We start from the raw sequence: 56057 nt of genomic DNA on the forward strand, positions 1-56057 counted from the left end.
AAGTGGTCCACGTCGACGACGGCCTGCGCGAACGCCGTCGGTGCCTCCTGCGGAACGTTGTGCCCGATGGAGAGCGTGCGGTGCTCGTACGGTCCGGTGAACTTGCCGCGGTAGGAGGAGCCGTCACCGGGCGGTGGGGTGAAGGGGTCCAGCAGGGGGTCGATGGTGAGGGTGGGCACTCCGATGGTCGGTCCCGTCGCGAGCAGGTCCTCGTAGCGGTCGTAGCGGCGTTCGCCCTCGGCGAGGCCAAGCCGCCAGCGGTAGTTGTGGATGACGATCGCGGCGTAGTCGGGGTTCTGGAAGGCCGCCGCGGTGCGTTCGAAGGTGGCGTCGTCGAAGTTCCAGGTCGGGGAGACCAGGTCCCAGACGAGCCGGGTCAGGTCGTGGCGTAGGTCTTCGCGTTCCATGGCCCTCTTGCCGCGTTCGGTGGCGAAGTAGTACTGGTACCACCAGGTGTGCTCGGCGGCCGGCGAGATCGGCTCCAGTTGCATGGCGCGGTTGGTGACGAGGTAGCCGCTGACCGAGACGAGGGCCTTGACGCGCTCCGGCCACAGGGCGGCGAGGATGCCGCCCGTCCGCGAGCCCCAGTCGAAGCCGGCGATCACGGCCTTGTGGATCCTGAGGGCGTCCATGAGCGCGATGATGTCCAGCGCGATCGCCGACTGTTGGGCGTTGCGGAACGTCCGGGAGGACAGGAAGCGCGTCGTGCCGTGGCCGCGGAGGTAGGGCACGATCACGCGGTAGCCCCGGTCCGCCAGCAGGGGAGCGACGTCGACGTAGCTGTGGATGTCGTAGGGCCAGCCGTGCAGGCAGATGACCGCCGGTCCGTGGGCGGGGCCCAGTTCGGCGTAACCGACGTTCAGCAGCCCGGCCTTGACCTGTTTGACCACGGGGAAGGAGGTGTGCGCGCCCGGAGTGATCGCCGGTACGGCGGGTGCTTTGCCGGCGGGGCTCGGGGCGGCGGCGTTCGATACGGCCTGGAGACCGGCCAGCGAAGCGACGGCCGCCCCCGTGCCGAGTCCCAGAGCCTTGCCGAAGGTGCGCCTGTTGATCATGTGAGGCCTTCCGTGCGCCGTGGTTCGCTTCCCGCCCGGTGCGGGGAGCGGTCGGATCGGGGTCAAGTCACCTGACTAACTGGTTACTCGGTCCGCCGTAAAAGTATCACCTATCGAAGCGGTTACGCATCCGGTGGGACGGATTTGCGCCCCACTGTCGAGCGGTCGCTCGGGATGCCGCCCGCCCTGCGCTCGATGCGACCTTCTGGGCCTCGACTCCCGGGTGGATCCAGGGCGTTCGTCGTCGAGTCGCCTCCGCGTCCTTCGGTGTGTATGCACACCTCAAGTTTCGTCACCGCCTTGACGGGTGACGAATCGGCTGACAGGTTAATCACCGTGCAAACAGGTGACGCCGCATCGGGCGTCCACCGATCCACTGTCGAAAGGGTTCCTCGTGATGAACGTCAAGGGCGCAGGGGTGCGACGGACGATGGCCGGGGCCGCCGCCGTGGCGGTCGCGTTCGGGGCCTTCGCCCTGGCCGGCGCCGCCGGTGCCGGCGCCACCACCGATGTCGCCGCCGTCGCCGCTCGGGGTGGCGAGCGGGGGCCCAAGCCCACCGTCGTCCTGGAACACGGCGCGTTCGCGGACTCCTCCAGCTGGAACGGCGTCGTCTCGCGACTGCGCGCCGACGGCTACCCCGTCGTGGCCGCCGCCAACCCGCTGCGCGGCCCCCACGACGACGCCACCGCCCTGCGCGGCCTGCTCGACCACGTCAAGGGGCCGAAGATCCTCGTCGGTCACTCGTACGGCGGTTCCGTGATCAGCGAGGCCGCCGCCGACCGCACCGACGTCAAGGCCCTGGTCTACGTGGCGGCGTTCCTCCCCGCCCCCGGCGAGACCGCGCTGGAGCTGACGAACAAGTACCCCGGCTCCACCCTCCCCGGCGCCCTGGACCCCGTCCCCGTCACCAACCCCGACGGCACGAAGGGCACCGACCTCTACATCCAGCAGGACAAGTTCCACCACCAGTTCGCGGCGGACGTCCCGCGCGACGAGGCCGCCCTCGCCGCCGCCGGCCAGCGCCCCATCGCCCAGGCCGCGCTTGAGGAGAAGGCCACCGCGGCCGCCTGGAAGACCATCCCCAGCTGGGCCGTCGTCACCACCCAGGACCTCAACATCCCGGCCGCCGCGCAGCGCTTCATGGCCGAACGGGCCGGCGCCCGCATCACCGAGGTCACCGCCTCCCACTCCGTCGCCGTATCCCGCCCCGGCGTCGTCACCCGCGTCATCGAGTCCGCCGCACGCGCCACCCGCTGACCTTCTGATCCCTCGCCTCCGAACGATCCCTCACCTCCGGAAGGGAGAGCACTGCCATGGACCTGAAGCTCGAAGTCGTCGTCATCCCCGTCTCGGACGTCGACAAGGCCAAGGAGTTCTACATCGAGAAGCTCGGATTCCGCGCCGACGCCGACTTCCCCATCCACGACGGCTACCGCATCGTCCAGGTCACGCCCCCCGGCTCCGGCTGCTCGGTCATCTTCGGTGAGGGGCTGACCACCGCCCCCGCCGGCTCGGCCCAGGGGCTGCACCTGATCGTGACCGACATCGAGCAGGCGGTGGAGGAACTGACCGGCCGCGGAGTCGACGTCGACGGTCCCTTCCACGACGCCACCGGTGCCTTCCACCACGCCGACGGGACCCACCGCGTGCCCGGCCTCGCCCCGAAGCGCCCGAGCTACGGCACCTTCGCCGCCTTCTCCGACCCCGACGGCAACGAGTGGTTCCTCCAGGAGGTCACCGTCCGCGCTCCCGGACGCTGACCACGCGCCCCACCCCGGAGGCTGTCGTCCGGACGCCTCCGGCCGCTCGGCCGACCGTACCCCCACCCGTCTGGAGCCCCCTGTGGCGACCACGGACATCCGCACCTACGACGTCGTCGTGATCGGCGCGCGACCGGTCGGCGAGAACGTCGCCGACCGTACCGCCGCCGCCGGACTGAGCACCGTGATCGTGGAGAGCGAACTCGTCGGCGGGGAATGTTCCTACTGGGCCTGCGAGCCCAGCAAGGCACTGCTGCGGCCCGGGCTGCTGCGCGCCGAGGCGAGCCGCGTCCCGGGCCTGAACCCCGCGGTCGCCGGTCCGCTCGACACGGCCGCCGTGCTCGCGCACCGCGACCGCATGTCCGCGCACTGGGACGACGGAGACCAGGTCCAGTGGCTGGACTCGGCCGGCATCGAGCTGCTGCGCGGCCACGGCCGGCTCGCCGGACCCCGCAGGGTCGACGCGAGCACACCCGACGGCCGCACCGTGCTGCTCCGGGCCCGGCACGCGGTGGCCGTCTGCACCGGCAGCCGCGGCCCTGCCCGACGACCTGTCCGGACTCGACGAACTGCGCCCTGGACCAGTCGGGAGGCCACCGCCGCCGAATCGGCCCCCGGGCGGCTCCTCGTCGTCGGGGTGGGCGTGGTCGCGACCGAGGTGGCGACCGGCCGGCGGTCCCTCGGCAGTGAGGTCGCGGTGGTCGCCCGAGGCGACGGACTCCTGCCCCGCATGGAGCCCTCGCCGGCGAACCGGTCGCCGACGAGCTCCGCAAGGCGGGCGTCGACCTGCGCTTCGGCATCGGCGTCCGGCACGCCGAGCGGGGCGACGGACCCGGCAGCGACATCCGGGCCGTCCTGTCCGACGGGGTCGAACTCCTCGCCGACGCGCTGCTGTTCGCCCCCGGCCGCGCCCCGCGCACCGACGACATCGGTCTCGGCACCGTCGGCCTCGCTCCCGGCGCGTGGCTCACCACGGACGACAGCCTGACCGTCACCGCCGTCACGGGCGACTGGCTGTACGCCGTGGGCGACGTCAACCACCGCGCCCTCTTCACCCACCAGGGCAAGTACCAGGCCCGTGTCGCGGGAGCGGTCATCACCGCCCGCGCACAGGGGCACGCCCCTCGACGCCGGGCGCTGGGGCGCCCATGTGGCCACGGCCGACACCACGGCCGTCCCCCAGGTCGTCTTCACCGAACCCGAGGTCGCCGCTGTCGGCCCGACCGCCGTCGAGGCCGACACACCTGCGTGAAGGGGTGGTGCCATGAGGGTGCTGTTGGACGCACCTGACCGCCGACCTGCACCCTCCGTCATCCTCGTAACCGTCTTGACTGGTTACTTGGGAGGGGGGATATTGGTGGCCGATCGCACGATGATTCGGCAGTGAACAGAACGTGATCCATGAACGACGAAGTGGAGACCGGTCATGAACAAGGAAAACGCGGTGGACCCGGCGGCAACGGCGCGGCACGAGCGGTTCGGCAAGCTTCCCGAGCGCATCCCTTTCGAGAGCACGATCGAGGGGAAGCAGGCCGAACCGAACGCGGGGGTGACCGCCGACCACAACCCCGAAGGCGCGTGGAACTTCTACTCGTGCCTCGCTCTGGATCTGGGGCTGTAGTCGGTCGCGGGACGCTTCTCCCGAACAGGCGCTGTGGTCGCCCCGTGGCGCACCGGGCCGTTCGCCGCGGGGCGTACGGTCTCGGACGCGGGCCGTGTCACGCGCCGGCGGATCACACCTCGGGCGCGCCGGTCTCCTTGAGCGCTCCGCCGGCCAGCCGCAGCCAGCGGTTCACTCCGATCTCGGTGAGGAACCGCTCGTCGTGACTGACCACCAGGAACGCTCCCTGATAGGAGTTGAGCGCACTCTCCAACTGGCCCGCGCTGACCAGGTCGAGGTTGTTGGTGGGCTCGTCGAGCAACAGCAGGTGCGGTGCCGGTTCGGCGCACAGCACGCAGGCCAGAGTGGCGCGCAGCCGTTCGCCGCCTGAGAGGACCCCGACCGGCAGGTGGGCCCGGGGGCCCCGGAAGAGGAAACGGGCGAGCAGGTTCATCCGCTCCGCCTCCGGCCGGGCGGGGGCGAACCCGGCGAAGTTCTCCGCCACCGTGAGGTCGAGGTCCAGCAGGTCCAGGCGCTGCGACAGATAGGCGATCCGGCCGTCGTTGCGCTTGATCTCACCGCTGTCCGGGGTGAGGTCGCCCGTGATCAGACGCATCAGGGTGGTCTTCCCGGCGCCGTTGGGACCGGTCAGCGCGATGCGTTCCGGACCCCGCACGGTCAGGTCGACGCCGCCCGGGGCGAACACGTCCTCCTCGCCCAGACGTACCTGCATGCCTTCGCCGAGGAACAGGTTGCGGCCGGCGGGCACCCGGGTGTCGGGAAGCTCCAGGGTGAGGCGCTGTTCCTCGCGCAGCGCGCGCCCGGCCTCGTCCAGGCGCGCCTTGGCCTCGCTGATCCGGGAGGCGTGCATCTGTCCGGCCCGGCCCGCGGACTCCTGCGCGCCCCGCTTCATGTTGCCGGCGAAGATGCGCGGCAGGCCGGCGCTCTTGAGGTTCTTGGCCGCGTTGCTCGCCCGGCGGTCCGCGCGCTCACGGGCCTGCTGCATCTCCCGCTTCTCCCGCTTGAGTTCCTGCTCGGCATTGCGCACGTTCTTCTCGGCGACCTCCTGCTCGGCGCGGACGGCCTCCTCGTACTCGGTGAAGTCGCCGCCGTACAGGCGCAGTTCGCCACTGTCGAGTTCGGCGATGCGTTCCATGCGGTCGAGCAGCGCGCGGTCGTGGCTGACCAGGAGCAGACAACCGTTGAAGTCCGACAGCACGTCGTAGAGCTTGTGCCGGGCCTCCAGGTCGAGGTTGTTGGTGGGCTCGTCGAGCAGCAGCACGTCCGGGCGCTTGAGCAGCTGGGCGGCGAGGCCGAGGGAGACCACCTGACCGCCGCTGAGCGTGCTCAGGCTGCGGTCCAGGGTGAGGTCGGCCAGGCCCAGGCGGTCGAGCTGGGCGCGGGTGCGCTCCTCGATGTCCCAGTCGTCGCCGATGGTGGTGAAGTGCTCCTCGGCCACGTCGCCGGACTCGACGGCGTCCAGGGCCCGGATCACCTCGGCGATGCCGAGCACCTCGGCGACCGTGAGATTCCCGGTCAGGGGCAGGCTCTGCGGGAGGTGGCCGAGGGTGCCGTCGACGGACACCGTCCCGGTGGCCGGCCTGAGTTCGCCGGCGATCAACTTGAGCAGGGTGGACTTGCCGGAGCCGTTGGGAGCGACCAGCCCCGTACGGCCAGGGGGCACGCTGAAGGACAGGTCGTCGAAGACGGGGGTGTCGTCGGGCCAGGCGAAGGAGAGGTTCGAGCAGACGATGGCGGCGTCGGACATGAAGGGACCTCGGAGGTGCTGAGGGCAGAGCTTGGTCCTCTGCCCTGGGCAGACGGGGGAAAGGGGTACGACGAAACGGACCACCTCAGCGGTGCATCTGCGCACCGGCCGGTGGCCGTCAGATCCGGATCTCACCCGGAGATGTCGTCTTCACCCACCACGTCTGCGACTCCTCGATACACGGTCTACGTCCACCACAGCTTAACAGTTCACCTCTCAGGGCCTCTCCGTTGTGCCTGCTGCTCGCCGAGGAAACGGCCGCAGGCGTGCAGGACATGGCCGGCCGATCACCGGGCGGGGCGCGGAGTGGCGCCCGGGGAGTGCGCCCGTCCTCGGTCGGGGCGGCGTCGCGCCGCTCGCGTCCCTGTTTTCGGGATCGTCGTGTTCCGTGGTCGCGCGGGTACTGTATGTAATGATCGTTCGGCGTTAGCCGAAGACGAAGACCGACGGCTCCTGACTGGACTGGGGAATGACGTGGCCGAGCGCCAGAACGGCACTGTGAAGTGGTTCAACGACGAGAAGGGGTACGGCTTCATCACGCCGGAGTCCGGGCCCGACCTGTTCGTGCACTTCCGCGCGATCGAGGGGAACGGCTTCAAGTCCCTGAAGGAGGGTCAGGCGGTCACCTTCGAAGCCGTCCAGGGCCAGAAGGGGATGCAGGCGGACAAGGTCCAGTTGGCTTACTGATCGTTTCAGAAAGAGGTTCGGGCGGTACGCGGAGCCGCCCGGGACCACGATGCGGCCGGGGCGGTGTGTCTCAGCCGTTTTCCGGGGCGCTGAAGGCAGGCGTACCTTCCTCCGGTGGCCGGAGGTCTGCCCGCCCTGCCCTCTTCCCCTGCAGTGCGGACTTCGCCGCCGCCACCTTTCGTTCGATCTCCTCCGTCAGCAGGCGTATCCGAGCTTCTCGTTCCGCTCCGGTCAGGCCTGTGAGGCCCAGCCTGGCGTCACGTTCTTCCTGGGACATCGTGCCCTCCTCTTCTCGGTCGGCCTCGTCGTTTCCGGCCCCCATCCCACAATTCCGCGGCGAAGGACCGGGTCCGGCTGATGTTCCTGGGCCACGTCGGCGTCCGTCCACTGCCCGGGGGCTTCGCCGCCCGCTGCCGGCCCCCGCTCCGGTGCCGTGCATGCTCCCGGGACGAGCGGGCAGGGGCGCGGGAGAGCGAGTCGGTGGTCGGCCGGGCCGGGACCGCCGGCCCGGCGGCGTGCCACCGGCCCCGGGAGGCGATCATGGGTTTTCCGCTGCCCGACACCGTCGAAGAGCTCAAGGCCCTCATCGGAAGCGAGGTCTCCGCCCTTCGCACCGCGGTCCGTCGCACCGCGGACCGGCCGGCCGCCGCGCCGGGGGACGAGGTGACCGCCTCCGTCCAGCTGCTCGCCCCCACGCCCACCCTGCCCGCGCACAACGACACCGGGGCGGGCTGCCTCTGCAGCACCCACGACCGCGGCGCCACCGGCACCTGCGCCGTCCTCGGCGCGATCCCCGCCTCCGCCGTCCTCCTCGAACCGGTCCACGACGAGACCGGGACGGTACGGGACTTCCGCATCGTCGCGGGCAACCGGATCCGCTCCGCCGAATGGCTGGAGGCCCCCGACCGGCAGGTCGGACAGCGGTTCCTGGAAGCCCGGCCCGGAGCGGCCGCGAGCGGCCTCCTCGCGGCGCTCACCGACGTCGTCGCAGGCGGCGGCCCGCTGGAAGGCCGGGTCGTCGACTACACGGAGCAGCGCCTGGGCAGGCTCCACCGCGCCCCGCTCCTCTACTCGGCGGCGCTCTGCGGCGAACAGGTCCTCGCGACCTGGCGGCCCGTGCAGAGCCAGACCGAACTCCTGACGATCGACGCCCAGTACCTCGCCTCTCTCGGCTGGGGCAGCTGGGACCTGTTGTCGGGGAAGGTGACCTGGTCGGAGGGGCTGAGCCGGATCTTCCACGCCGACATCCGGATGCCCTGGTCGCTGGAACAGCTCTGCGACACGCTGCTCCCCGACGACCTCACCGCGTTCGCCGAGTTCCTCACCTCCGTCCTGGCCGGGGAGGAACCCGCCTGGACCCGGATCCGCTTCCTGGTACTCGGAGAGGTGAGGACGCTCGACCTGATGGGCAGGCCGGTCGTCGGCACCGACGGGCGGCCGTGGGCGGTGAACCTCGTGGCCCGCGACCTCACCCCGCAGATCCGCAGCCGCCGCAGGCTCGCCGAGACGGAGCGCGAGTCCGACCGGCTCCGGCGCCAGGCACGGGCGGAACGAAGAGTGGCCGACGCCCTGCGCGAGGCACTGCTGCCGACCCACTCCGAGGCCCTGGCGGCGGTCGGTCTGACCGTGGCGGCCTCGTACGGGCCGGCCGAACCGGACGCGGCCGTCGGAGGCGACTGGTACAAGTGCCGCCTCCTGCCGGACGGCCGGGTCCTGGTCGCCATCGGTGACGCCGCCGGCCACGGCCTGGACGCGGTGGCCCGCATGTCCCAGCAGCGCCACGCCCTGGCCGGCCTCGCCCAGACCGGGGCGTCCGCCGGCGAGATCACGACCTGGCTCAACGAACTGGTCTGCAGCGACCCCACGGAACAGACCGCCACCGTCGTCACCGGTCACATCGACGACGCCCGCAACCTCCACTGGGCCGACGCCGGCCACCCCGCGCCCCTCCTCCTCCGCGACGGACGCGCCCGCCCCCTCCACACGGGCAAACGCGGCCCCCTGCTCGGAGCCCTGCCCGGCTACGCGTACGAGACCACCACCACTTCCCTGCGCCCCGGTGACCTCCTGCTCCTCTACACCGACGGCATGGTCGAACGCAGGGGAGAGGACGTCACCAAGGGCATCGACCGCCTCGCCGACCTCGTCGCCCGCACGCCGGACGCGGCACCCCGGGACCTGATCGACGCCATCCTCGCCGACCCCGACCAGTCCGGCCACGAGGACGACGCCTGCATGCTCGCCATCCGCCTCGACTGACCCGCCCGGAACGGAACGCCGGCCTCATGGGGCGCACGCGGCGCCGCGGGACCGGCTCCGTCGGTGCAGTACGCGGTGTGGTGCCGACGCGCTGCTCGCGCGGGGCGTCCCGGGCGTGCGGGTCGGCCACCACCGGTACGTACGACCATCAGGGCCGTGCGTCGGCCGCCTGGGCCGTGACGATGCGGGGGAGCGCCCCGGGGTGCTCCCGGGTGAGCCAGCCGACGAGCTCCTCCCGTACGGCGCAGCGGGTCGCCCACAGGTCGTCGGCGTCCTTGGCGGTCACCAGGGCGCGCACGGTGATGCCGGTCGGCGAGGTGTCGGTGACGGCGAGGTCCCACCCCCGGCCGTCCCAGCCCGGACAGGTGTCGAGGAACCGGCGCAGGTGGATGCGCATCAGCTCGACGGGTACGGAGTGGTCGCAGTGGACGAAGACCGTCCCGGTCAGCTCGTTGCCGCCGCGCGACCAGTTCTCGAAGGGACGGGAGGTGAAGTACGAGACGGGCAGGGTGACCCGGCGTTCGTCCCAGGTCCGGACGGTGAGGAAGGTGAGGGTCACCTCCTCCACGGTGCCCCATTCCCCGTCGACCACCACCGTGTCGCCTATGCGGACCATGTCGCCGAAGGCGATCTGGAAACCCGCGAAGAGGTTCCCGAGCGTCGACTGCGCCGCCACGCCGGCCACGATGCCGATGATCCCGGCCGACGCGAGCAGCGACGTGCCGAGGCCCCGGAACGAGGGGAACGTCACGAGGGCGAAGGCGGCGGCGACCACGCCGATGACCACCGCCACCACCCGGGTGAGCAGGGTGACCTGCGTGCGGACGCGGCGCAGCCGTGCCGCGTCACGCGTACGCGCCGCGTACCGCGCGTACGAGGACTCGACGACGGCCGAGACGAAGCGGACCGTCAGCCAGGCGCCGCCGCCGATCAGGCACAGCAGGAGTATGTGGTCCAGTTCCCCGGCGCGGCTCAGGAGCGGCGGCCAGTCCGTCGCACGGTACGACCAGCGGAAGGCGGCGCACAGCAGGACGACGTGCAGCGGCGTACGGCAGCGCCTCAGCAGGCCCCAGAGGGGGGTGTCGGGGCGGCGTGAGTCCGCGTACCGCGCGAGAAGGTCCGCGGTCCGGCCGGCGGCCAGCGCCACCAGCGCCGAGCCGCTGAGGACGAGCGCCAGTCGAACGATGCTTTCCATGGCTCCCCAGTCGACGAATGGAACGTGGTCGTCCTTCTCGCCTCACCGCCGGCCCGCCGGGCAAACACACTTCGTGCGGGAGCACACCGGTCGTCGACACCCGGTACCGGTACCGGGTGTCGACGACCGGTGTGCTCCCGCACGATGCGCTTCGGAAATCCGGGTGCGGCCGGTCTCCCGGACGCCGTCCGCCTGTCACACGGGCACGTTCCGGGCGGTGTCCCCCCGACGATGTCGCTCGGCGGCGTGCGCGAGTACCACCGCGAGGGCACGAACGGCCTGGTGGGCCTCGTCGGCGAGGCCCACGGCCCCTATCGCATGCCCGGGACCACGGACCGGTACGCGGTCGGCGACTTGGGCATCGCCGGGCTCGGCGAGCCGTTCCGGTCACCGGGGGCGGAGAAGTCCGCGCGAGTCCTCCAGGGCGTGGTGCTCGGGGCAACTCCCCTCCCCCGGGCAGGACTCGGCTCCTCGGGCGACGTCCTGGCGGAACACCGTCCGGCCGCCGGCGATTTTCGGATCGGGCGGACCTGGCCCCGAGAGTCCGATCGGATCCGGTGTCCACCGGCGGTCCGGTCTTCCCTGACTGGTCAACAGCCCTTCCGCGGCGTGGTGTCGGCGGACCGTTCGGCCCGGTCCGTTGTCCAGCGCAACAGCGTCATTCGGCCAACATCGGGATGATTTCAGCTCTCCGGACAACCAGGTACGGCCTCTTCCCCTCTCACCGCACGGGCGCAGCGAGTGCCTTCCACCGCACCGGTCGGGCGTCCGTCCCGTCGGGCGGGCGGCCCGCTGTCCGCCTCCTTCTCACAGCACCCGGAGGACGAGAGAACGATGACCACCACGCGTACCACCCGGCTGCGGCGTCCGCTGCTGGCCGGCACCACGGTTGTCGCCGCCATGGCCGTGACGGCCGGCTTCATGGCCGCCACGCCGGAGCAGGCGAACGCCGTGACGAGCCCCAGGCTGAGCCTCATCGCGGCGACCGGCTCGATCACGCTCACCTCCTGGAAGGAGGAACCGGGCGTCTACCTGGACCTGGGTACGTACCTGACGGCGGAGGGAACTCCGCTCGAGCTCAAGGTGACCCGGAAGTCCTACAAGGACCCGGTGACCATCACCCAGACCGTGTACGAGGGCGGCAAGGCCAAGGCGAAGACGCTGCCCCAGGGCACGGTGAAGGACTTCTCCGGGCTGCCCGGCTTCATGGAGGTCACCGTCACCGACAAGGACGGCAAGAAGGTCGTCAGCCGGACGGAGAGCTTCTGCCCGAACAACGCCAGCGGACGGGTCCGACCCGACGCGCCCTCCACCTCGAAGTATCCGGAGAGCTGTCCCACCAACCCCTTCACCCTCGGTTCCGTGTGGGGCGTCGAGAAGGGGTGGGCCGCCAACACCTACAGCGGTGCCTACACCCAGCCGGTGAAGCTCGCCGCCGGCACGTACACGGCCAAGGTCCGGGTCGCCAAGAAGTACCGGGACCTCTTCCAGATCGCCGACAGGCCCGCGACGGTGAAGGTCACCGTCGAGGAGCGCAGCTGGGACGAGAACGGTGCCGCTGCCGCCCGAGCGGCCACCGCCGGGGAGCACGCCGGGCACGGCGCCGCCCACCACGCCCCGGCCGGTCACGCCGGGCACGCTCCGACCCCCGCCCAGGCCGGCGCACCGGAGACCAGCGGCGCGGGCCCCTCGTACAACGTGGGCCACGGCCCGCTGAAGGCCGCACCGCCGGCCCTGCCGTGGGCGGTCAAGAAGCAGCAGGCGATGCGGGCCGACCTGCAGGCCGACGACTCGGCGGGGCGGACCGACGGCTCCCGACAGGCACCCGCCCTCACGCCGCAGTCCAAGCGGCCCGCCGGGAATCCCTCCGTCCCCAACGTCCCCAAGCCCGACCTGCGGTCGCTGCCGGCCTACGGCATCACCATCAGCGACGGCGACCGGAACATCCCCGGCAAGGACTACCTGGCCTTCAGCGCCAACGTGTGGAACGCCGGTCCGGCCCAGCTCGTGGTGGACGGCTTCCGCTCGCCCGGCAAGGCCAAGATGGACGCCTACCAGTACTTCTACGACGCCAACGGCAAGCAGGTCGGCTACACCCCGACCGGCACCATGGAATGGGACCCGCGCCCCGGCCACGTGCACTGGCACTTCACGGACTTCGCCAGCTACCGGCTGCTGAAGGCCGACAAGAAGGAAGCGGTGCGCAGCGGCAAGGAGGCCTTCTGCCTCGCCAACACCGACGCCGTCGACTACACGGTGAAGAACGCCAACTGGCACCCGTTCAACACCGACCTGGCCACCGCCTGCGGTCAGGAGAACTCGATCTCCGTCCGGGAGGTGCTGGACGTCGGCTCGGGCGACACCTACACCCAGGACCTGCCGGGACAGTCGTTCGACATCACGGACGTGCCCAACGGCACCTACTACATCCAGGTGCTGGCCAACCCGGCCAAGCGGCTGAAGGAAACCAACCTCGACAACAACAGTGCCCTGCGGAAGGTCGTCCTCGGCGGCACGCCCGGCCGGCGCACCGTGACCGTCCCCGCGCACGACCTCGTGAACGCGAACTGATCACCCTCCCGCGCACCGGCACGCGGCAGGCACGGCGCAGTGGCACACGGGTGACGGACGCCGACCCACGGAGGCGAGGAATCTCCTCAAGGGGCCACTGAAGAGCATCGTTTCTGCGCTGCCACGACCCCATGATCCGTTGTCCGGCATTGGAGTGAGACGCCGTATCCCGTCGTTCCCTGGGGCGTTTGACCGCCCGACGGGCACTCTCTGCCACGTCATTCGGACATCTTGAGGAGTAGCTATGCGTTCTCTGGCCGCGTCTGTCCTGGCCGTGGGGATCCTGCTGGGCGGTGCCGGTGCCGCGCTCGCCCACGACGGGGTCGGATTGGGAAGGTTCGCCGAGGGTGGCGAGGGCTTCACCTCGCACTGTGCGGCGGCCGGTGTCCCGTCCGTGTACGGAACGATCTTCACCGCCTCGTGCTCGGACGAGGGCTGGGAAGTGGGCGACGAGTTCGACTTCCTCGGCGCCCGCTGACCTGTGGCCGCGCCCGGCGACGGGCACCACTGAGCAAGACCCACGCGTCCCGTGCTCGCGCGCGGGACGCGGCAAGGCCCGCCCTCGCACGCGAGGGCGGGCCGTTCGTTCCGTAAGGAACCCACCGCGGCTCTCACCGACGTCCCGGTAGCCCGGTAGCCCGGTAGCCCGGCAGTCCTGAGCCCGGCATCCCGGTCGACGTCCCTCACCTGCTCGACGTCCGCCACCTGCTCGACGCGCCCACCGTGCCGCACCCGGTCGGCGGACCTACGGTGGCCCCATGAGCGACCCGGAGAAGAACAAGGCCGCGGCCAAAGCGTTCTACGACCTGATGTTCAACCAGTGCCGACCCGCCGAGGCCGTCGACCAGTACGTCGGCGACACCTACATCCAGCACAACCCGCACGTCGGCGACGGCAAGCAGGCGTTCATCGACTACTTCGAGCGCATGGCCGCCGAGTACCCCGGCAAACGCGTCGAGTACAAGCGCGCCTTCGCCGAAGGCGACCACGTCATCCTGCACTGCCACCAGATCTGGCCCGACGAGGAGTACGCCGGCATCGACATCTTCCGCTTCGACGCCGATGGCAAGATCGTCGAACACTGGGACGTCCTCCAGACCGTCCCGCCCACCTCCAAGAACGACAACACCATGTTCTGAGGCAACCGGACGGCTTCCTCGTCCCGGAAGCGGCGAAGCCGGCGTGTCACGGGTTCACCGCGTCGAAGGGCTCGTCGTGCCGGCGCCGGCCGGCGGTGCCGTCGTCGTGGACGTGCGGCATGAACTCGGCGACCGGGCCGCCGTCGGAAGACGCCACGGTGAGGGCGCCGCGGATCCGGGTGGAGCAGGCGTCGGCCCGCTCCCGGTCCTCGTCGTCGACAGCCCGAAGGGCGCGGGCCCCGGCGTTCTCCGGGTCGGCCGGGCGGCCGCGTCGCGTGCATCCGCCGCACGAGGGCCGGGGGAATCGCGGATACAGGAGTGCGAAGCCAGTACGCCGGCGCGCCGCGCTCGCGACCGGCGGCCGAACAGGGAGGGCGCGATGACCGTCTCCGTCGTTCTGTACACCTCTGACCTCAGGGTCCACGACCATCCGCCCCTGAGGGCCGCGGTCGAAGGGGCACAGGAAGTGGTTCCGGTGTTCGTCCGTGACCCGGCCGTGGACCGCGCGGGGTTCGCGGCCCCCAACCGGCTGGCCTTCCTCGCCGACTGCCTCGCGGACCTGGACCGGGGACTGCGGGACCGCGGCGGTCGACTCGTGGTGCGGCAGGGCGACACGGTGGCCGAGGTGCAGGCCCTGGTGCGCCGGACGGACGCCGACGAGGTGCACATGGCCGCCGGCGTGACGGCGTTCGCCAGGGCGAGGGAGGCACGACTGCGCAAGGCACTGGAGGACGACGGCTGTCGGCTGTACGTGCACGACGGCGTGGTCACCGTCGTGCCACCCGGTGACCTCCTTCCCCAGGGGAGGGACCACTTCGCCGTGTTCACGCCCTTCTACAGGCGCTGGACCGCAGAGCCGCTCCGGACACCGCTGCCCGCCCCCGGAGCGCTGCGCGTCCCCTCGGAAGTGCGGTCCGAGCGCATCCCGCGGCGTTCCGCGGTCGCCGACGTGTCGCCGGCCCTCGCCGTGGGAGGGGAGAGCGAGGGGCGCAAGCTGCTCGGTTCGTGGCTGGCGGATCAGGCCGACGCGTACGAGGACCGCCACGACGACCTGGCGGGTGATGCCACGTCCCGCCTCTCGCCCTATCTCCACTTCGGTGCCGTCTCCGCGACCGAGGCGGTGCACAGGGCGCGCAGGCGGGGCGGCGCGGGTGCCGACGCCTTCGTGCGGCAGGTGTGCTGGCGCGACTTCCACCATCAGGTCCTGGCCGCGCGGCCCGAAGCGGCAGGCGTGGACTACCGTCCGCGCCAGGACCGTTGGCGGCGGGGCGCCGACGCCGAAGAAGACCTCGCCGCCTGGCGGGAGGGACGGACCGGCTACCCCGTCGTCGACGCCGCCATGCGGCAGCTCGCCCACGAGGGATGGATGCACAACCGCGGCCGGTTGATCACCGCTTCCTTCCTGGTGAAGACGCTCTACATCGACTGGAGGGAGGGGGCGCGGCACTTCCTCGCCCTGCTGGTGGACGGTGATGTCGCGAACAACCAGCTCAACTGGCAGTGGGTGGCGGGCACAGGCACGGACAGCAGGCCGCAGCGCGTCCTCAACCCGGTGCGGCAGGCCAGGCGGTACGACCCCGACGGCAGCTACGTCCGCCGCTGGGTCCCGGAGCTCGCCGCCCTCGACGGGCCGGCCGTCCACGAGCCCTGGCGGCTCACCGGACCCGACCGGGCGTCCTTCGACTACCCGGACCCGGTGGTCGAGCTCTCCGAGGCCCTGATGCGCTTCCGGCAGGCCCGGGGCACGGCCTGACCCGGTTCCCTCGCCCCGGAACGGTGCGCGGCATCGGTTTCGATGCGGAAACGATGCGACTTGTGCGGAAGGGTGTGCCGGCCGGAACGTGGGGGCGTACGGGGCCGACGAGGTCCCGACGCCGCCGCTCTCGCCGCGGCACGCCCCGGTGGACGCCCGCGCCACCATCCGCAGGAGGAAGCGTCATGACCGCACGCCGAATCACCAGCGACCTCGTCGACCCGTCGGAGCAGCACCCCGACCACACGCCGCTCGAAGACGGTGACGACTGGATCGCCCGTGGCCTGGTCCGCGGCGACGAGCACTGCCTGGCCGCGGCGTACCGCCGCTGGGGGCACCTGGTCCACACCCTGGCGGCACGGGCGCTGGGAGATCCACGCGAGGCGGAGGACGTCACCCAGCAGGTCTTCGTCGCCGCGTGGCGTGGCCGGGCCGGCTTCCGCCCCGAGCGCGGCACCCTGCCGGCGTGGCTCACCGGCATCACCCGCCGGAAGATCGCCGACGCGCTGACCGCCCGTACCCGCCGCACCGAGCTCGCGGCGACCCTCGGCGCCGCCCTGGAACACGAGGCCAGGACGGACGAGCAGCCCGAGCGGGTCCTGGACCGGATGGTCGTCACCGAGGAACTGGCCAGACTGCCCCGCGTCCAGCGTGACGTGCTGGAACTCGCCTACTTCGCCGACCTGACCCAGACGCAGATCGCCGACCGCACCGGCATGCCCCTGGGCACGGTCAAGAGCCACGCACGGCGTGGGCTCCAGCGCATGCGCCACAGCCTCGAGCTCGCCGCGGTCGGCGGCTGACCGCGCACTCCGGCGGCTGACCGGCCCGACGGACGACCCGCCGCAGCGGCGGGGGAGGGGTGGCGGGTCTCCCCGCCACCCACGTCCTGTCCCGCGCCCACGAGGCTGTGCGGTACGAGACGGACGACCGGCTCGACGCGACCGCGCGCACACCCACGAGCCGCCCGCTGCCGGGGGAGGGGCGCTCCGCGCGGGACACCGGCTTCATCGCCCTCGACGAGCGGAACCGTCCCCGTCTCCGCCGTCTGGTCGTACGCCCCCGAAACGCCCGCCCTGCTCGTCCGGAGCAGCGGCAAGCGGCTCCTGGCGGTCCACACGACCCGCCGTCCCGGGTACGTGGCCCGTCAGGCGCGCACGAGCGGTTCCGTCCCCCGGGCTCTCCGCCGACCGACGGACGGGGAACGGGCTCACGGCCTCATGCATCCGGCACGGGTGTGGCCTGGTGGTAGTACATCCGCCACCCGGATTCTTCATCCGGCTTCCGCCAGATGGAGCTCCTCCGGGCCCGCCTGCCATCGATCATGGTCTCGAACGTCAGATGCACGATCCCCGGCGCCAGCACAGTGCCCGTCATCTCGCTGGGCACGTACTGCGGGCCGTCATCGGCAGCGCCCTGCATCACCGGAAGCGCCGAGAGCATCGACCGGCGGTCCCACCTACGCCCTGAGGCACCCACTTCCACGAACTCCGGATCGAGGAGTCGATCCGCCAACGCCCCGGATGACCGTCCGGCCGGGCTCAGCAACTGCAACTCTCGCCTGATGACCTCGGCCACGCTGCTTTCCATGTTCATTGGGACATCCTGCCCCGGCTGACCTGGGCGTTCGCAAGCGAATTGAGGAGCCGACCGCGCGGGTCTTCCTGCTGGAACGGTGCCACTGCGGGGCGACAAGGCGCATCCCTCCCGCACCGTTCCACATGACGGGCATGGCGCCGACCGGTGCGAATTCGAGCTGCGGATCGGAACTGGACCAGATACATCACGCGGTGCCCGAACAACGAGGCCCGCCGGCCGGCGATCGCCTCCGTGAGCTGCCGCGACCGCGCGTCAGGCTCGGGTACGAGACAGAGCGCCCCCGGAAGCCGTGTCAGCCTTCGGCACTCCCGGCCGGCTCTCCGTACAGCCGTGAGACCACGCCGATCGCCTCGCGCAGCCCGGCAGGACGCACCGTGCCGGGAGCGGGCGTCCGGCCGAGCCAGCCGGGGCCCGCGAGAAGGACGAGGGGCGCGGTGCGTGCTCCCCGGACCCCGAAGGCCGTCGCCGCGACGTGCCGGGCCAGTGCGTGGTCCGCGGTGGATCTCGCCTGGGACCAGAGGGCGACGGCGGCCGGCCCGGACCGTCGTACCGCCGCGTCGAGGGCCTCCGCGGGTACGGCCGCGCCGAACATCCTCGTGGGCAGCCCCCTTTCGGCGAGTCCGGCCGTGAGTGCCTCCAGAGACAGGGTGTGCTGCTCCGCGGGGACACAGGCCAGCACGATCGGAGCGGCAGGGGAGGCGACCGCCGGTCCGGTGACGGCGGCCCGCCGCAGCGCGGTGGAGATGTGCCAGGAGAGCAGGTGCTCCACCTCGACGTAGCGGTCGCCGGACGATTCCCACTTCCGGCCCACGGCGTGCAGCGTGGGAACCAGGATCTCCTCCCAGGCGGTGACCAGCCCGTGCTCCGCCAGCGCATCCTGGAGCAGCCGCTCCATGGCCGGACCATCGAGGCGTACGGCGGCACGGGCGAGCCCGCGGCACTCCTGCCGTACGTCGCCCAGGGGCAGACCGCTGCCGGGCCCGGCGCGGCCGGTCCTTCCCGGAGGCACGTCCTCCGGGGGCGCGGCCGGGCCCGCCGCCTCGGGTCCGGCCTGAGGGGCGTCGGCGGTCGCGTCGGGAACGGCCGTCCCGGAAGCGAGCCGGACCTGCCGGGCCGTCCGTGCAGCCTCGGCGGGCGGGACGCCCGACGCCGTGAGACGGCACATCTCCTCGAGCATCGCGACGTCCACGGGGCTCCACCGCCTGTGTCGTCCGTCCGCGCGCACGGCAGGGCCGATGCCGTACCGCTGGTCCCAGGAGCGGACCGTGGTGGGGGAGACGCCCAGGCGCCGTGCCACGGCGCCGGTCGTGATGCCGGGATCTCTGTCGGACATGTCATCCACCATACGACGCGAAAACGATGCGAAGGCGTGACTCGTCGGCGCGCAGTGTCTCCAGGCGTGTCCTGCCCCGGCGGCCTCCGGAGGACGCGTGCGGTCGTACGGCCCCGGAACCGGGAGGTGCTCCGCCAGTGGGTACCCGGCCGCCCCGGTCTCCCGGGCGGAGCTGGACCAGGTCCTCGCCGACAAGGCGACGCTCACCGAGAGCGGCAGGCACGGCGGCCGGCTTCGGCGGGGTCACCGGGCCGGGCCCGCATCCGTGTGTCCCCGGGACGGCGAAGAAGCGGTGCAGGACGTGTACGCCACGGCAATCGGTGAAACGGATCAGCACATGGACACTCCGACCCCACCCGAGGGCGCCCGCTGCCTGGTCACCGGCGCGAGCGGCTACATCGGGGGCCGCCTCGTGCCGGAGCTGCTCGACAGCGGCTATCGCGTGCGCTGTCTCGCCCGGCACCCGGACAAGCTCCGCGACTTTCCCTGGGCCGACCGTGCGGAGACCGTGCGCGGGGACGTCACCGACGCCGCGAGCCTCCGCGAGCCGCTCGCCGGCGTCGACGTCGCCTACTACCTCGTCCACTCCATGAGCTCGACGGCGGACTTCGAGGAAGCCGACCGGCTCGCCGCCCGCACCTTCGCCGCCGAGGCCCGGTCCGCCGGGGTGCGGCGCATCGTCTACCTGGGCGGTCTGGTTCCGCGCGGAGTGGCGGACGGCGAGCTCTCGCCTCACCTGCGTTCCCGTACCGAGGTGGGCCGCATCCTCCTCGACTCGGGCGTTCCCACCACCGTCCTGCGGGCCGCCGTCGTCATCGGCTCCGGATCGGCGTCCTTCGAGATGCTCCGGTACCTGACCGAGCGCCTGCCGGTCATGGTCACGCCCAGCTGGGTCGACAGCCGGGTCCAGCCCATCGCGGTCCGCGACGTGCTGCGGTACCTGGTGGGGAGCGCGGGCATGCCCCCGGACGTCAGCCGGACCTTCGACATCGGCGGCCCGGACGTGCTCACGTACCGGGAGATGATGGAGCGGTACGCGGAGGTCGCCGGGCTCCGCAAGCGCCTGATCGTCCCCGTGCCGGTCCTCACGCCCCGGCTGTCCAGCCAATGGATCGGTCTCGTCACGCCGGTCCCCGCCTCCCTGGCCCGGCCCCTCACCGAATCGCTCCGGCACGAGGTGGTCCGCACCGAGAACGACATCACGCGGTACGTCCCGGACGGCCCCGGGGCACCCGTCCCCTTCGAGGAGTCCCTCCGGCTGGCCCTCCGCCGCGTGCGTGAGGCGCGGGTGAGCACCCGCTGGTCCTCCGCCTCGCCGCCCGGGGCGCCGAGCGATCCGCTGCCGACCGACCCGGACTGGGCGGGCGGCAGCCTCTACACGGACGAACGGTCGCGCACCGTCGACGCGAGCCCGGAGTCGCTTTGGCGGGTCATCGAGGGGGTGGGCGGGGAGAACGGCTGGTATTCCTTCCCGCTCGCCTGGGCCGTCCGGGGGTGGGCGGACCGGCTCGTCGGGGGAGTGGGACTGCGCCGGGGACGCCGGGACGCGGCGCGCCTCCGGGTCGGGGACGCGCTGGACTTCTGGCGCGTCGAGGAGATCGACCGCGGACGCCTGCTGCGCCTTCGCGCCGAGATGCGCCTGCCGGGGCTCGCGTGGCTGGAGATGGGCGTCGACCGGGACGAGCGGGGCCGGACGTCGTACCGGCAGCGGGCGCTCTTCCACCCCAGGGGCCTCGCGGGACAGACGTACTGGTGGAGCGTGGCCCCGTTCCACGCCGTGGTCTTCGGCGGCATGGCCAGGAACATCGCCCGGACCGCCGAGACGGAGAGCAAGCGGCGGGACGCGCCGTGAACGAAGGGCGATCACCGATGCCGGACGAACACGGCCCGTGGACACCGGACGCACCCGGGGGCACCCGCCCGCGGGACGTGACGGTCCGGGAGCGGCCGTGAAACCCAAGGAGACCACCATGAAGCGTTCACCGGATCTGCGAGGGCGTACCGCGGTCATCACGGGAGCCGCCCGCGGGCTGGGCGCCGGCCTGGCCCACCGGCTCTCCGAGCGGGGGATGAAGGTGGCCCTGCTGGGCCGGGAGGCCGCCACACTGGAGGCGGTCGCCACGACCCTCCCCACGGAGAGCCACGTCGTCGAGGTCGACGTCACCGACGACGCCGCCATGCGCGGGGCCGCGGACGACGTGGCCCGGCACCTCGGAGCCCCGTCGGTGGTCGTCGCGAACGCCGGCGTGGCCGAAGGCGGCCCGTTCGAGAGCTCCGACCCGGCGACCTGGCGGCGCGTCATCGAGGTCAACCTCGTCGGAAGCGCCGTCACCGCGCGTTCCTTCCTTCCCGGGCTGCGCGCCACGCGCGGTTACTTTCTCCAGGTCGCCTCGACGGCGGCCTTCGGCGCGGCCCCCATGATGAGCGCCTACTGCGCCTCCAAGGCCGGAGTCGAGGCCTTCGCGCGGTCCCTCCGTGCCGAAGTGGCCCCTGTGGGCGTCGCCGTGGGCGTGGCCTACCTGCACTGGACCGACACCGACATGATCCGCGACGTCGACCGCCACCCGGTCCTCCGGGAGCTGCGTGGACACATGCCCGCGCCCGCCCGCCGGGTGTACCCGGTGGACCGGGTCTCGGCCTGGCTCGCCCGCGGGGTCGACCGCCGCTCCCCTTCCGTCTACGCGCCGCCGTGGCTCAGGCTCGCCCAGGCCGGACGCCCGTTCTTCCCCCTCGCGGTCGACCTCCTGTCACGTCGGGAACTGCCGCGCCTCATGCGCGAGTCCGCGTTCGACCAGACCGGTCTGCTCGGCCCCGGCGGTCGCATCGAGGCGGCGTCGCTCGACGACCGGCGGGTGAGCTGATTCCGTGTTCCCCCCGACGTCCGCATAGGCTGGCGGCGTGGATGACGGGCATGTGGGGACGATCGTGACGGGTGACGGGAGCGGGACCGATCCGCAGAGGTTCGCGGTCGCGCTGCGTCGGACCATCGGTGAGATGAACCGTCTGGTCCACGGCTTCGCCTCCACCGAGAACCTGCACCCCACCGACGTCCATGCGCTCTCGTTCGTGCTCGACCACCCCGACACGGCCACTCCGGGACTGTTGAGAGAGCATCTCGGCCTGACCTCCGGCGCGGTGACCGCCTGCCTCGACCGGCTCGAGAAGGCGGGCCACATCCGTCGCAGCAGGGCTGACGACGACCGGCGCGTGGTGCGCATCCACTACGTCCCGGAAGCCCGAGCGGCGGCGCGGGCGCATTTCATGCCGCTCGCGCAGGCGGCGGATCGTGCGCGCGGCCGGTTCACGAAGGACGAGCTGGCGGTCGTCCTGAGGTATCTGGACGCCCTGAACGAGGAACTCGGAGAGCTGCGCGCTCCCCGCCGCTGACTCTGCCCGGCGCGGTTCACCAGGCCGGGCCCCGGGTCCGGAGGCCCGGGCGCCGCTGGGCAGGGGAACCGGGGCGGATTTTCCCGGAGCTGCATCCGTGCCGGACCGGTGCGCGGAAGACAGGGTGACCGACTCAGGACGGGGCGCCCGTGCCCTCCGCCCGGACCCGTACGTTCCATCTGAAGAGGTCCCGCTCGGTTCGTGCTTCAATGTATCTCGATCATTGAGATAATTAATTGTCGAGAGACGTTCGGGGAGTTCTCATGTCCACATCCCTGCGGTGGGTGCGCAGACTGCTGCCCCTGCTGGTGCTCGTCGTCTGGCTCGCCGTCGGGGGAGGGCTCGGCCCCTACGCCGGCAAGCTCGGCGAGGTGGCGACCAACGACCAGGCCGCCTTCCTGCCCCGCACCGCGGAGTCCACCCTGGTCCTGCGGCAGCAGGAGGCGTTCCGTCAGGAGGAGACCCTGCCGGCCCTGGTCGTCTGGACGGCGGAGGGCGGGGGGCGCCTCGCCCCGTCGGCCCGGGCGGCCGCCACGGAGGCCCTGGCCGCGCTCGAAGGCACGGAAGGAGTGGTCGGCGCGCCCTCCCCGGCGTTCCCGTCGGAGGACGGCGAGGCCCTGCGGGGCATCGTCCAGCTCCGCCCCGACCTCGGCGACGAGCTGCCCGCGACCCTGGACGGGGTCGAGGCCGCGGTGTCCGCCGTGCCGGGGACCGAGACATGGCTGGCCGGCCCCGCCGCCACGCAGGAAGACCTCCGCGACGCCTTCGCCGGCATCGACGGTCTCCTCCTCGTCGTCGCGCTGGTGACCGTCCTGGTGATCCTGCTCCTGGTCTACCGCAGCGTCCTGCTGCCGCTGCTGATCATCGTCGGCGCCGTCTTCGCCCTCGGTCTGGCCTGTGCCGTCGTCTACCTCCTGGCCGACCGGGACGTCGTGCGGGTCGACGGCCAGGTGCAGGGCATCCTGTCCATCCTCGTCATCGGCGCCGCGACGGACTACGCCCTCCTGCTGGCCGCCCGCTACCGGGAAGAGCTCGGCGCCCGCGACGGGAACAGGGTCCCGGCCATGCGGGCCGCCCTGAAGCAGTCCTTCGGCCCGATCGTGGCCAGCGCCGCCACGGTCGCGCTCGGTCTGCTCGCCCTGCTGTTCAGCGATCTCACCAACAACCGGGCGCTCGGCCCCGTCGGCGCCATCGGCATCGCCTGCGCCGTCCTCAGCGCCGTGACGTTCCTCCCCGCCGCCCTGGTCCTCCTCGGACGGGCCGCGTACTGGCCGGCCCGCCCCAAGGCGACCACCGGGGACGGTGCGCACCCCGTCTGGCGCAAGGTCGCGGCCCTCGTCGACGGCGCGCCGCGCAAGGTCTGGGCCGCCGCCCTCGCCGCCCTGCTCGTCTGCGCCGCCTTCTTCCCCGCGCTCGACTCGAAGGGCGTCCCGCTCGACGAGATCTTCGTCAAGGACGCCCCGTCCGTCGCCGCCCAGGAACGCCTGAGCGAGCACTTCCCCGGCGGCGCGGGCAACCCCGTGGTCGTCGTCGCCGACGGCTCGGCCGCCGAGGAGGTACGCGCCGCGGCCCGGGCCGTCGACGGAGTCGACTCCGCGGTCCTCTTCGCCCTCCCCGGCACCGCGCGGCCGCTCGTCGCGGACGGGCGCGTCAGGATCGACGTCACCCTCGCGGACGCGGCGGACTCCGACGCCGCCAAGGACACCGTGGGGCGCCTTCGTGCCACCCTGCACGCCGTACCGGGCGCCGACGCCCTCGTCGGCGGCTACACCGCCCAGCAGTACGACACCCAGGTCACCGCCGAACGGGACAGGGCGCTCATCGTCCCGGTCGTGCTGGCGATCATCCTGGTGATCCTCGTCGGCCTGCTGCGCTCCTTGCTGCTGCCCGTCCTGCTGGTGGTGACGGTCGGGCTCAACTTCCTGGCCACGCTGGGTGTCTCCGCCCTCGTGTTCGAGCACGTCCTCGGGTTCACCGGGACCGACTCGGCGGTCCCCTTGTACGGATTCGTCTTCCTGGTCGCCCTCGGCGTCGACTACAACATCTTCCTCATGTCGCGGGTGCGCGAGGAAACGGTGCTGCACGGCACCCGGGAGGGCGTGCGCCGCGGCCTGGTCGCCACGGGCGGGGTCATCACCTCGGCCGGCGTCGTCCTCGCCGCCACGTTCGCCGCGCTGGGCGTCATCCCCTTGGCGTTCCTGGTCCAGATCGCCTTCATCGTGGCCTTCGGCGTCCTGCTCGACACCCTCGTGGTCCGGTCGCTCCTGGTGCCGGCCCTCGTCCGGGACATCGGCCCCGCGGTCTGGTGGCCGGGCTCGCTCCGGCACCGCCCCTGACCTCCGGCGGCCGGGGCACTCGTCGTACGCCCGCTCGGCCGTCGTCACGGAGACCACCGGCACGCGGACGTCGTCCTGTCCGTGGCTCCCCGGCCGGAGGACCGAACCGGCCCGAGATCAGTCGTGGGGTACGAGGGCGACGGGCGCGCGGCTGTGGTGCAGCACGGAGTGGGCCACGCTGCCGATGTGAGCGCCCAGAGCCGAACGGCGCGTACGACGGCCTACGACGACGAGGCCGGCGCCCCCGGCGGCCTGCACCAGTTCGACGCCTGCCGACCCGATCACCACGCGGGCGGTGGCCGTCACACCGGAGTACTCGGCGCGCCAGGGCTCAAGGAGGTCGTCGAGGGAACGCTCGACCTCCGGGGCCACGACGGGTCGGACGTCCGGCACCATGGCCGGCCCCAGGACCGCGGGGAGCGGGAGCCGCTGGGCGTATACGGCGTTCACCCCGGTGCGGCGCCGGGCGGCCTCCTCGAAGGCGAACTCCAGGACGGCGTCCGCGGGGTCCTGCGCGTCGACCCCCACCGTGACCGGTCCGAGCGGGACGGCGTCGCCGAGGGCGCGCACGAGCACCAGGGGCCGCTCGACGGCGCCGGCGACGGTCAGGCCGACGGAGCCGAGCAGATAACCGGCCACACCACCCAGCGCCCGCGAGCCCAGGACCAGGAGGTCGCCCGTCTCGGCCGCGGCGACGAGGCCCGGGGCAGGGCCCGAGGCCAGCAGCCGAGTGGTCACCGACAGGCCCGGATGGCGCTCGCGCAGCCTCCCGGCGGTGCGCGTGAGCAGCTCCTCGGCCCAGGACTCCTCGGATTCCTGGGCCGCGGGAGTGGCGGCGGACTCCGGCCACGGTTCTCTCGCATGGACCAGATGCACGCCGGTTCCGCGCAGCACGGCCTCGTCCGCCGCCCACTCGGCGGCGGCGTGCGCCTGCTCCGTACCGTCGATGCCGACCACGATGCCCTGTGTCATGACCGTCCGCCTCCTGGCGAGTCGTCGTCGTTCTCGTAGCAGAGCCGGGCGCGGGAGACCGGGACCGCTCCGTCGACCGTCGCGCACATGCGCTCGATCGCCGGGATCACGCCCGGTACGGCACCGTGCCGCCGGTCTCCACCCGGCCGTCCGGCACCTCGACGACCGGACCGGCCGTCCGGAGGCCGAGCGTGCGGCCGAGCACGTCCTCGGAGACCTCGCTGCGGATGTCGTCGTCCTCGCGGAGGAAGATCCCGGGCAGGTCCCGGCGGCTCACGATGCCGACCGGCCGGTCCCCGTCGTCGACGACGACAAGACGCCTGACGCCCTGCACCTCCATGAGACGAGCCGCCTCCACCACTGTCCAGTCAGGGCGGGCGCACGACGGGGTGCGGACATCAGCTCCTCCGCGCGCGTTCCCTCGCCGTCGGCACCCGGTGGTGACGCTCCCCTCCGAACCGTCGGGCCGACGGTGACCCGGGCTGCCGTGACCTGCCTCCGCGGCCGGGTCCGTGCCGCGTGCCCCCGGCCCGGACCGCGACGGGCCGCAGGACTCCGGACTCGCGGCCGCCCCGACCCGCGCAGGGGGCCGAGCAGGTCTCGATCGGGACCGAACGGCCCATCCCCACGAGGCTCACCACGGTGCCAGCGTGGGAGATGCCTTCCTCAGGGCTCTGTTCCCAGCCACGGATACTCCGGAGGAGGAACCATGAGCAGCGAGATCCCCGCACGGCCGGAGCCCGGCGACGTCGTCGTGGGAGTCGACGGGGCCCCCTCCGCACGCACCGCCGCGCTCCGGACCGCTGTCGAGGCGGACCACCGGAGCCGTCCCCCGCGCGTCGCCCACGCCCTGATCCGTCGTTCCCACCGGCCGGTGGAGGCCGTCCCGTCCGGCTTCACGACGCGGGACGAGGAGCCATGAGCGACGTCCTGGCCGGCATCGACCCCCGCGACCTGTCCGTCCCGGCTCTCGTCTGGGCCGCCGACGAAGCCGTACGCAGAGGCACCCGACTGCGCCTGGTCAGCGCGGTCCCCCCGGCCCACGACAGGTTCCCGTACGCCGCGGCCGCCCCTCGGAGCTCCCTGCGGATCCGGGCGGAGTCGGCGCTCGCCAACGCGGAGGACCTCGTGCGGGAACTGTACGACGGGCTGTGGACCGCGACGGAACTCGTCGACGGGGCTCCCGCCACCGTGCTGCGCGACAGAACACGGGGTGCCGCGCTCGCGGTGGTGGGCTCACGCGGCCCGGGCCGGGCCGCCGAGGTCTTCCACGAGGGCTCGGTGGCCGTCCCGCTGGCAGCACGCGCCGACTGCCCCGTCGTCGTGATCCGCGCACCGGAGCACGCGTCCGTCCACCCGCCGCTGATCGTCGCCGGCGTGGACGGCAGCAGGGACTGCCGGGCCGCCGTCGCCTTCGCCGTGGCGGAGGCGAGTCTGCGCGGGGCACGGCTCATGACGGTCTGGGTGTGGCCCAGTCCCCTGCTGCCCCACGCGGCCGGGACCGAGGGCCTGGAGGAGCGCCGCCGACTGCTCGCCGAATCGGTGGCCGGCTGCGCGGAGCGCTACCCGGACGTCGACGTGGAACAGGCGGTCGTGCACGGCCACCCCGTCGAGGCGCTCACCCGCGTTTCCCACGGGGCCCTCGCGGTGGTCGTCGGACGCAGAGGCAGCGGGGGCTACACCGGCATGCGGCTCGGTTCCACCGCTCACGGACTGCTGCACCATGCCGCCTGCCCCGTGATCACCGTTCCCCTGCCCGAGACGGGAGGGACGGACGGCGCCTCCTCCTGAGCCGACCGGTCCCGGCCCCTGTCCGGAGCCCGGAGAGATGAGGGCGATGCGACAGATCACGGAACCGGGCGGCACGACGTCGGACGCCTCGTACGAGGACGGCATCCTCACCTTCCGTCTCCCGATGCCCGAGGAGAAGCCCGAGAGCCGACGGACCGCACCCGTGCGACGGGCCGGTGGCACGGCCGGGGGCGAGCGGCCGTGAATCCGGAACGAGCCCTGGCCGCACACGGCGGCGCCGCGTACGCCGGAACGGAGTGGCGGCGCCGGCCGGCGGGCACCGGAGGGTCTCGTCGTGCGCAGGTCAGGGAAGCGCCCGCCTCCCGGAAGCGCCGGTACGCTCCTCGATCCGATGCCGCACGACGGCCGTCAGGGCCGTCAGCCGGGTCGACGCCACGGGCACCGGGGCCACGGGACGGTCGATGCGCCGGGCCTCGTCCGGCAGGGCGGCGAGATCCGCCTCGAAGCGGGCGCGGGCGGCCGCCAGGCTGTCGGGGGGCTCCGTGCGCAGTCCGCCGCGCATCACGGTCCGCAGCAGCGGCTCCGTGCCCTCGGGCGGCTCCTCGTTCGCCAGGCCGATCACATCGCGCAGGCCGGGGCCGCGGAACACCTGTTTCGGGCCCGGAGCCGTCACCTTCGCCGACGAGAGCTTCATGACCGGCCGCCCCGCGTACTCGACCAGCTTGTACGCCGCGTCCAGGTAGGGGGCGTCCGCGGCCGTGCCGACCTTCGTCCCCACGGCGTACGCGTCGATCGGCGCCCCTTCCCGTACGAGCCGGTCGACGGCGTACTCGTCCAGGCCTCCGCTCGCGATGATCCGTACCTCCGCGAGCCCGGCCGCGTCGAGCGCGCCACGTGCCCGGTGGGCCTGCGCCCCGAGGTCGCCGCTGTCGAGCCGGATCCCGCACCCGGGACCGAGCCCCAGGTCCTTGAGGACGCGCGCGGCCGTCGCCACGCCGCCGTCGGTGTCGTACGTGTCGACCAGGAGCGTCACCGGGCCCGGATGGGTGCGGGCGAAGGCCCGGAACGCGGCTTCCTCGGAGGCGAAGGCCTCGACGTAGGAGTGCGCCATCGTGCCCGCGCCCACGATGCCGTAACGGTCCGCCGCGGCGACGTTGCTCGTGCCCGCGAAGCCGACCATGGCGCACAACCGCGCCGCCTGCCCGCCCGCCTCGGGCCCGTGCGTCCGGCGCAGCGAGAAGTCCACGAGGGGACGCCCGGCGGCGGCGAGGACACACCGTGCCGCCTTCGAGGCGACCGCCGTCTGGTGGCAGACCAGGGACAACAGGTACGTCTCCACCAGCTGCGCCCGCGGCAGCGGCGCGGTGACCTCCAGGAGCGGTTCACCGGCGAACACCAGCCGCCCTTCGGGCACGGCCCGGACCTGCCCGTCGAAGGACAGTCCGAGCAGCGGCTCCAGATCCTCCACCGGCCGCCGCAGCACCCGGGCGAACACCTCGACGTCCCGGCGCCCCACCCTGTACCGGGAGAGGTGGTCGAGGACCGGTTCGAGCCCGGCCGAGACGAGGAACCCGCGTCCCGGCGGCAGGTCGCGCACGAAGAGGCTGAACGTGGCCGGTGCCCGCATGTCCTCCCGCAGGTACGAGAGCGCCATCGTGACCTCGTACAGATCGGTGGTGGTCGCCTCGGACATGCTTCGAGCATGCGTCGCGGGCGGGCGCTCCGCACGGGGACCGTGCGGCAGCACGTCTGGGCGTCGCCCGCCGTGAGCTCGCACCGCACGTCCACCGCGCCCTCGACAGCGCGACCGTCCCCGGTTGCGTCGCCGCGGGTTCGCGAAACCCTGGAAGGAACCGCGGCCGAGGAGGATCCGCGCATGGTCGCTCTCGACGGGGAACCCGCCTCCGGTGACCGCCCCGCGCCGCCCAGGAGGCCCAGCGGGGCCGGTCGCGGGGAGACGGGACCGGCGGCCGCGGTCCGGGGCCGCCGCGGACACGGCGCCCTCCTCGCCGCCTCGGACGCGGCCGCCCTCCTCCGCGACGCGGGCAGGCTTCCACCCTCGCGTCCGGACCGGCCCGCGCCGGGGCCCGACCGGTCCCTCGCGTGGGCCGATCGGCACATGCGCCGCCGTGGCGTGAGGACCGAGCCTGGCCGAGGAGGACACCTCACGCGGACAGGAAGTGGGTGGACACCATGAAGGCAGCCGTCTTCCAGGGGCCGGGCCGGATCGCCTGGCAGGACGTACCGGATCCGAGCCTGCAGGACCCCGGTGACGCGATCCTGCGGGTCGACGTCGTCACGATCTGCGGGACCGACCTGCACATCCTGAAGGGGGACGTGCCGGAGGTGACACCGGGCCGGGTGCTCGGCCACGAGGCCGTCGGCACCGTGGTCGAGACCGGCCGGGACGTCCGCACGGTACGGCCCGGGGACCGCGTCCTGGTCTCCTGCATCTCCGCCTGCGGCCGCTGCCGCTTCTGCCGCGAGGGCCGCTACGGACAGTGCCGCGGCGGCGGAGGCTGGATCCTGGGGCACCTCGTCGACGGAACGCAGGCGGAGTACGTCCGGGTGCCGTTCGCCGACCTGTCCGTGCACCCGCTCCCGAGCCCGGTCGACAGCCTCGACGCCGTCCTGCTGGCGGACATCTTCCCCACCGCCTACGAGGTGGGCGTCCTGAACGGCGGCGTACGGCCGGGCGACACGGTCGTGGTGGTCGGCGCGGGCCCCGTCGGCCTCGCCGCCGTCGCCACGGCACGCCTCTACAGCCCCGGCCGGATCATCGCCGTCGACCTCGCCGAGTCCCGGCTGGCCGCCGCGCGCGAACTCGGTGCCGACGCCACCGCGCTCGCGGGCGAAGGACCGGAGCAACTGGTCGCGGACCTGACGGACGACGGCCTGGGCGCCGATGTCGTCATGGAGGCGGTCGGCGTCCCGGAGACCTTCGAGATGTGCACCCGGATGGTCCGGCCGGGCGGCCGGGTCGCCAACATCGGAGTCCACGGCAAGCCCGCTTCGCTACACCTCGAAGACCTCTGGATCAAGGACGTCACCCTCACCACCGGGCTCGTCGACACCTCGTCCACCCCCATGCTGCTGCGCATGATGGCCGCCGGCCGGCTCCCGGCGGCGGAACTGATCACCCACCGCTTCGATCCGGGGCAGATGGAGGAGGCGTACGACGTCTTCGGCCGCGCGGCCGACACCGGGGCCCTCAAGGTCGCGCTCGGCGGTGCCCGGCACACCGCCCTGGAGACCACCACCGCGACGGACGCCGGATGAACGGTCCGTCCGCGGGCTCTCCGCCGCCCAGAGGCGTCGTCCTCGACACCGACGGCGTACTCCTCGACTCCGCCGTCCTCCACGCGGCGGCGTGGAAGACGGCGTTCGACGCCTGCCTCGGAGAGTCGGCGCCCGAGCCGGGGGAGTGGACGCCGTTCGACGCGGACGTCGAGTACCGCCGGTTCGTCGACGGCAGGTCGCGATACGACGGGGCCGACGCGTTCCTGAGGGCCCGCGGCATTCGCCTGCCGCCCGGGGAACCCGCCGACCGGCCCGGCTGTGACACCGTCTGGGCCGTCGCGGCGCGGAAGGAGGAAGCGTTCCAAGACGTCCTCCGCACCGGACCGGTCGTGGCCTTCGCGGACGCGGGGCGGGCGCTCACCGCCCTGCGCACCCTGGGCGTGCCGTGCGCCGCGGTGTCCGCCTCCCGGCACGCCCGGGCGCTGCTGCGCGCCGCCGGCCTCGACCGGCTCCTCACCGCGGTGGTGGACGGCGAGGACTCCGCTCGGCTCGGCCTCGCCGGCAAGCCGGACCCCGCGCTCTTCCTGCACGCGGCCCGTCTCCTCGGCACGCACCCGAGCGACACCGCCGTCGTCGAGGACGCGCTCGCCGGTGTCCGGGCGGCACGCCGAGGAGGCTTCGGCCTCGTCGTGGGCGTCGACCGCAGCCCGGACGGACACGGCACCGCCGCCTTGCGGGAGCAGGGCGCGGACCTGGTCGTCCCCGAGCTCGCGGAGCTGGTCCGGAGCGCGTGGGGTGAGCGCGCGTGACCACCGGCCGGATGTGGAGGTACGACCGCTACGAGCCGGAACGCGAACAGCTCGTCGAGGCGCTGTGCACCCTCGGCAACGGCCGGTTCGCCACCCGGGGATCCGCCCCCGAGTGCCCCGCCGGCGCCGCCCACTACCCGGGCACCTACCTGGCCGGCTGCTACGACCGGCGCACCTCGGCCGTCGCGGGTGAGCGGGTCGAGAACGAGGACCTCGTCAACCTCCCCAACTGGACCCTGCTGCGCTACCGCTGCCTGCCGGACGACGGCCCGCCCGGCGACTGGCTGACGCCCGACTCCGAACAGCTGCGGCACTACGACGTACAGCTCGACCTGCACGGGGGAGTGCTCACCCGGAGCATGCTCTTCCGGGACGCCCGCGGACGCGGACTGCGCGTCGGCCACACCCGGATCGTGCACATGGGAGACGCCCACCTCGCGGCCCAGCGCACCACGTTCCGCGCCTACGGCTGGAGCGGCGCCGTCGAGGTGGCATGCGTCCTGGACGGAGCGGTCACCAACGCCGGAGTGGAGCGCTACCGGCACCTGGAGAAGCGCCACCTCACCCGGCACCGGACCGGGTTCGACCCCGGCGGCGTCGCCTGGCTCACCTGCCGTACGACCGACCCCGGCATCCGGATCGCCCTGGCCGTCCGCACGGCCACCCACCCCGTCCGCCCCGCGTGGGAGGCGGCCACGGGCGTCGACACCGTCCAGACCTACCACCTGCCGATCGGCCCAGGCCGCGCGGCGTCGGTGGTGAAGACCCTCGCCCTGCGCACGTCCCTCGACCGGCCCGCCGACGACCCGCTGGCGGCGGCCCGCGACGACCTCGCCCGGGCCCCCGCCTTCCCCCGGCTGCTCTCCGCTCACCAGGCGGCCTGGCGACGGCTCTGGGAGCAAGGCGGGTTGGACGTGCCCGGAGAGGCGGGCCGCATCCTGCGCCTGCACCTCTTCCACCTGCTGCAGACGCTCTCCCCGCACACCGCCGATCTCGACGTGGGCGTCCCCGCCCGCGGTCTGCACGGCGAGGCCTACCGGGGGCACGTCTTCTGGGACGAGCTCTTCGTCCTGCCCTACTTCAGCCTGCACTTTCCGGAGGTGGCCCGGTCCCTGCTCATGTACCGGCACCGTCGGCTCCCGGCCGCCCGCGAGGCGGCGCGCCGAGCCGGCGCAACGGGAGCCATGTACCCGTGGCAGAGCGCGAGTTCGGGCCGGGAGGAGACGCAGGAGCTCCACCTCAACCCGCGTTCGGGGCGCTGGCTGCCCGACTTCTCGCGGCTTCAGCGGCACGTGGGTTCGGCCGTCGCGTACAACGTGTGGCGGTACGCGCAGACCACCGGTGACCTCGGTTTCCTGCACTCCGCCGGAGCCGAGATCCTGCTGGAGGTCGCCCGTCACTGGGCCGGGACCGCCGCCTTCGACCCGGAGCTGGAGCGGTACCGGATCCGCGGGGTCGTCGGCCCCGACGAGTACCACGACGCCTATCCCGACGCCACCACGCCCGGCATCGACGACAACGCCTACACCAACGTGACCGCCGCATGGGTGCTCGCCAGAGGCCTCGACCTGCTGGCGGAACTGCCCGGTGCCCGGCGGAGGGAGCTGGGTGAGCGGCTGTCGCTCGACGACGGCGAAATCGACCGCTGGGAGGACGTCTCCCGCCGCCTCCACGTGCCGTTCCACCACGGCGTGGTGAGCCAGTTCGAGGGCTACGGGAACCTGGCGGAGCTCGACTGGGAGGCGTACCGGGCCAGATACGGCGACATCCGCCGACTCGACCGGATCCTGGAGGCCGAGGGCGACACGGTCAACCGCTACCAGGCGTCGAAGCAGGCCGACACCCTCATGCTCGGCCACCTGTTCCGGCCCGCCGAACTGTCCGCGCTGTTCACCCGGCTCGGCTACGCGCTGGACGACGAGGCGTGGCGCGCCACCGTCGCCTACCACCTGAGCCGCACCAGCCACGGCTCGACGCTCAGCAGCCTGGTCCACGGCTGGATCCTGGCCAGGCAGCAGGGCGCCGACGCCTGGCGGTACTGCGAGGAGGCGCTCCTCGCCGACGTGGCCGACGTCCAGGGAGGAACGACCGGCGAGGGCATCCACCTCGGGGCGATGGCGGGCACGGTCGACCTCGTCGAGCGGGGGATCACCGGCCTGGAAGCCGGACGGGACGGGCTCCGGGTGGACCCGGTGGCGCTCGCGGCCATGCCGCGGTTCGCCTTCACGATCTGTTTCCGCGGCCATCGGGGCGTGCGGGTGCGCATGCTTCCCGGGCGGCTGTCCGTCCGCGTCCCGGCCTCGCCGCGGACCCCGCTCGTCGTCGTGCTCCCCGGCGACCGGCGGTACACGGTGCGGCCGGGCGAGGAGCGCTGGTTCCGTCCGTGACGGGGCTCAGCGGAAGGCGAGCACCTCGGAGACCGGACGGCGGGGTGTGGCCCGGCCCCGCGGCCCGTATCCGAGGCGGATCACCATGTGGACGTGGCCGGTGGAGGATTCCGGGTCGCGTGCGTGGGCGCGGAGTTCGGGCCATTCCAGTGGCTGGGACATGACGGAGGTGGCGAGGCCGTCGAGGGTGGCCTGGAGCAGGATCCGGTGCATGGCCTGGCCGGCTTTCAGCCAGTCCTTCGGGGTGTCGTCGGTGGTGCCGAGCAGGGCGATCTGTGGTGTCTTCTCGAAGCGTGCCGAGGTGCGTCCGGGGATCTGGCGGGGGGTGTCGAAGTCCCTGACGGGGGAGGTGACGTCGTATTGGCGGGGGCCGAGGGCGTAGGAGGGGATGCCCTCGGTGGCGGGGCCTTCTCCGGCCGCGCCGGTGCGGGTCCAGGCGGCGATCTCGGTGCGTACGGCCTGGTCCGCGGCTTCGAACAGTTGGGAGGTGTGGACGAGTTCCATGACGGTGTCGGTGTGCCAGGCTCCCGGTACGACGAGTCGGCAGCCTTCCAGGAGGGCCGCGGCGCGGAGTCCGTCGAGGATCTCGGAGGGGACCGGTTCCTCGGTGAAGGGGAAGCGGCTGGTGTGCCGGCGCGACAAGGCGTCGTGGAGCGCGGCCAGGTTCTCGTCCCCGGTGCCGTTCACGAGACGCGCGTCGGCGAGATGCCAGGGGTCTTCCGGGTCGGGCAGCAGCCGGACCACGGGACGCAGGCCCCGGTGCGCGGCGGCGACGCGCAGGCCGAACAGGGCGGCGCCGCAGCCGAGGTGGAGGGCACGGTGGTCCGGGTCCTCGCGCGGCATCCGGCGCGAGCGGTCGCCGTGCAGCTCGACGGTGTCGGTGCCGGTCCGGTGGACGAACTTCCAGGGCTGTGCGTTGTGCATCGACGGTGCGGTGACGGCGTCTTCTGTCAGCGAGGTCACGAGCGGTCGGGTCAGGGCGGTGGTGTACACGGTTCGTCCTGTCTGTGCGGGGTCACCAGGCAATGCCGTGCGCGCTGCGCGCGGGGGAGGCGAGGCGCGTGGGGGCCTCGTCGGCGGACAGTCGGTCCACGACGGCGACGACGCCGTCCAGTCCTTCGGCGAGCCCGACGAGCGTCCGGAGCAGGCTCTGCCGACGGAGGCGGCCCTCCAGGGTGACCACGCCGTCCAGGACGTGCACGTCCACCGCGTCGCCGGCCAGGCCCACGACGTCGGTGAGGACGTCCTCATGGATGCGGCGCCGTATCTCCGCGTCCGGGCGGAGGTGGACACCGAGCAGATCGCGGCGGGTCACGATGCCGACCAGCCGTTCCTCCTCGTCGACGACGGGAAGGCGCTCGACTCCCCGGCGGACCATCAGCCGTGCCGCGTCCGCCACCGTCTCCTCCGCGTGAACGGTGACGGCCGGCGTGGTCATCAGGCCGCCGCCTTTCATGCGCCTCATCACCGCGCCTCCTGTTCGAGCAGCGGGGGCGTTCGTCCCCCCGCCCCACCACCGTCCGTCGCGCGCCGACGACCTGCGAGGGCCGAACGGTCCAACCTCGGGCCCGACCGGCCTCGCAGGTGTGAGACAGGTGCGAGAAGGGACCTTTGGCCCCTTTCCTGCCCCCAGTGGCCCTCCAGCCGCCGCGACACGGGGTGCCACGGTGAGAGCGGTCCTTCGGAACCGCACTTCCGGAGACCGGACGAGGAGGAGTAGCCATGGACGGAACCACGGGCCCTCCCGGCCTCGGCAGGGTCGTCGTCGGGGTGGACGGGTCGCCGTCCGCACAGGCGGCGGCGATGTGGGCAGCGCACGAGGCGGTGCTGCGCGGCAGAGGTCTGTGCCTCGTCCACGCGACGGACACCGACTCCGTCTCCCCGTTCTTCACCCCGGCGCAGCTGGCCCAGCCCCGGCGCGCCGGTCAGGAGCTGCTCGACCGTACAGTCGCGGCGGTCGCGGCCCGCCACCCCGACCTCGCGGTCGTCACGGAACTCGACGGGGGGCCGCCCGCCGACAGTCTGCGCCGAGCCGCCGCGCTGAGCGGCACGATCGTCGTCGGCCACCGCGGCCGCGGCGGCTTCTCCTCCCTCCTGCTCGGCTCGGTCGGACTCATGGCCGCGGCCGCCGCGACCACACCGGTGGTGGTCGTGCGCGGCGCCGTGGAGCCCGCCGAGACCGGTACCGTCCTCGCGGCGGTCCGGGACGAGAACGACCTGGGCTGCGCCCGGGCAGCGGCCCGTGAGGCGCTGCTGCGCAAGGTGCCGCTGCGGCTCCTGCACGTGTGGGGCACGGGGCCGTACACCGGCGTGCGAACCCCGCTGAGCAACAGCGAGAAGAGCGACGCCCGCGAGCACGTGCGCGCCCTGGCCGAGGTCGCGGACCGTGTCCGTGAGGAGTTCCCGGAGGTCGCACTGAGGGCCGAGGGCGAGAAGAGCCACAGCGTGCCCGGCGCGCTCGTGGAGGCGTCACGCCACGCCGACCTGCTGGTCGCCGGTGGCCGACGGGCCCCCGGATACCTCGGTCCGACACTCGGCCGGACCACCCTCACCCTGCTGCAGCACGCCCACTGCCCGGTGGAGCTCATCCCCCGGCACGGGCCCGGGCACGGGAGCACGTCATGACCGCCGCGCCGTACGGCGTGCCGAGGGAGCCGTGACCTCCACGACCGGCGGCGGGACCGATGACGGCCCCGCCTCCACCGGCCCGCCATCGGCGTCGCCGTGGGCGCCGGACCGGCCGCCGCCGAGTGGCGCACCGCCTCCCGGCCGCCGCGGCCCTGTACCTTCCGTTCCTGAGCCCGGCGGACGAACCCGGCAGGAACGGTCAGGGCATCGGGACCACCGCGAAAGCGGGAGCGCCGGGCGCCGTCCGCGCGCCTATGCGACCGGAGGTTTCGACGGGCCGGGAGGACGCCGAGTGCCGAGTACGGAGCCCCGGGCGTCATCGGCGACGACCGGAAACTCTCCGAGTTCGTCCCCATCGGCATCGACGCCGATCTTCGCGAGCAGATCGGCGCTCTGCCGTCCGGACACGGCATTCTGGGCGAGTTGATCCGGAACCCCGAGGCGCTGCGCCTCGCCGAGCTGTCCGAGCACCCGGCCTCGTACGGCTTCCCGCCCCACCGCCCGCCGATGCACTCGTTCCTCGGCGTGCCCATCCGGGTTCGCGAAGAGGTGTTCGGCAACCTCTACCTCACCGAGAAACGGGAAGGGGCCGACTTCGACGCCGAGGACGAGGCCGTCGTGACGACGCTGGCCGTCGCGACGGCCTCGCCATCGAGAACGACCCGCGCATCACGGTGCAGCCCGAACGCTGGCGGGGGTTCGGGCCGGCGGTGGCCGTCACGGTCGGCACCAAGGAGCGGCTGGGACGTGCGATCGACGACCTGGACGCCACCGGAACCGCAGGAATTCGGGGTCACGTTCACAAAGATGGCGACCCCTTGCACGATCCTCTCGTCGGTCGGCCGCCGTCTCTCAGCGCGTGGTCGGATGGGGATCCTGCCCGTTCGGGGCGACTTCATCGAAGGCATGAAAGGGAATCAGGAATGAGCGATCCGGCGAATCGACGTCCACTGCCGCACGATTTTCACCCGCCGGTGCCCGAACTACCGGTCAGCAGCAAGGACCTGACGGACGGCGGGGTGCTGCCGGACGCACACGTGTACGCGAAGGGGAACTCGTCGCCGCAGCTGAGCTGGTCGGCGGGGCCGGCGGGCACCCGCAGCTACGCGGTCACCTGCTACGACCCGGACGCGCCGACCGGCAGCGGTTTCTGGCACTGGACGGTCTTCGACATTCCGGCGGACGTCACCGAGCTGCCGGCCGGAGCCGGAACGGGGGACTTCGAGGGACTGCCGGCGGGTGCCCTGCAGGCGCGGAACGACTACGGCAGCAGGGACTTCGGCGGGGCCGCGCCGCCACCGGGGGACGGCCCGCACCGCTATGTGTTCACGGTGTACGCCGTGGACCAGGAGAAGCTGGGGCCGGACGCGGACGCGGCGCCGGCACTCGTCGGTTTCCACCTCCGGTTCCACGCCATCGCCCGCGGCCGGCTGATCGCCGAGTACGAGGACACCGGGGAGTAGGCGCCCGCGGTGCGGGAGCGGCCTCACCATGGGGCGCCCCGCGTTTCGCGGGGCGCCCGCACGATCTTCGCGTGTTCTTGCACGATCCTCCCGCCGGCGGGGAGGAGCGCGTCGGCCCGTGGTGAGATGGGCGCATGTCCCTCGACGAGCTTCGCGACCTGCTGGAACGGCATGCGCGCCCTGACCGCGGCACGGCCGTCGACGGCGTCCGGATCTGCCGGGCCGACCCGGGTGCCGAGCCGGAGTACTCGATGTCCGGCGTGATGCTGGCCGTCATGGCGCAGGGCGGCAAGCGGCTCGCGCTCGGAGAGCGGGTGTACGAGTACGGGGTCGGTCAGTATCTGGTCACCTCGGCCGATCTGCCGGTGACCGGACGCGTCGCACCGGGCGGACGGCAACTCGGCTTCGGGATGACGCTGGAGCCCGCCGTCATCGCGGAGCTGATGCTCCAGGCCGGGCCGGGCGACCTGCCGCGATCGGCTGGGCCGCCCCGCCCGGGGATCATGGTCAGCGAGGCCCCGACGGAACTGATCGACGCGATCGTCCGCCTGCTCCGCGTGCTGGACCGGCCGCGTGACCGCCGGGTGCTGGTCCCCTTGATCAAGCGTGAGATCCTGTGGCTGCTGATGACGGGGGAGCAGGGCGAGGCGGTCCGCCAACTGGGCCTCGCGGACAGCAGCCTGAACCACATCACCCGGGCGGTCGACTGGATCCGGGACAACTACACCGAGGCCTTCAAGGTCGAGGACCTGGCACGTTCTTCCGGGATGAGCGTCTCCGCGTTCCACCGGAACTTCCAGTCGGTGACGGCGATGAGCCCGATCCAGTTCCAGAAGCAGATCCGATTGCAGACGGCGCGGCTCCTGCTGGCCAACCGTCCGCACGATGTGACCGGCGTCGGCCACCGGGTGGGGTACGACAGCCCCTCGCAGTTCAGTCGTGAGTACAAGCGCCAGTTCGGCGTGCCACCGAGCATCGACGCGGCACGCACGCGCGAGCGCGTCGACCACGCGCCCGTCGCCGTGCCCTAGGGCCTGTCGGACGGAACCCAGCCGTCCTCTTCCCGCCGCCGTAAATGGGTTGAGCCCCGGCGGCGTCACCGGGAGGATCGGGGGACACCGATGAGTTCTTCCCGGCGCTGCGGTCTGACCATGTGACCCGCCCCGAGCGGAGGACACTCACATGACGGAAGGCACCATGCTCGCACCCCCCGCGACGCCCGTACTCCCGGCCGCCCGCGTCACCGCCGTGCTGCGGATTCTCGTGCTGTCCACCTTCGTCGTCCTCCTCAACGAGACGATCATGGTCAACGCGATCCCGCGACTCATGCGCGAGTTCGAGGTCACCGCGGCAGCCGCGGGATGGCTGTCCACCTCCTTCATGCTCACCATGGCCGTCGTCATCCCGGTGACGGGCTGGTTCCTCCAGCGCGTGACGACCCGGACCGCCTTCGGCCTCGCCATGACGCTGTTCCTCGCCGGCACGGCTCTGGCCGCGGCCGCGCCCGTCTTTCCCGTGCTGCTGGCAGCCCGGGTCATCCAGGCCGGCGGCACCGCCGTCATGATGCCGCTGCTCATGACGACGCTGATGACCCTCGTGCCCCCGCACGACCGCGGCCGGGTCATGGGCAACATCACCCTCGTCATCTCCGTGGCACCCGCCCTCGGCCCCGCGGCCTCCGGCGTGCTGCTGCAACTGGGGACGTGGCGCCTGCTGTTCCTGGCCGTGCTGCCCATCGCCGGAGCCATGGCCCTCTTCGGCCGGCGCCACCTGGTCAACATCGGCGAGCCGCAGGCCGGTCCCATCGACTGGCCGTCCGTCCCCCTGGCTGCCGTGGGCTTCGGCGCCCTCGTCTACGGCCTGAGCGGGCTCGGTGCCGAGACCTCGGCCCAGGTCCCCGTGCCCCCGGTGGCCACGACCCTGGCCGGCGGCGTGCTGGTAGGCCTGTTCGTGTGGCGACAGCTGGCACTGCAGCGCTCGTCCACGCCGCTCCTGGACCTGCGCACCCTGACGTACCGGCACTTCTCCGTGGCGCTCGGCCTGATGTGCCTGTCCTTCATGGCCCTCATGGGCGGCTTCATCCTGCTGCCGATCTACCTGCAGGAGGTGGCCGGCCTGACCTCGCTGCAGACCGGGCTGCTCCTCATCCCCGGCGGGCTGACCATGGGCCTGCTCGGACCACAGGTCGGAAAGCTCTACGACCGGCTCGGCGCACCGCGCCTTGTCGTACCCGGAGCCGCGCTCACAGCGGTCTGCCTCGCCCTGTTCGCCCTCATGGACGAACAGACCTCGCCGTGGCTGGTGCTCGCCCTCCACGTGGCCCTGAGCGTCGGCATGGCGTTCGTCTTCACCCCCGTCTTCACCTCCGGCCTGTCCGTACTGCCGCCGCACCTCTACCCCCACGGCTCCGCCATCCTGGGCTCGCTCCAGCAGGTCGCGGCCGCCGCCGGTACCGCCCTGGTGATCAGCGTCATGTCGGGACACGCCGCCACGGCAGCGGCCGACGGCGCCGACGCCACCGGTGCCCTGGCGACGGGCATCCGGTGGGGATTCGGAGTCGGCGCCGTGATCGGCGGACTGACCGTGCTGGTCGCGCTGCTGGTCCGTACCCCGCCCGCCCCGCAGCAGCCCGCCGAGCCGAAGGACCAGGACGAGGACGGCACCACGGACAAGGCCGCCCAGGCACCCGCCCACTGACGTCGGCTCACCGCGGACCGGAGCTCGGGGCCGGTCCGCGGTGCCTTCGTCTGTCGAGCGTACGAGTGCGGGCCACCCGCTCGCCGGCCGGGAACCCGGCCCCCACGAATCCGTGTGAACACCCCGTCCCGGAGCGCTCCACCCCGCCCGTGCCCGCCCTCCGCTGTCTCAGGACGGGCGCCCGCCGAACTGCCAGTCGTGCACCTCGATGTCGGCGTACCGGTCCGAGGTCAGGACGGCGCGTGCCGTGTCCGGGTCCGGCGCCCGCACCAGCGCCGCCGTGCCCAGCCAGGTGGCGCCGTCATCGGACAGCAGCGGTCCGTAGGCGATCAGCTCGTCCGGGTCGCCCGGCACCTCGAGGTCGGCGGCCTGTCCCGTGCCGAGTCCGAGCACCAGATAGCGGTTGCCACCCGTCCGGCCGCCGGGGAAGTCCCACATGGTGCGCCCCAGCGTGTTGCGCCACCGGCGCAGCATCACGTCCCGGTAGGCGCCGGCCTGGTAGTTCGGCTCGTCGAACGCGAAGGCGCGGGCCGCGGCGGGACCGGGGAGGTCGACGATGTGCACGCTTCCGGTGAGGGTCTCGCCGTCGTCGGCGAAGGTCGGGCCCCGGGCGATCATCTCCTTCGCGTACTGGTCCATGTAGGACCGATGCTCTTCGTTCAGTTCGTGGCGCAGGGGCAGCGAGCCGGGCCGGTCACGGTGGTAGCAGAGGAACTCCATGCCCTGACGATCTCTTCGAACGGGTGATCAAGTCGAGCGGGTTTCCCGCGAGGGCCCCGCGGCCTGCTGAAGTCGGCGCCGGCGTCGGCCCCTTCCCCCTGAAATCGGCGCCGGCCCCTTCCCCTTCGGCCTGGCCGCCGGCGTACGGGAAGGCGGAACCGGCCCCGACGGGGCGGCCGAGGCCGGTCGGGGCCCGGTGCTGCGGGCCGCTACGGGCGGGCGAGGGGGGAGTCCACCGCTTCCACCGCCGCGACGAGCGGGGCGAGCTCGGCATTCCGCGCGGCCTCGTCGAGCGCCCGGCGCAGGGCGGCGTCGTTGGTCGGCCGGGCCTCCTCCAGGAGCTTCAGGCCGGCCGGCGTGACATCGGTGTAGATGCCGCGGCGATCGGTCGGGCACAGGTACCGGGACAGCAGCCCGCGGTCCTCGAGCCGGCTCACCAGGCGGGTCGTGGCGCTCTGGCTGAGCACCACCGCGTCGGCGACCTGCTTCATCTGCAGGTGGCCGCCTTCGCCGTCGTGCTGCCGGCTGAGCACGTCGAGCAGGGAGTACTCCCGGACGCTCAGGTCGTGCCGGGACTGCAGGGCGCGCTCGATGTGGGTCTCGATCCTGTTGTGGAGGAGGGACAGGGCACCCCATCCACTGGCGAGAGCGGTGAGCGCGGGATCGGTGGCGGTCATGAGGTCCGTGTCTCCTTCCGGGTGTACCTGGATCCAGGATACGGCACGGAAGAAAATATCGGCGAACGGTCATATAAGGCTAGTGCAAGCATCTTGTGCCTGGTCTGCGCCCGAGCCTCCGCCGCTGCGGAAAGGCGGCCGGTACGCGCCGGGGGCCCCTGCGCGCGCGATCACGGCCAGGGCGACGGCCGTGGTCGGTGACCTGGCAGGGATCTCGGGCGGTCGCCTTCCGGGCGAGGACGCGCGGCACGGCGGCCCCGCCTCTCGCCGCGGCCCGACAGTCGCGTGATCCGTCGGACGAGAGGTCCTTGCGCGAGACCGGCCCGCCCGTGCGCCCAGTCGGCGGTCCTACGGGCCCCGTCGCCGAAGGTTCGTCGGAAGCCGGCCCCTACGGCCCGTACAGAGGCAGGAAGCGGATGACCGGTTCCCGTACGGATGCGCGGCACGGACGGCCTGCCGAACGGACCCGGCCTGCTCCATGTCACGGACCGACTCGGTACGGCTCGCCCTCCACGCGCCCTCCGCGCCCCCGTCCTGGCGCACCCGCGCCTCCCCTCCCAAGCCCCGCCGGGCCCGACGGGATCATCACGTCGGGTGAGCATCGGCCGGTTCCTGGCGGGTCGCCGGGCCGCGAAGGGCCCTGCAGTCGATCATGGGCGCGGTGGCCGGAGAAACGCCTCACGGGATGCCTGCCGCCGTACCGCCCGCTCGCACCGAACGCGACCGACACCCCGACGTGCGTGAGCGCGCCGACGCGCCCTCGTGTCCGCCGGAGCGATCCAGCGGACGGACCCCCCCAAGACCCTGGCCCGACCGACAGCTCCCCCGAGCGAAAGAAGACCCGACGTGACACTCCCGCGAACCGAGCTCCAAGCCGACCCCACCACCCCCAAGGCCCGCATCTACGCGATGCTGGACACGGACGGGGACGGAATCGCCTCCAGGCACGACTACTTCGTCCGCATCGATCGGGCCCAGCGGGCGACCGGACGCGGTGACGACGACCCCCTGGTCATCGCCGCCCGCGCCACGGGCGAACAGGCCTGGGCCGCGATGGACGCCAACGGCGACGGCGTGATGACCTACGAGGAGTACATCGCCTGGGTGGACGCCGAGAAGTTCGACAACATCTGCCAGTACGCCCTGGGCGCACTGTTCGACCTCGCCGACGCCGACCAGGACGGCGCTCTGGACCGCTCTCAGTTCACGGCGCTGCGCCAGGCACTGGGCAATCGGGCCGACAACGCCGACGCGGCGTTCGACGCACTGGACGGCGACGGCGACGGACTCGTCAGCCGCGCCGAGTACCTGGCATCGATCCGCGCGTACGTCACGGGCGAGGACTCTCCCATGGGCGCCGCCCTTTACTGAGTCCTGTGCCGAGCGGGGTGTCCGGGGCGCAGGGGCGGGCAACACGGCGCCGGGGGCGGGGGCGGTCCGGACGTCCGGATCCTAGGGGTCCCGCGTGGCCTCGACGGCGGCGGACAACAGATCGGCGAGATCGTCGACGACGGGGTGCGGGACGCGCGGACGGGTGACGGCGAGGACCTCCCGCTCCGGGCGCTCGTCCACGGGAAGGTCTTCGACGCGGGTGAGCGGCCGCGCCGGGTCGTGCCAGCCGCGGACGACGGAGGCCGGTACGAGGCCGACCGCCAGTCCCTGGGCGATCAGCGCGAGCGCGGTGTGGTAGTCGTCCGTCTCGTACCGCACGGCCGGGTCGAGGCCGGTGCGATGGGCCCATCGCTGCAGCAGGCGCCGGTCGGCGGTCCCCACGTGCCCGGCCGCCCAGTCGGCTTCGCGACAGTCGTCGAGCGTGGCGGTGCCGGTGCCGCGTGCTGCCATCAGCCACAGGGGCTCCCTGCCGAGCCCGCGAATCCGGAGATCGGCCGCGCTGGGAGGGTCCTCGGGCAGGTAGCGGTAGGCCAGCAGCAGATCGATCTCCCCGGACCGCAGGCCCCGCAGACCGTGCACGGGCTCGGTCTCCGTGACGTGGAGGACGACGTCCGGATGGGCCCGGCGCAGCCTGGCCAGCGCGTTGGGGAGCAGCCGTCCGGCCGCGGTCGCGTAGACGCCGATGCTCAGCTCCGGCGCTCCGGACCGGGCGATGTCGTCGGCCAGACGCTGGAAGTCCGCCGTGGCGGCCAGGACGCGGGCGGCCGCGTCGGCCAGCGCGCGGCCGCCCGCGGTCGGGGTGACCCCGCCGCCCGGGCGGCGCGAGAGCAGCTCCGTCCCCACCTGCTGCTCCAGCCGGGCGATGTGCTGGGACACCGCCGAGGGGACGTAGCCCAGCGAGGCCGCCGCGGTGCTCATCGACCCGTGCCGCATCACCTCGAGCAGGGTTCGCAGCAGCCGGGGATCGACGCTGTTCATGATTCGTGAAAGCTCGCTTTCTTGATCGTCGCTTCCCATGATGCCCGGCCGGGGCGAGGCTGTGCCCATGGACAAGAACACGGAGCGGGACGTCCGGGTACCGGTCGCCGTGGTGACCGGCGTGGCCCAGGGCATCGGCCGACGAGTGGCCGAAGCGCTGGCAGGCGAGGGGTACGCCCTGGTGCTGGCCGACCTGAAGGAACCGACGGAGACCCTGGCGGCGGTACGGGAGACCGGCGCGGAGGCGTGCGCGGTGGTCGGCGACGTGGCCTCGGAGGACCACGTGGCCGAACTCGCCGAGCAGGTGCGCGAACGCTTCGGCCGGGTCGACGTACTCGTGAACAACGCGGGCGTCTCGCTGCTCACCCCGGCCGAGGACACCACCGCCGAACAGTGGCGGCGCGTCCTGGAGGTCAACCTCACCGGCCCCTTCCTGCTGTGCCGGGCCCTGGGGAAGCTGATGCTGGACGCGGGCGGCGGCTCGATCGTCAACGTCGCCTCGATCGCGGGGCTGCACGGGATCGCGGACCGGGCCGCGTACAACGCGAGCAAGCACGGTCTCATCGGCCTGACCCGGACCCTGGCCGCGGAGTGGGGCGGGCGCGGGATCCGCGTCAACGCCGTGTGTCCCGGCTGGGTCAAGACCGAGATGGACGCCGAGGACCAGGCCTCCGGCGGCTACACCGACGCCGACATCGTCGAGCGGGTGCCCATGGCCCGGTTCGCCGCACCCGAGGACATCGCCCAGGCCGTCGCCTTCCTGGCCGACCCCGCCCGCAGCGGCTTCGTCAACGGCGTCGCGATGCCGGTGGACGGGGGCTGGACCGCGGACGCGAGCTGGAACTCGCTCCGGACGCGGAAGCGCTGAGGGCGAGTCGTGATGCGCGTCACCGTCCGGGCGCTTCGGGTCGGACATGCGCGATCATGATCGGATGGACGCCCGTTTCCCCGGCATCGCAGAGCTGACCGAAGTCCCGCCCGTGGCGGTCGTGGTCGACGTCATGCGCGCTTTCACGGTGGCTGCCTGGGCCTTCGCCCGGGGGGCGGAGAAGATCGTCCTCGCCGAGTCGCCGGACGAAGCCCTGGCGCTCAAGGCTCGCCATCCGGGATGGGTCGCCCTCAAGGACGGCCCGCCGGCGCCCGGGTTCGACGCGGTCAACTCGCCGGGCCTGCTGCGGTCCGTCGACCTCGGCGGGCGGACCGTCGTGCAGAAGACCACGGCGGGGACGGTCGGCGCCCTCGCGGTCAAGGACGCGCCGCTGGTGCTGTGCGCGAGCTTCGTGGTGGCGGAGGCGACGGCCCGGCTCCTGCGGACGCGCGGGTGCGACAACGTCACGTTCGTGGTCACGGGCGAGAACGGGCAGGCCGACGAGGATCTGGCGTGCGCTCAGTACATCGCCCGCAGGGCCGCCGGGGACGGGGTGGACGCGGCCGGGTTCCTCGGCCGCGCCGGCCGGTCGCGTGCCGCTGCCGAGCTGGTCCAGGGCGTGCGCAGAGGAGCCCACCCCGATGACGTCGCCCTCTGTCTCGAACTCGACCGGTTCCCCTTCGCCATGGTGGCGGCCCCGGAGGACTCGCTCATGGTCCTGCGTTCCTGCGCCGTGCCCTCGCCGGCCGGCGAGGCTCCCACCTGACCGCCGATGAGGCCGGACTCCCGCGCGACGGTCCACGACGCCGTGTGTCAGTACCGCCTGCCAGGATGCACGGACGACCTCCACCGGCCACTCGTCCACCGACCACGACGACCGGCCGCGTGCCCGACCGGTCAGCTGCAAGGTGCCGCTCTTCCTCACCGTCACCCGGATCAGTGGTGAGGGCGAACACACCGACGTCTCGCTCTGGTACCTCTTCGACGCCGACACCATCACTTCCTATGACGAGGACGAGTTCGACGCGATCCGGTGGTTGACCGTCGAGCAGGTGATCGAGGAACCGGGTGAATCGCTCGACCCCCATGTGCACCGCTTCACCCACAAGCTGCGGCACGCCCGGGCCGCAAGGCACGACGGACGGCCTCGCCGGCGGCACGACGGACGGCCTCGCCGGTGATCCGCGGTCTCGCCCCCCCCTGCGCGTGCCGGACCGACGCCCGACCGGGCCGGAACTCGTCACGTCCGCGGAAGGAACCCCGGGCCGTCCCGAACGCGTTCACGGCCGACGGATAGATTGCCGATCGACGAAAGAACCGATCGGAGAGCCGTGTGAGCGTCGTACTGTCCGTGGACTCGACCGAGGTCCTGCCCGCCCTGAGACTGCGCGCCTGGCAGCTCGACGACGCCGAGGCCCTCGTGGCCGCGCATCGGGACCCCGCCCTGCGCCGCTGGCTCACGACCGTGATCGACGGCGAGGCCGACGCCCGCCGTTGGATCGACGGCCAGCGCCAGGGCTGGGCCGCCGGGACCCGCTTCGGCTTCGCCGTCCTGGCGGACGACGGCGCGGGCTTCGGCCCGCCGGTCGGCCATGTGGGCGTGAGGCTCAACGACGACGGCGCCGCGGAAGTGGGCTACTGGACAGCGGCCGAGGCGCGTGGACGGGGCCTGGCGTCCCGCGCCCTGGAGGCGGCCGTCCGGTGGGTCCTGACCGAGGGGTCCGCACTGCCGGTGGCGCGGCTCGAGCTCTTCCACGCGGTGGACAACTCCGCGTCGTGCCGCGTGGCCGATCGATGCGGCTTCGACCTCGAAGCGGTCCTGCCCGCCCAGCCTCCCGTGTTCCCGACCGAGGGGCATCTGCACGTCCGCGGCAAGTCCGTCCGGTCCTGAGGAACGCGGCAGCCCCCGACTCGGCGCTCAACGCCACCCGGAAGCGGCACCCGCCGCACTGCTCGTCGTACCACTCGCCCCGATGATCGGGAGTTCCGGTCGGCCGGTTGAGCAGCCGCAGCCGCCGCTCGCGCACTTCGTGGTTGCAACCGCGGTCGTCGCCCGTCCAGGGCCCGCCTGCCTTCATCCGTCCTCCGCCCCGCCCCGTCACCCCGGGAACGCCGGTGCCAGCGCCGCCGTCATCAGGCGCTTCGGGACTCGGCGAGCGCGGTCTCCCGCGGGGTGGCGAGGCCGAGGGCGTACTCGTGCCAGGGCGCGTCGGCGGGGGCGCCCGCGACGCGTTTCTTGTAGACGACCCGGGTCTCGTCGGGGGAGAGGGAGGGGCACTCGACGTTCTGGTGGAGCGTGGTGACGGTGCGGGCCCCAGGCCATGCTGCGGAAGACGATCCGGCGGCCGGCGCCGGTCGCGAGCGGGACCGGCCCGGGCGCGACCGCGGGGCCACCCGTCCGCGGGCGGTCCTTCTCGGCGGCCCGGCCGGCCGCGTGCAGCAGCGACGCGGCGGCCACACCGCCGAGGAGGGCGATCGCCGCGAGCAGGACGAACAGTTTGCCGGGCAGGTTCGTACGGGTGATTCCTCCGAAGCCGTGCCAGAGGGCCGGGGCGGCCCGCGCCGGGCGCGGCCCGCCTCCTGGTGGCACGCTGAAAGGAGGAGGATCCGCGCCGCCGAGCCCCGGGAGGATCGGATGGGACGTGACGTCCCTGCCCTGACGTTCACCCGTGACGACCGTCGCCGTTTCCGTGACAGGACGCACGCCTCCCTCGACGTCTTCGCCCGGATGCTGCGCGAGGCGCGTTTCGACGCGGACTGGCCGCGGGTCGGCCTCGAGATCGAGCTGAACCTCGTCGACGGGACCGCCAGACCCGCCATGCGCAGCACCGAAGTCCTGGAGGCCATCGCCGACCCCGCCTGGTCGAGCGAGCTGGGCCGGTTCAACCTGGAGATCAACATCCCGCCCCGCCGTCTCACCGAGGGCGGCCCCGACACCTGGGAAGAGGAGATCCGCAACGCCCTGAACCACGCCGAGGAGAAGGCCGCCTCCATCGGCGCGCACCTGGTCATGATCGGGACCCTTCCGACGCTCGAACGCGAGGACGTGAACCGCGGCGCGCTCTCCGAGAACCCGCGCTACCACCTCCTCAACGACCAGATCTTCGCGGCACGGGGCGAGGACCTCCTCATCGAGATCGACGGGGTGGAACGGCTGCGGACCTACGCGGACACCATCACGCCCGAAGCGGCCTGCACCAGCACCCAGTTCCACCTCCAGGTCGCGCCCGAACAGTTCGCCGCGTACTGGAACGCCGCGCAGGCCATCGCCGGCGTCCAGGTCGCGCTGGCCGCGAACTCGCCCTTCCTCTTCGGCAGGGAACTGTGGAGCGAGACCCGCATCCCGCTGTTCGAGCAGACCACGGACACCCGGCCTGACGAGATCAAGGTCCAGGGGGTGCGGCCCCGCGTGTGGTTCGGCGAGCGCTGGATCACCAGCGTCTTCGACCTCTTCGAGGAGAACACCCGCTACTTCCCGGCGCTCCTGCCGCTCTGCGAGGACGAGGACCCCGAGGAGACCCTCGACCGCGGCGAGATCCCGCATCTGGCCGAACTCACCCTCCACAACGGCACGGTCTACCGCTGGAACCGCCCCGTCTACGCGGTCGTCGACGGGGTCCCGCACCTCCGCGTCGAGAACCGGGTGCTGCCCGCCGGGCCGACCGTGGCCGACGTGATGTCGAACGGCGCCTTCTACTACGGTCTCGTCCGCGCCCTGGTCGACGAGGACCGGCCGGTGTGGACCCGGATGTCCTTCGCGGCCGCCGAGGAGAACCTGCACACGGCGGCACGACGCGGCATCGACGCCGAACTCTTCTGGCCCGGCACGGGCCAGGTTCCCGCCACCGAACTGGTCCTGCGCCGGCTCCTCCCGCTCGCCCACCGGGGCCTGGAAGCCCTGGGACTGGACACGCAGTGGCGTGAACCGCTGCTCGGCATCGTCGAACAGCGCTGCGTCGCCGCCCGCAACGGCGCCGTGTGGCAGGCGGAGACGTTCCACCACCTCCACGACGTCGTCCACCTCGACCGGTCCGCGGCCCTGCGCCGTATGACCGGCCAGTACATCGACTTCATGCACCTCAACGCCCCGGCCCACACCTGGCCGGTGGAGTGACCGGCGCGGGCCGCGGCCGCCCGGTCAGCCGCCGATCCGTGCGAGGACGCTCGGACCGAGGTGCTCGGCGACGACGCTCAGCGCGGCCTTGACCTCGTCCAGTCGCGAGGGGTCCTCCAGTACGAGTGCGAGAACGCCGTCGACGTCGGCGGAGCGGACCTCCGCGACGCGGGGGGAGGTGGTCCGTGAGGGGGTGATGAGGGTGCGCCGGCGGTCGGACGGGTCGGTGCGGGACTCGACCGCGCCGGCTTCGCGCAGGCGGGCGACACAGGCGGAGACCTTGCTCTGGGGGAACCCCGTCCTCGCCGCGATGTCCTTGACGGAGGTGCCGGGATGCGCCTTGACGTCGGCCGCGACGATGATCACCGACTGCGTGCTCGTTCCGTGGGCGCCGATGCCCCCGGTGGGGATGGAGGCCTCGCCGAGCTTCATCAGGGTACGGCCCAGCAGGGCCAGATCCATGCCGTTCATCAGCACAAGGTACATCGTCCAAGATGCATCCCTAGAGATGCATCGGTCTTGATGCATCGGAAGTGATGGATTAATGTGGAGTCACCACCCGGCGAAGGAGAACCCATGCCGACCACCGGCCTGCTGCCCGTCGACGGCGCCACCCTCTACTTCGAGCGGCGCGGAACCGGCCCGCTCCTGCTCATCGCGCAGAGCGGCGAAGGCGACGCCCGGCGCACCACCGACCTCGTCGACGCCCTGGCCGACGACTTCACCCTGATCACCTACGACCGCCGGGGCCTGTCCCGCAGCACCCTCGACGACCCCGCCCGGCCGGTGGCCATGGCCGACCACGCCGACGACGCCCACCGTCTCCTGGCGCACGTGGCCGACGGCCCCGCCCTCATGCTCGGCTGCAGCTTCGGCGCGGTGATCGGACTGCACCTGGCCGCCGAGCACGGCGACCAACTCGACACCCTGATCGCCCACGAGCCCGTGGCCCCCTGGCTGCTCGACGCGGAAGCCGACTCCCACCGCCGCGAACTGGCCGGACTGCAGGACCTGTTCGCCACGGGCGGGCTGTCCGCGGCCCTCCCGGCCATCGCCAGGTCCCTCGGCATCGACCCGGCCCACCCCGACACCGAGCCCGACCTGACCCCGCAGCCGATGGACGAACAGCGCCGGAGCAACTTCGTCCGCTTCATCACCGACGAGTTCACCACGCTGCGCACCGACCCCGGCTGCCGCGACCGCCTCGGCGACACCGCGACCCGCATCCTGCCGGCCACCGGGCGTACCACCCCGACGACGGTCTTCGACCACCAGGCGGCGCACCGCCTGGCCGCGCTGCTCGACCGGCCGGTCATCGGCTTCCCCGGCGGGCACAACGGCAACACCACGCACCCGCGGGCCTGGGCGGCACGGCTCCGCACCACCCTGCGCGCACACATCCGGTGACGACCCCTCGGGTTCGGCGGCCGTCGTCCGCCTTGGGGAAGGAGCGGGTTCTCAGAGACGGCTTTTCAGTTCTCAGAGGCGGCCCTCCAGGAACTCCCGGAGCCCGACGCTCGTGGCCCCCGTACCCTGTGCCACCGCCTGCCCGTCCTTCAGCAGGACGTAGGACGAGGCTCCGGTGATCCCGTACCGCTCGGTTGCGGCCGGACAGCGCGTGATGTCGATGCGGACGGCCGTCAGACGGCCCGCGTACTCGTCGGCGATGGCGCCGACGACGAGGTCCATCGCCCGGCTGGGCTCGATCGCCTTGGGCCACGTTCCGATGAAGTACGCGAGGACCGGGCCTTCGCTCATCCTGAGGATGAAATCGAATTCCGCGTCCTCACGGGGGCGGTGAACCCGCTTCGCCATGGAAGCTCCTGCTCTCGCTCTTCGTCTTTCCCGCCCATCATCTCCCGCGCGGCGCGGCGACCGGTCACGGAGCACGCCACGCGCGCCGGACCGCCCCGGCAACGTGCCGCGTGCCGCGTGCCGTCCGACGACGCACACGGTCTGGAGCTGCGGCACGCGTCCGCACCGGCAGCTCAGCCCGCCGTGCGAGACGTCACCGAGGGCAGGTAGCGCGGCGCGCGCCGGGCGTCGAGCCGCTGCTCGACCGCGGCACCCAGCGACAGCAGTTCGGCGTCCTGGTGGTCGCCGGTCGTCGGGAGCAGGCCGACCGGCAGTTCGCCGACGAATCCGGCGGGTACGGACAGCGACGGGCAGCCGGCGACGGCGGCCGGGGTGGAAGACGGGATCACGTCGTTGTCGCCCCGCACGCGGTCGGTCGTCCAGGCGGGCGGGTTCGTCGGAGAGGCGATGGCGTCCAGGCCGTGGGCGGCCATGGTCTCGTCGACGGAACGCCGGGACAGGTCCTTCAGCTCGGCGCGCATGGCCCGATGGCACGGGTCCGTGGTCGACGGCGCGGCGAGGGCCTGCTCGAACAGTTCCTGGCCGGCGAAGCAGGATCGTTCGGCCGGGTGCGTACGGTTGAACTCGATCAGGCCGGCGAGGTCGCGGGGCCCGTTGCGGGAGGCCAGGTAGGCGTCGATGTCCCGGTGGAACTCGCTCAGCAGGGCGGGGAACTCGAGTTCGGCGAGCCTGGCCTGGTACGGGGGCGTCACCTCGACGACCTGGGCACCGGCTGCGCGAAGCCGTGCCGCGGTCCGGGTCATCAGGGCGTCCACGTCGGTGCCGAGCGAGGGAAGCCGCCACAGGCCGATCCGCTTGCCGCGCAGGGAACCGGGGCGCGCGAGCGCCTCCGGGAAGCCGAGGGCACTGCCGGCGTCCGCGGCGTCGTGACCGCTGAGCACCGAGAAGGTGATCACCGTGTCGACGACGTTGCGTGCCAGGGGGCCGGCCGTGTCCTGCTCGGCGGAGACGGGGACGACGCCCGACTGGCTCACCAGTCCGAGGCCGGGCTTGTGGCCGACGACCCCGTTCATGCCGGCCGGACACACGATGGAGCCGTCCGTCTCGGTGCCGATGGCCACCTGCGCCAACGAAGCGGCGACGGCGGCGGCCGAACCGGAGGACGATCCGCACGGATTGCGGTCCAGGACGTAGGGGTTGTGCGTCTGCCCGTCGACCGCCGACCAGCCCGATGTCGGTTTCGCCGCGCGGAGGAAACCCCGCCGGCCGACCGGAGCCGACCGGACGGGCGCGACTCGCCATGACCGAACCCGCCCTCCCCTTCTCGTCCTGTAGGGCCGCCCACGCACACGAAGTCAAGCAACCGGGCATCCGTGAAAGGACGTTCGGACCGATGACGGCGACCGTCGGCGGTTTCAGCGGCTGTGGGCCGGTGAAGGACATGTCTGGTGTCCGGGGAAACAAGGGGCGCCGTTGGGCGAACGAGGGGCTGGTGACCTGCCGTGTCGGATCGTGAAGCAGGGGTCGGCTACACCGAGACCCCCGATCGGGAAGTACGCGGCCTGCGCATGCGGCACTGCCGGCTGTGGACAGCGGAGGGCGCACCGGTCGCCGAGTTGGAGGCGCTCTCCTTTCGACTCCGCTTCGGTGCCGTGGCCGTTTCCGCGGAAGGCGTGGGCGGGGTGGAGACGCAGCCCGAGTTCCGGCGCCAGGGGCACATGGGCAGGCTCCTCCGTCAAGCGCTGACCGGTATGGCGACGAGGGTGGACGTCGCCTTCGTGTCCGACGGCATCGAGGGGGTGTACGAGCGGTTCGGCTTCGTCGGAGCCGTCGCCGAAGGACATCTGGTCGTCCCCGTACGCAACGTCGAACAGGCCACGGGAGTCGAACCGGGTACGGCCGTCCCCGGCATCCGCGACGGCTCGCCGGCCGACCTCCCCGCCATCGTCCACCTGTACAACACCGCGCACGCCCAGCGCCCCTGGACCCATGCACGCCCCCCGGACTGGAACCGGCTCGTCCCCCGGACCACGTGGAAGCCCGGGTCGCGGACCCTGGTCCTGCAGAGGGGCAGCGCCACCGTCGGCTACGCGGTGCTGGAGGGCCGGGCCTTCGGCGACCCCCTGGGGACGACGACCGTGGACGAACTGGTGGCCGAGAACGCCACCGCGACCGGCCGACTGCTCGCGGCCGTCGCCCGACTCTGCTGGCAACGACGCCTGAGCGCCTTCACCGTACGCGAGCCGGCCGACAGCCTCACCGGACGAGTGGCACGTCAGATGGGCTGCACGTACCAGCAGGGATTCCCGCCGAGCGGCGGGATGATGGCCGCCGTCCTGAACCGCTCGTCCCTCGTGCGGACCCTCGAACCGGAACTACGACGCCGGGCCGCCTCCCGACAGCCCGACACCGACCACGGCGAATCGCTCGACGCGCTTCGGCGCGGCGAGCTGATCCCCGACGACAAGGCGCTCATCCGGCTGCTGCTCGGCTACTGGTCCGTCGAGGACGCATCCGCGCAGGGCACGCCGATCCCGGACCGGTACCAGGACCTCTGCACGGCCTGGTTCCCCGGAGGCGGCAGCCCGTCCCTGCCCACTCCCTACGCGCACCGCCTGGATCGGTACTAGGCAGTGTCGTCGAGCGTCACGCCCACATCAGGAGCGAGGCGAGGGCGGCGGCGGCTTCGTGGGACTGGGCCGTCTTGTCGTACCGGGTGGCGATCCCGCGCCACTGCTTCAGGCGGTTGAAGCACCGTTCCACGAGGCTGCGGCACTTGTAGACCTGCTCGTCGAAGATCGGCGGGCGGCCGCCGCGCCGGGCCCGGTCACGGACCTGGTCGAGCTGCGCGGGATGGGGCCTGGCTGTCCGGCGACACGCTGGTCCGCAGCCGCTTCGGCGCGGTGAGCGGGTTCGATGCCGCCACCGGCGAGCGGAGCCGGGAGCACGTGCCGCCCGGCCGCTCGGTGGTCTGCCACGCCACGGCCGACACCGTCCGCTCGGTCCTGGTCCTCATCCACGACGGGGACGGCGCCTCCTCCCCGGCCGAGGGCACGTCCTGCACCACCGCCGTCGGCATCGACATGAAGGACGGACGCGAGCTCTGGCAGGCCCCGATCAGCCGGCCCGAGCCGCCCCGCTTCCAGGACTCCTCGGTGTCCGCCGGCGGCGGCGTTGCCGTGCTCCTCCAGAAGGACGAGCTGCGTGCCGTGGACGTGCGCACCGGAAGGCCCCGCTGGAAGGCGGCCCTGCCGAAGGACCGCGTCCCGGGCCGGACGGCGGCGGGCGAACGACAGATCGCCGCCCTCCTCGCCTGCGGCGGCGACGACAACCCCTGGGACGAGAAGGTGGCGGAGGACGCCGAACCGCACACCGCCGCTTTCGATCCGGCCACCGGGGCGCTCAAGTGGTCCACCCCGCTCGGGGGGCCGACAGGCCATCGGCTGCAACGCCTCCGCGGCCTTCGTGTCGGATCGGGCCGGATCCGGGAAGCGCACGCCATGACGGGCTCGGGCCGTCAGCGGGACGCCATGACCACGACCCTGGACACCTGGGCTCGGGCGCCTGCCCGGGGGACGAGCAGGGCCTGATCGTCGCCGTGAGCAGGCACGGGGAGAACCTGCCCGCCCGCGCCCGCCCTCCGGACAACGACGACGACGTCGCCCTCCTGGCCATCCGGCACACCACGAGCCCATGACCGGTACGTACGCGCCGGCGATCGAGGAGCCGGCGACGGACCAGTGGAAGCACCGGACCGCCCCGAACGCCGCCGGTCCGATGAACGCCATCGGCGTGTTCGCTCCGCCCCCTGCCCGGGAACACAGGCCGGGGAGGCGGACTCGCTTTCGCGCGCGACCGTCGACTCCGGGGGTGTGAGGCTCCGTCGAGGTCGGGGATCGTCTTCGCGTGACCGTCAACTCCGCAGGTGCGAAGCCCCGTTGAGGTCGAGGATCGTGCCGGAGGACCATTCGGCGGCGGGGGAGGCGAGCCAGAGCACCGCCGCCGCGATCTCCTCGGCCGAGCCGACCCGGCCGAACGGACTCTGCTCCCGGATCGACTCGCCCTCGGGTCCTTCCAGACGCGGTGCGACGCGCTCGGTCGCGAAGAAGCCGGGGGCGACCGAGGCGACGGCAATCCCGTGAGGGGCGAGCGAGACCGCGAGCGACTGACCCAGCGAGTGCACGGCGGCCTTCGTCGCCCCGTACGCCGGATGGTCGGGTTCACCCCGGAAGGCGCCGCGGGAGCCGATGTTCACGATCCGGCCTCCCGTACCCTGCTCGATCATGAGCCGGGCGGCGAGATGACTCAGGTTCGCGGTGGCGAGCAGGTTGACCGCCACGTGTTGCTGCCACACCGCCACCCACTCCTCGTACGGGGTCTCCGCCAGAGGGTGGCGGATGTTCACCGCCGCGTTGTTCACCAGGACGTCGATCCCGCCGAGACCCTCCGCCGCCATGTCCATCACGGAAGCCGCCTGCACCGGGTTCGCGAGGTCGCCGCCGACCAGCACATGTCCCGTGCCGGTGAGGGACTTCAAGGTCACGCGAGCCTCCTCGGCGCGTGAACCGAAGTGGACGGCGACCCGGTCGCCGTTGGCCGCGAACGCCTGGGCCACCGCACGCCCGAGGCCGCGTGACGCGCCACTGACGAGGACGCGCCTGCCCGATGCGGGCAGATTCATGAAGATTCCTTTCGAACCGCGACGAAGGAGGAGACCGCAACTCCCCGCCGCTCCCTGAACGTTCGGTCGGACCTTCCGCACGCCGGTGACGATGCAGCTCAGCCGGGTACGTAGGTCGTCGGTCCCCCGAAGCGTATGAGATCTGCGGGGCGTGCTTGTCGCCGCCGGCACCGAAGGCGGTGCCCGGGACGACGGCGATGCGCTGTTCCTTCGGCAGGTGCGCCGCTCCCCACGCACGCGGAGACGATCCCGGGGATACGGGGCGGACCGCGGCCGGCTCTCCCCGATCTCCTCCGGGCGGCGTCGTGCGCATCACCGGAACGAGTGGTGCGCACATCGATGTCGAGGCCGGTCACGACCCCGCCCGTGTGCGGAACGAGGCCTGCGGCGGTACGCCGAACATGACGGCCGCCCCCTCCTC

Annotated in this window: 49 protein-coding genes and 5 pseudogenes; 35 read left to right on the forward strand and 19 right to left on the reverse strand. The window is 72.6% G+C overall.

Going from position 1 to position 56057, the window contains the following annotated elements; translation table 11 throughout:
• The coding region (locus K7G60_RS20440) for an alpha/beta fold hydrolase (RefSeq protein WP_225802398.1) at nt 1–1055 on the reverse strand (1055 nt) is incomplete at its 3' end.
• A 397-nt stretch (nt 1056–1452) separates the two neighbouring features.
• Between K7G60_RS20440 and K7G60_RS20445 the strand changes: the two genes are divergently transcribed.
• From K7G60_RS20445 to K7G60_RS20460, 4 genes and pseudogenes are all read left to right on the forward strand, one after another.
• Entirely contained in the window at nt 1453–2313 is an 861-nt protein-coding gene (locus tag K7G60_RS20445) for an alpha/beta fold hydrolase (RefSeq protein WP_263986125.1), read from the forward strand.
• Nucleotides 2314–2369: 56 nt separating this feature from the next.
• The gene (locus K7G60_RS20450; RefSeq protein ID WP_225802400.1) at nt 2370–2816 is read left to right on the forward strand and encodes a VOC family protein; all 447 of its coding nucleotides are present in this window, start codon (nt 2370–2372) and stop codon (nt 2814–2816) included.
• Between the two features lie 82 nt (nt 2817–2898).
• Nucleotides 2899–4056 (forward strand): annotated as a pseudogene (locus K7G60_RS20455) (FAD-dependent oxidoreductase); the annotation flags it as partial.
• Nucleotides 4057–4242: 186 nt separating this feature from the next.
• On the forward strand, nt 4243–4437 hold the full coding sequence (locus K7G60_RS20460; RefSeq protein WP_225802401.1) for a hypothetical protein: 195 nt from the start codon (nt 4243–4245) through the stop codon (nt 4435–4437).
• Between the two features lie 112 nt (nt 4438–4549).
• Here the strand turns inward: K7G60_RS20460 and abc-f are convergent, their stop codons facing one another.
• Nucleotides 4550–6184, reverse strand: coding sequence for a ribosomal protection-like ABC-F family protein (gene abc-f / locus K7G60_RS20465; protein ID WP_225802402.1), 1635 nt, complete (start codon nt 6182–6184; stop codon nt 4550–4552).
• A gap of 474 nt (nt 6185–6658) precedes the next feature.
• On the opposite strand from abc-f, the gene K7G60_RS20470 reads away from it, so the two are divergent.
• Entirely contained in the window at nt 6659–6871 is a 213-nt protein-coding gene (locus tag K7G60_RS20470) for a cold-shock protein (RefSeq protein WP_225802403.1), read from the forward strand.
• A gap of 540 nt (nt 6872–7411) precedes the next feature.
• On the forward strand, nt 7412–9130 hold the full coding sequence (locus K7G60_RS20475; protein WP_225802404.1) for a PP2C family protein-serine/threonine phosphatase: 1719 nt from the start codon (nt 7412–7414) through the stop codon (nt 9128–9130).
• Between the two features lie 148 nt (nt 9131–9278).
• On the opposite strand, the gene K7G60_RS20480 is transcribed toward K7G60_RS20475, so the two are convergent.
• Nucleotides 9279–10325, reverse strand: coding sequence for a mechanosensitive ion channel family protein (locus K7G60_RS20480; RefSeq protein ID WP_225802405.1), 1047 nt, complete (start codon nt 10323–10325; stop codon nt 9279–9281).
• An 834-nt stretch (nt 10326–11159) separates the two neighbouring features.
• On the opposite strand from K7G60_RS20480, the gene K7G60_RS20485 reads away from it, so the two are divergent.
• The 5 genes from K7G60_RS20485 to K7G60_RS20505 all read left to right on the forward strand — a co-directional run bounded on the left by K7G60_RS20485 (nt 11160) and on the right by K7G60_RS20505 (nt 16591).
• Nucleotides 11160–12896, forward strand: coding sequence for a lysyl oxidase family protein (locus K7G60_RS20485; RefSeq protein WP_225802406.1), 1737 nt, complete (start codon nt 11160–11162; stop codon nt 12894–12896).
• A 244-nt stretch (nt 12897–13140) separates the two neighbouring features.
• Nucleotides 13141–13374 carry a hypothetical protein gene (locus K7G60_RS20490; RefSeq protein WP_225802407.1) on the forward strand — a complete coding sequence of 78 codons (234 nt, stop codon included), beginning with the start codon at nt 13141–13143 and terminating at the stop codon, nt 13372–13374.
• 280 nt (nt 13375–13654) lie between these two features.
• Entirely contained in the window at nt 13655–14035 is a 381-nt protein-coding gene (locus tag K7G60_RS20495; RefSeq protein WP_225802408.1) for a nuclear transport factor 2 family protein, read from the forward strand.
• Between the two features lie 379 nt (nt 14036–14414).
• Complete coding sequence (locus K7G60_RS20500; protein WP_225802409.1) at nt 14415–15788, forward strand: deoxyribodipyrimidine photo-lyase; 1374 nt, start codon at nt 14415–14417, stop codon at nt 15786–15788.
• Nucleotides 15789–15973: 185 nt separating this feature from the next.
• Complete coding sequence (locus tag K7G60_RS20505) at nt 15974–16591, forward strand: sigma-70 family RNA polymerase sigma factor (protein WP_225802410.1); 618 nt, start codon at nt 15974–15976, stop codon at nt 16589–16591.
• A 415-nt stretch (nt 16592–17006) separates the two neighbouring features.
• On the opposite strand, the gene K7G60_RS20510 is transcribed toward K7G60_RS20505, so the two are convergent.
• Both K7G60_RS20510 and K7G60_RS20515 read right to left on the reverse strand, forming a co-directional pair.
• Entirely contained in the window at nt 17007–17384 is a 378-nt protein-coding gene (locus K7G60_RS20510) for a DUF4440 domain-containing protein (protein ID WP_225802411.1), read from the reverse strand.
• Nucleotides 17385–17679: 295 nt separating this feature from the next.
• Nucleotides 17680–18720, reverse strand: coding sequence for a MerR family transcriptional regulator (locus tag K7G60_RS20515; protein WP_225802412.1), 1041 nt, complete (start codon nt 18718–18720; stop codon nt 17680–17682).
• Between the two features lie 337 nt (nt 18721–19057).
• Here K7G60_RS20515 and K7G60_RS20520 point away from each other — a divergent pair, with 337 nt between their 5' ends.
• From K7G60_RS20520 to K7G60_RS20535, 4 genes are all read left to right on the forward strand, one after another.
• Complete coding sequence (locus K7G60_RS20520; RefSeq protein WP_225802413.1) at nt 19058–20572, forward strand: SDR family oxidoreductase; 1515 nt, start codon at nt 19058–19060, stop codon at nt 20570–20572.
• Between the two features lie 118 nt (nt 20573–20690).
• Nucleotides 20691–21581, forward strand: coding sequence for an SDR family oxidoreductase (locus K7G60_RS20525; protein WP_225802414.1), 891 nt, complete (start codon nt 20691–20693; stop codon nt 21579–21581).
• Nucleotides 21582–21618: 37 nt separating this feature from the next.
• Nucleotides 21619–22107, forward strand: coding sequence for a MarR family winged helix-turn-helix transcriptional regulator (locus K7G60_RS20530; RefSeq protein WP_225802415.1), 489 nt, complete (start codon nt 21619–21621; stop codon nt 22105–22107).
• Between the two features lie 263 nt (nt 22108–22370).
• Entirely contained in the window at nt 22371–24443 is a 2073-nt protein-coding gene (locus tag K7G60_RS20535; protein WP_225802416.1) for an MMPL family transporter, read from the forward strand.
• Nucleotides 24444–24560: 117 nt separating this feature from the next.
• Here the strand turns inward: K7G60_RS20535 and K7G60_RS20540 are convergent, their stop codons facing one another.
• Nucleotides 24561–25415 (reverse strand): universal stress protein, encoded by an 855-nt coding sequence (locus K7G60_RS20540; RefSeq protein WP_225802417.1) that lies wholly within the window; start codon nt 25413–25415, stop codon nt 24561–24563.
• A 106-nt stretch (nt 25416–25521) separates the two neighbouring features.
• A complete protein-coding gene (locus K7G60_RS39190; protein ID WP_308081664.1) occupies nt 25522–25755 on the reverse strand; it encodes a CBS domain-containing protein in 234 nt (77 codons plus the stop codon).
• Between the two features lie 369 nt (nt 25756–26124).
• On the opposite strand from K7G60_RS39190, the gene K7G60_RS20550 reads away from it, so the two are divergent.
• From K7G60_RS20550 to K7G60_RS20560, 3 genes are read left to right on the forward strand one after another with little or no spacing between them, the layout of a single operon-like run.
• Complete coding sequence (locus K7G60_RS20550; protein WP_225802418.1) at nt 26125–26337, forward strand: hypothetical protein; 213 nt, start codon at nt 26125–26127, stop codon at nt 26335–26337.
• Nucleotides 26334–27206: a universal stress protein gene (locus tag K7G60_RS20555; RefSeq protein WP_225802419.1), complete on the forward strand. Its 873-nt coding sequence runs from the start codon at nt 26334–26336 to the stop codon at nt 27204–27206. Before K7G60_RS20550 ends, K7G60_RS20555 begins: the two co-directional genes overlap by 4 nt.
• Before the next feature lie 46 nt (nt 27207–27252).
• A complete protein-coding gene (locus K7G60_RS20560; RefSeq protein WP_225802420.1) occupies nt 27253–27411 on the forward strand; it encodes a hypothetical protein in 159 nt (52 codons plus the stop codon).
• Between the two features lie 99 nt (nt 27412–27510).
• On the opposite strand, the gene K7G60_RS20565 is transcribed toward K7G60_RS20560, so the two are convergent.
• The gene (locus K7G60_RS20565) at nt 27511–28860 is read right to left on the reverse strand and encodes a nicotinate phosphoribosyltransferase (RefSeq protein WP_225802421.1); all 1350 of its coding nucleotides are present in this window, start codon (nt 28858–28860) and stop codon (nt 27511–27513) included.
• 500 nt (nt 28861–29360) lie between these two features.
• Here K7G60_RS20565 and K7G60_RS20570 point away from each other — a divergent pair, with 500 nt between their 5' ends.
• From K7G60_RS20570 to K7G60_RS20580, 3 genes are read left to right on the forward strand one after another with little or no spacing between them, the layout of a single operon-like run.
• On the forward strand, nt 29361–30446 hold the full coding sequence (locus tag K7G60_RS20570) for an alcohol dehydrogenase catalytic domain-containing protein (RefSeq protein WP_225802458.1): 1086 nt from the start codon (nt 29361–29363) through the stop codon (nt 30444–30446).
• Nucleotides 30443–31216, forward strand: coding sequence for an HAD family phosphatase (locus K7G60_RS20575; protein ID WP_225802422.1), 774 nt, complete (start codon nt 30443–30445; stop codon nt 31214–31216). The genes K7G60_RS20570 and K7G60_RS20575 overlap by 4 nt, the downstream gene beginning before the upstream one ends.
• A gap of 11 nt (nt 31217–31227) precedes the next feature.
• A complete protein-coding gene (locus tag K7G60_RS20580; RefSeq protein WP_225802459.1) occupies nt 31228–33603 on the forward strand; it encodes a glycoside hydrolase family 65 protein in 2376 nt (791 codons plus the stop codon).
• Nucleotides 33604–33609: 6 nt separating this feature from the next.
• Here the strand turns inward: K7G60_RS20580 and K7G60_RS20585 are convergent, their stop codons facing one another.
• Both K7G60_RS20585 and K7G60_RS20590 read right to left on the reverse strand, forming a co-directional pair.
• Complete coding sequence (locus K7G60_RS20585; RefSeq protein ID WP_225802423.1) at nt 33610–34596, reverse strand: nitroreductase family protein; 987 nt, start codon at nt 34594–34596, stop codon at nt 33610–33612.
• A gap of 22 nt (nt 34597–34618) precedes the next feature.
• Nucleotides 34619–35068: a CBS domain-containing protein gene (locus tag K7G60_RS20590; protein ID WP_308081668.1), complete on the reverse strand. Its 450-nt coding sequence runs from the start codon at nt 35066–35068 to the stop codon at nt 34619–34621.
• Nucleotides 35069–35325: 257 nt separating this feature from the next.
• On the opposite strand from K7G60_RS20590, the gene K7G60_RS20595 reads away from it, so the two are divergent.
• The 5 genes and pseudogenes from K7G60_RS20595 to K7G60_RS20615 all read left to right on the forward strand — a co-directional run bounded on the left by K7G60_RS20595 (nt 35326) and on the right by K7G60_RS20615 (nt 40391).
• The gene (locus tag K7G60_RS20595) at nt 35326–36228 is read left to right on the forward strand and encodes a universal stress protein (protein WP_225802424.1); all 903 of its coding nucleotides are present in this window, start codon (nt 35326–35328) and stop codon (nt 36226–36228) included.
• 297 nt (nt 36229–36525) lie between these two features.
• A pseudogene (locus K7G60_RS20600) lies at nt 36526–36974 on the forward strand (GAF domain-containing protein); the annotation flags it as partial.
• A gap of 180 nt (nt 36975–37154) precedes the next feature.
• The gene (locus tag K7G60_RS20605) at nt 37155–37694 is read left to right on the forward strand and encodes a YbhB/YbcL family Raf kinase inhibitor-like protein (protein ID WP_225802425.1); all 540 of its coding nucleotides are present in this window, start codon (nt 37155–37157) and stop codon (nt 37692–37694) included.
• Nucleotides 37695–37828: 134 nt separating this feature from the next.
• A complete protein-coding gene (locus K7G60_RS20610) occupies nt 37829–38725 on the forward strand; it encodes an AraC family transcriptional regulator (RefSeq protein WP_225802426.1) in 897 nt (298 codons plus the stop codon).
• Nucleotides 38726–38876: 151 nt separating this feature from the next.
• Nucleotides 38877–40391 (forward strand): DHA2 family efflux MFS transporter permease subunit, encoded by a 1515-nt coding sequence (locus tag K7G60_RS20615; RefSeq protein WP_225802427.1) that lies wholly within the window; start codon nt 38877–38879, stop codon nt 40389–40391.
• A gap of 168 nt (nt 40392–40559) precedes the next feature.
• Here the strand turns inward: K7G60_RS20615 and K7G60_RS20620 are convergent, their stop codons facing one another.
• Together K7G60_RS20620 and K7G60_RS20625 are read right to left on the reverse strand one after the other, a co-directional pair.
• Complete coding sequence (locus K7G60_RS20620) at nt 40560–41111, reverse strand: YciI family protein (RefSeq protein ID WP_225802428.1); 552 nt, start codon at nt 41109–41111, stop codon at nt 40560–40562.
• 209 nt (nt 41112–41320) lie between these two features.
• The gene (locus tag K7G60_RS20625) at nt 41321–41788 is read right to left on the reverse strand and encodes a MarR family winged helix-turn-helix transcriptional regulator (RefSeq protein ID WP_225802429.1); all 468 of its coding nucleotides are present in this window, start codon (nt 41786–41788) and stop codon (nt 41321–41323) included.
• Between the two features lie 846 nt (nt 41789–42634).
• On the opposite strand from K7G60_RS20625, the gene K7G60_RS20630 reads away from it, so the two are divergent.
• Nucleotides 42635–43159 (forward strand): EF-hand domain-containing protein, encoded by a 525-nt coding sequence (locus tag K7G60_RS20630; protein ID WP_308081674.1) that lies wholly within the window; start codon nt 42635–42637, stop codon nt 43157–43159.
• Between the two features lie 81 nt (nt 43160–43240).
• Here the strand turns inward: K7G60_RS20630 and K7G60_RS20635 are convergent, their stop codons facing one another.
• A complete protein-coding gene (locus K7G60_RS20635) occupies nt 43241–44158 on the reverse strand; it encodes a LysR family transcriptional regulator (protein WP_225802430.1) in 918 nt (305 codons plus the stop codon).
• Nucleotides 44159–44225: 67 nt separating this feature from the next.
• Here K7G60_RS20635 and K7G60_RS20640 point away from each other — a divergent pair, with 67 nt between their 5' ends.
• From K7G60_RS20640 to K7G60_RS20655, 4 genes are all read left to right on the forward strand, one after another.
• Nucleotides 44226–45026, forward strand: coding sequence for an SDR family NAD(P)-dependent oxidoreductase (locus tag K7G60_RS20640; protein ID WP_225802431.1), 801 nt, complete (start codon nt 44226–44228; stop codon nt 45024–45026).
• 64 nt (nt 45027–45090) lie between these two features.
• Nucleotides 45091–45792, forward strand: a complete 702-nt coding sequence (locus K7G60_RS20645; protein WP_308081678.1) for a 2-phosphosulfolactate phosphatase — start codon at nt 45091–45093, stop codon at nt 45790–45792.
• Nucleotides 45793–45934: 142 nt separating this feature from the next.
• Complete coding sequence (locus tag K7G60_RS20650; RefSeq protein ID WP_225802433.1) at nt 45935–46207, forward strand: hypothetical protein; 273 nt, start codon at nt 45935–45937, stop codon at nt 46205–46207.
• Between the two features lie 152 nt (nt 46208–46359).
• Entirely contained in the window at nt 46360–46917 is a 558-nt protein-coding gene (locus K7G60_RS20655; RefSeq protein ID WP_225802434.1) for a GNAT family N-acetyltransferase, read from the forward strand.
• Nucleotides 46918–47165: 248 nt separating this feature from the next.
• On the opposite strand, the pseudogene K7G60_RS20660 reads toward K7G60_RS20655, so the two are convergent.
• A pseudogene (locus K7G60_RS20660) lies at nt 47166–47336 on the reverse strand (TolB-like translocation protein); the annotation flags it as partial.
• A 325-nt stretch (nt 47337–47661) separates the two neighbouring features.
• On the opposite strand from K7G60_RS20660, the gene K7G60_RS20665 reads away from it, so the two are divergent.
• Nucleotides 47662–49140 (forward strand): glutamate-cysteine ligase family protein, encoded by a 1479-nt coding sequence (locus K7G60_RS20665; RefSeq protein ID WP_225802435.1) that lies wholly within the window; start codon nt 47662–47664, stop codon nt 49138–49140.
• Nucleotides 49141–49164: 24 nt separating this feature from the next.
• On the opposite strand, the gene K7G60_RS20670 is transcribed toward K7G60_RS20665, so the two are convergent.
• On the reverse strand, nt 49165–49611 hold the full coding sequence (locus K7G60_RS20670; protein ID WP_225802436.1) for a helix-turn-helix domain-containing protein: 447 nt from the start codon (nt 49609–49611) through the stop codon (nt 49165–49167).
• Nucleotides 49612–49716: 105 nt separating this feature from the next.
• On the opposite strand from K7G60_RS20670, the gene K7G60_RS20675 reads away from it, so the two are divergent.
• On the forward strand, nt 49717–50547 hold the full coding sequence (locus K7G60_RS20675) for an alpha/beta fold hydrolase (RefSeq protein ID WP_225802437.1): 831 nt from the start codon (nt 49717–49719) through the stop codon (nt 50545–50547).
• 72 nt (nt 50548–50619) lie between these two features.
• Here the strand turns inward: K7G60_RS20675 and K7G60_RS20680 are convergent, their stop codons facing one another.
• A complete protein-coding gene (locus tag K7G60_RS20680; RefSeq protein ID WP_225802438.1) occupies nt 50620–50955 on the reverse strand; it encodes a co-chaperone YbbN in 336 nt (111 codons plus the stop codon).
• Nucleotides 50956–51128: 173 nt separating this feature from the next.
• Nucleotides 51129–52205, reverse strand: a pseudogene (locus K7G60_RS20685) (amidase family protein); the annotation flags it as partial.
• A gap of 252 nt (nt 52206–52457) precedes the next feature.
• On the opposite strand from K7G60_RS20685, the gene K7G60_RS20690 reads away from it, so the two are divergent.
• On the forward strand, nt 52458–53585 hold the full coding sequence (locus K7G60_RS20690; RefSeq protein WP_225802439.1) for a GNAT family N-acetyltransferase: 1128 nt from the start codon (nt 52458–52460) through the stop codon (nt 53583–53585).
• Nucleotides 53586–53601: 16 nt separating this feature from the next.
• On the opposite strand, the pseudogene K7G60_RS20695 reads toward K7G60_RS20690, so the two are convergent.
• A pseudogene (locus tag K7G60_RS20695) lies at nt 53602–53769 on the reverse strand (transposase); the annotation flags it as partial.
• A 65-nt stretch (nt 53770–53834) separates the two neighbouring features.
• Between K7G60_RS20695 and K7G60_RS20700 the strand changes: the two are divergent.
• Nucleotides 53835–54545: a PQQ-binding-like beta-propeller repeat protein gene (locus tag K7G60_RS20700; protein WP_374115658.1), complete on the forward strand. Its 711-nt coding sequence runs from the start codon at nt 53835–53837 to the stop codon at nt 54543–54545.
• A gap of 323 nt (nt 54546–54868) precedes the next feature.
• Here the strand turns inward: K7G60_RS20700 and K7G60_RS20705 are convergent, their stop codons facing one another.
• Nucleotides 54869–55636, reverse strand: coding sequence for an SDR family NAD(P)-dependent oxidoreductase (locus K7G60_RS20705; RefSeq protein ID WP_225802440.1), 768 nt, complete (start codon nt 55634–55636; stop codon nt 54869–54871).
• Nucleotides 55637–56057: the final 421 nt, after the last annotated feature.

The sequence above is a fragment of the Streptomyces sp. NK15101 genome, from assembly GCF_020400725.1.
Classification (GTDB): Bacteria; Actinomycetota; Actinomycetes; order Streptomycetales; family Streptomycetaceae; genus Streptomyces.

Bases quoted from the DNA above. Each gene is read 5' to 3' on its own strand.
- K7G60_RS20620 (WP_225802428.1), bottom strand. From the start codon at position 41,111: ATGGAGTTCCTCTGCTACCACCGTGACCGGCCCGGCTCGCTGCCCCTG.
- K7G60_RS20595 (WP_225802424.1), top strand. From the start codon at position 35,326: ATGGACGGAACCACGGGCCCTCCCGGCCTCGGCAGGGTCGTCGTCGGG.
- K7G60_RS20570 (WP_225802458.1), top strand. From the start codon at position 29,361: ATGAAGGCAGCCGTCTTCCAGGGGCCGGGCCGGATCGCCTGGCAGGAC.
- K7G60_RS20550 (WP_225802418.1), top strand. From the start codon at position 26,125: ATGAGCAGCGAGATCCCCGCACGGCCGGAGCCCGGCGACGTCGTCGTG.
- K7G60_RS20520 (WP_225802413.1), top strand. From the start codon at position 19,058: ATGGACACTCCGACCCCACCCGAGGGCGCCCGCTGCCTGGTCACCGGC.
- K7G60_RS20495 (WP_225802408.1), top strand. From the start codon at position 13,655: ATGAGCGACCCGGAGAAGAACAAGGCCGCGGCCAAAGCGTTCTACGAC.
- K7G60_RS20580 (WP_225802459.1), top strand. From the start codon at position 31,228: ATGTGGAGGTACGACCGCTACGAGCCGGAACGCGAACAGCTCGTCGAG.
- K7G60_RS20675 (WP_225802437.1), top strand. From the start codon at position 49,717: ATGCCGACCACCGGCCTGCTGCCCGTCGACGGCGCCACCCTCTACTTC.
- K7G60_RS20490 (WP_225802407.1), top strand. From the start codon at position 13,141: ATGCGTTCTCTGGCCGCGTCTGTCCTGGCCGTGGGGATCCTGCTGGGC.
- K7G60_RS20475 (WP_225802404.1), top strand. From the start codon at position 7,412: ATGGGTTTTCCGCTGCCCGACACCGTCGAAGAGCTCAAGGCCCTCATC.
- K7G60_RS20500 (WP_225802409.1), top strand. From the start codon at position 14,415: ATGACCGTCTCCGTCGTTCTGTACACCTCTGACCTCAGGGTCCACGAC.
- K7G60_RS20605 (WP_225802425.1), top strand. From the start codon at position 37,155: ATGAGCGATCCGGCGAATCGACGTCCACTGCCGCACGATTTTCACCCG.
- K7G60_RS20555 (WP_225802419.1), top strand. From the start codon at position 26,334: ATGAGCGACGTCCTGGCCGGCATCGACCCCCGCGACCTGTCCGTCCCG.
- K7G60_RS20590 (WP_308081668.1), bottom strand. From the start codon at position 35,068: ATGAGGCGCATGAAAGGCGGCGGCCTGATGACCACGCCGGCCGTCACC.
- K7G60_RS20525 (WP_225802414.1), top strand. From the start codon at position 20,691: ATGAAGCGTTCACCGGATCTGCGAGGGCGTACCGCGGTCATCACGGGA.
- K7G60_RS20450 (WP_225802400.1), top strand. From the start codon at position 2,370: ATGGACCTGAAGCTCGAAGTCGTCGTCATCCCCGTCTCGGACGTCGAC.
- K7G60_RS20460 (WP_225802401.1), top strand. From the start codon at position 4,243: ATGAACAAGGAAAACGCGGTGGACCCGGCGGCAACGGCGCGGCACGAG.
- K7G60_RS20640 (WP_225802431.1), top strand. From the start codon at position 44,226: ATGGACAAGAACACGGAGCGGGACGTCCGGGTACCGGTCGCCGTGGTG.
- K7G60_RS20670 (WP_225802436.1), bottom strand. From the start codon at position 49,611: ATGAACGGCATGGATCTGGCCCTGCTGGGCCGTACCCTGATGAAGCTC.
- K7G60_RS20705 (WP_225802440.1), bottom strand. From the start codon at position 55,636: ATGAATCTGCCCGCATCGGGCAGGCGCGTCCTCGTCAGTGGCGCGTCA.
- K7G60_RS20445 (WP_263986125.1), top strand. From the start codon at position 1,453: ATGAACGTCAAGGGCGCAGGGGTGCGACGGACGATGGCCGGGGCCGCC.
- K7G60_RS20610 (WP_225802426.1), top strand. From the start codon at position 37,829: ATGTCCCTCGACGAGCTTCGCGACCTGCTGGAACGGCATGCGCGCCCT.
- K7G60_RS20560 (WP_225802420.1), top strand. From the start codon at position 27,253: ATGCGACAGATCACGGAACCGGGCGGCACGACGTCGGACGCCTCGTAC.
- K7G60_RS20535 (WP_225802416.1), top strand. From the start codon at position 22,371: ATGTCCACATCCCTGCGGTGGGTGCGCAGACTGCTGCCCCTGCTGGTG.
- abc-f (WP_225802402.1), bottom strand. From the start codon at position 6,184: ATGTCCGACGCCGCCATCGTCTGCTCGAACCTCTCCTTCGCCTGGCCC.
- K7G60_RS20665 (WP_225802435.1), top strand. From the start codon at position 47,662: ATGGGACGTGACGTCCCTGCCCTGACGTTCACCCGTGACGACCGTCGC.
- K7G60_RS20635 (WP_225802430.1), bottom strand. From the start codon at position 44,158: ATGAACAGCGTCGATCCCCGGCTGCTGCGAACCCTGCTCGAGGTGATG.
- K7G60_RS20510 (WP_225802411.1), bottom strand. From the start codon at position 17,384: ATGAACATGGAAAGCAGCGTGGCCGAGGTCATCAGGCGAGAGTTGCAG.
- K7G60_RS20485 (WP_225802406.1), top strand. From the start codon at position 11,160: ATGACCACCACGCGTACCACCCGGCTGCGGCGTCCGCTGCTGGCCGGC.
- K7G60_RS39190 (WP_308081664.1), bottom strand. From the start codon at position 25,755: ATGGAGGTGCAGGGCGTCAGGCGTCTTGTCGTCGTCGACGACGGGGAC.
- K7G60_RS20615 (WP_225802427.1), top strand. From the start codon at position 38,877: ATGACGGAAGGCACCATGCTCGCACCCCCCGCGACGCCCGTACTCCCG.
- K7G60_RS20505 (WP_225802410.1), top strand. From the start codon at position 15,974: ATGACCGCACGCCGAATCACCAGCGACCTCGTCGACCCGTCGGAGCAG.
- K7G60_RS20540 (WP_225802417.1), bottom strand. From the start codon at position 25,415: ATGACACAGGGCATCGTGGTCGGCATCGACGGTACGGAGCAGGCGCAC.
- K7G60_RS20565 (WP_225802421.1), bottom strand. From the start codon at position 28,860: ATGTCCGAGGCGACCACCACCGATCTGTACGAGGTCACGATGGCGCTC.
- K7G60_RS20480 (WP_225802405.1), bottom strand. From the start codon at position 10,325: ATGGAAAGCATCGTTCGACTGGCGCTCGTCCTCAGCGGCTCGGCGCTG.
- K7G60_RS20625 (WP_225802429.1), bottom strand. From the start codon at position 41,788: ATGACCGCCACCGATCCCGCGCTCACCGCTCTCGCCAGTGGATGGGGT.
- K7G60_RS20515 (WP_225802412.1), bottom strand. From the start codon at position 18,720: ATGTCCGACAGAGATCCCGGCATCACGACCGGCGCCGTGGCACGGCGC.
- K7G60_RS20575 (WP_225802422.1), top strand. From the start codon at position 30,443: ATGAACGGTCCGTCCGCGGGCTCTCCGCCGCCCAGAGGCGTCGTCCTC.
- K7G60_RS20645 (WP_308081678.1), top strand. From the start codon at position 45,091: ATGGACGCCCGTTTCCCCGGCATCGCAGAGCTGACCGAAGTCCCGCCC.
- K7G60_RS20680 (WP_225802438.1), bottom strand. From the start codon at position 50,955: ATGGCGAAGCGGGTTCACCGCCCCCGTGAGGACGCGGAATTCGATTTC.